Here is a 57671-nt window from a genome sequence, read left to right on the forward strand (position 1 = left end):
CAGCACCCCACCGGAGCCGTCGTTGTCGAGGTCGACGAACTGCCGGGCCACCGCCCGGTAGTCGCCCTGGTCGCCGAGGTCCACCGTGCGCGGCCGGCCATCGACGGCCAGCCCGGCCAGCGGGGCCGCCGTGCCGGTGGCGAGCGGCTCGACCGAACCGGCCGAGTTGCGGATCATCGCCTCCACGACCCGGCCGTCGACCACCCGGACGACGATCGAGCCGGTCGGGAAGCCGGGGGGCAGTGTCACCTCGCGGGGCAGCGGGGGCAGGGTGGGGTACCGGTCCCGCCGGTCCCCGCCGCCCCGGTGCTGGTCGAAGGTGAGCTGGTCGTCGACCTGGGCGATGAGGAATTGCCGCAGCGCCACCGTGGTCAGCCCGCCGATCCCGGTGCTGACCAGGGCGAGCAGCGCCACCACGGCGGCCACCAGCCGGGTGCGCAGCGACCAGCCGGCCAGCCAACGGCGCAGCCGGTCAGTCCGCGGGCTTGAGGACATACCCCGCGCCGCGCAGCGTGTGGATCATCGGCACCCGTCCGGCGTCGATCTTCTTCCGCAGGTACGAGATGTACAGCTCGACGACGTTGGCCTGCCCGCCGAAGTCGTAGTTCCAGACGTGGTCGAGGATCTGCGCCTTGCTGAGCACCCGGCGCGGGTTGCGCATCAGGTACCGCAGCAGCTCGAACTCGGTCGCGGTGAGGGTGACCAGCTGGCCACCCCGGCGCACCTCGTGGCTGTCCTCGTCCAGGCTGAGGTCGCCGACGGTCAGCACCGCGTCCTCCCGGGTGGCGACGGCGAACCCGGAGCGACGCAGCAGCGCCCGCAGCCGGGCGATCACCTCCTCCAGGCTGAACGGCTTGGTGACGTAGTCGTCGCCGCCGACGGTGAGCCCGGCGATGCGCTCCTCCACCGCGTCCCGGGCGGTGAGGAAGAGCACCGGCACGGTCGGGGTGTGCTCGCGCAGCCGGCGCAGCACCTGGAAGCCGTCCAGGTCGGGCAACATCACGTCGAGCACCACCGCGTCCGGCTGGAACTGCCGGGCGGTGCTCAGCGCCGTCATCCCGTTGCCCGCGGTGCGGACCTGCCAGCCCTCGTAGCGCAGCGCCATCGAGAGCAGGTCGGTGAGTGTGGGCTCGTCGTCGACCACCAGCACCCGGACGGGTTCCCCGTCGGGTCGGCGCAGCTCGATGCGGCCCTGCGCGGCCTGCCCCTCCATGACCATGCCTCCCATCGTGGAACGGTCGGCTGTGCCCCACATCGGCAGACCCTGTGTACCAGCTGTGCGAGCCGACGGATCACCGCATCAGGGCCCGGCGGGTCACTGCGACATGCCCAGCGGGTCGGTGCGGACGAAGCGCATGGTCCAGGTGCCGGTGTCGTCCGGGCGGTCCCGCCGGTAGAGGTGGTCGGCGGTCGGCGCCGGGGAGCCACCCGGGTGGCGCAGCACCCAGCACTGCGGGGGCGTCCCGTCGGGCCCGGCCGGCACCTGTCGCACCAGGTCGTGCGCGGGCCCGCCGACGAACCGTACGGCCACCTCGGCCATCACCCCTCCGTTTCGCCACCGTCACCCCGGGTCGACCTTCCCGTGTGGAAGCTACCGCACCCATCGGAGAGACGCGGGCGGCGCGGTGTCTACACCCCCGGCGGTTTGCCCAGCTCCGAGGTCGGGTACCGGGCGGAAGTGACGGGATTGCCGCCCACCGATGGTGGCGAGCTAGACGAGGAGCGGTCGATGAGAACGCTGGACGGGCGCTACCAGCTCGAACAGCGCATCGGCATCGGCGGGATGTCAGAGGTGTGGCAGGCCCACGACACGGTGCTCGACCGGCCGGTCGCGGTGAAGCTGATCTCCCCCGGCCGGGGCGAGGCCAACTCGGTGGAACGCATCCGCACCGAGGCCCGCTCCGCGGCCCGGCTGGTGCACCCGAACGTGGCCAGCGTGCACGACTTCGGCGCCTCGTCGATGCCGCCCGGCCGGTCGGCGCCGTACATCGTGATGGAGTTGGCGGAGGGCGACACCCTCGCCGCGCACCTGCGCGCCGGGCCGCTGGACTGGCGCATCGCCGTGCGGGTCTGCGCCGAGATCGCGGCGGCGCTGGCCGCCGCGCACGCGCACGGCATCGTGCACCGGGACGTGAAGCCGGCCAACGTGATGCTCACCCCGAGCGGGGTCAAGGTGCTGGACTTCGGCATCGCCACCTCGGCCGACATGCCCGACGATCTGCCGGACGGCATGGTGGTGGGCACTCCCGCGTACCTCGCTCCGGAGCAGCTCGACCGGCGGCCCGCCACCCCGGCCGCCGACATGTACGCCCTCGGGGTGCTGCTCTACTACTGCCTCACCGGCCGGCTGCCGTACCGGGCCGACAGCACCAGCGAGCTGCTCGGGGCACGCCGACGGCAGCCGCCGGAGCCGCTGCCGCCGGTGGACGGCCTGCCGCCGGAGGTGGCCGGGCTCTGCGAGCAACTGATGGCCGACGACCCGACGGGCCGGCCGACCAGTTTGATGGCCGCGCTGCTGCTGGCCGAGGCGGTCGACGCCCGGGTGTACGTGCCGATGATCGACATGTCCCCGCCCCGGCAGCGCGAAGGGCTGGTGTCCCCGTGGACCGAGCAGGCCGCCACCGACGCGACCCAGGTGGCGGCCGTCGGCGACCGGCCGGCCGGACCTGGGCGCGACCGAGCGTCCTGAGGCCCGGCAGCCTGTCCGGAGCCGGTGGCGGTTTCGCCGGGCGCGGGCCGGGTAGTCGGGCGGGTGACTGAGGGGGGAACGGAATGCCGGATCCGAGTTCCTGGCTGCACGAGGCCACCGCGACGGCAGCGGGGGGCCACGTCCGAACCGACGACGGAGGACTGTCCAGCGCCCTGGCCTCCCCGCTGGCGCCGCACTGTACGGGCCTGACGCCGGAGCAACTGCTGGCCGCCGCCTTCGCGTCCTGCCTGCACCACGCGGCGGTCGAGGCCGCCGGGGAGATCACCGACGAGGCGCACACCGTGCAGGTGCGCGCCGAGGCCCGGCTGGGCCGCGACGACGACGGACGCTACCGGGCCGACGTGCACGCCTCCATCTCGTCGGCCGGGCTGAGCCCGCAGCAGCTCGCCCAGCTCGTCGAGCACGCCGATCGGCTCTGGCCGTTCTCCAGCGGCGACAGCACCCGCCACCGTCTCACGGTCACCCCGGCGGACAACGGCGGGCGCTGAACAGGTATTCGATCATCACCCGAACGAACGAGCTGATTAAGCTACCGCGACGGGTCGCGCAAGCTCGGCAAAAGATCTTCCTTGCCCCTTTTGCGACGGGAATGACGGACATCGCAGATACGCCGGGATGGCCGGCTTGCTGCCGAATCAGAAGGATATGGCCGGTCGGAATTCCGCAAATTGTGGCGCAGGCCACCAATCGCCTCCTGGGGAAAGCGCGCCGGGCTCTCTAGCCTCGGCGGGTGCGTCCCGACCAGAACGCTGAGCAGAAGCAGACCGCCACCCGACCGGATGACCGTTCGACCGATGCCACCTCGACCGGGTGGACGGCCGGCCGGCACCGCCGGCCCGAACCGCAGCGCCGCGCCGGCCGGGCGCTGCTCGGGTCGACCCCGGTGCGCGCGGCCCTGGCCACCGGCCTGACCTGCTGCCTCGGCGTGGCCGCCTTCGCCGGCACCCGGCACGCCGACACCGACCCGGTGCCGGTCCGCGACGCCCTCGCCGACCGGGCCGCGGTCGCCGCCGAGGCCGAGCGGCGCGCCTCGCGCTCCCTCGACCGCGCCCCCGCCGCCCCGCCGACGCTCTCCCCCAGCCCGACGGCGAAGCCCGGCCCGGGTGCCAGCCGCAAGCCGAAGCCGGTCAGGCCGGTCCGCCCCCGCCCCGTCGCCGGACTCGACCAACTCCAGATGGACAACGCCAGGACCATCGTGGACGTGGGGCAGGGCCTGAAACTGCCCCGCCGGGGCCTGGTGGTGGCGGTGTCCACCGCCATGCAGGAGAGCGACCTGCGGAACCTGGCCAGCAACGTGCTGCCCGAGTCCTCCGAGTACCCGCACCAGGGCAGCGGCTCCGACCACGACTCGGTCGGGCTGTTCCAACAGCGACCCAGCAGCGGCTGGGGCAGCGTCCGCGACCTGATGCGACCCGCGTACGCGGCGCGGGTGTTCTACGGGGCGCTGCTGAAGGTCCCCGGCTGGCAGGAGATGAGCGTCACCGCCGCCGCCCAGTCCGTGCAGGTCTCGGCGTTCCCCGACGCGTACGCCCGGCACGAGGAGCGGGCCGCCGCAGTGGTGGCGGCGCTGGTCTGAGCCGTCCTGGGCCACCCGGGCACCGCGCTCGCCCGCAGGCTCGGCACCGGTCGCCGCTCAGCTCGTGGGCACCCCGGTGGGCGGCACGGACGCGGCGGCCGTCGGCGTGTCCGCGGCCACCGGCTCACCGGCCGGACCGGTGAGGATCTCGTCGAGCCGGGTCGCCCGGAGACGGCGTGCCGCCAGGGCGGCCTCGACATCCCGGCGGGCCCGCACCGCCTCGGCGTACGCCTGCTCGCGGAGCTGCCGGGCCTCCTCGCGGGCCGCGTCCAGCTCGAACCGGGCCCGGGCCAGGACCTCAGCCGCCTCCCGCTCGGCCTCCGGCGGCGACGACCGGCCCGGGTCCGCCCCGGCCGCATCGGCCCGGCGCCGCTCGACCAGGTCGCACAGGCGAGCCGCCTCCCGCCGGAGCCGGTCCCACTCCCGGCCCGTCACGGCGACGCCCTCCGCCCGCGCGGCGAGCCGGCTCAGCCGGACCGCCAGCTCGTCGAGGCAGGCGTCGACCTGCCGACGGTCGTAGCCGAACTCCACGACGGAGAACCTCATCCTGTCGCCCCCAGGCAGCCGGTGCTTCTTCCCACCTGCCGATCCTCGGCGGTGCCGGCGGGACGCCGAGGGGGTTCGGGAGAATTGTTCGGCATCCGGGCGACGAGGCCCGCCGCCGGGGCTCGGGTCAGACCCGCTTGGGCAGCACCACGACGCGGCCGAAGAACTCGTCGATTCGGCGCACCACGTCGTTGAAGTCGTCCAGGTCGATCGGCTTCGTCACGTACGCGTTGGCCTGGAGGGTGTAGCTGCCGACGATGTCGGTGTCGGCGTTGGAGGTGGTGAGCACCACGATCGGGATGGTCCGCAGGTCGTCGTCCTGCTTGACCTCGCCGAGCACCTGCCGCCCGTCCATCCGGGGCATGTTCAGGTCGAGCAGGATCACGTCGGGCCGACGGGCCTCGGTGTGCCGCCCCTCCTGGCGCAGGAACTCCATGGCCTCCTGGCCGTCGCCGACCACGTCGATGACCTTGTCGACGTCGGAGTCGGCGAGGGCCTCCTCGATCATCAGAACGTCGCCGGGATCGTCGTCCACCACGAGGATACGAACGGGGCCGGGGATGTTTCCAGCCATGAGTGACCTGCCTCGGATTTGACGCGGACGGCGACCTCACGATCGCCTGCTGGCGGGGAAATCTAGCCCATCACGAGGCGGACTGCGACCTCGGGTGCGCCGTGTCGAACGGGTATCGCAGGACCTCGGCCAGCCCGGTCACCTTCAGCACCCGCTCCACCCGCCCGGTGGCCCCGGTGACCCGCAGCCAGCCGCCCCGGGCCGCGGCCCGGTTGTCGGCCCGGACGAACGCGGCGAGGCCGGTGGAGTCGCAGAAGGTCAGCTCGGTGAGGTCGACCAGGAGATGGTGCTCCCCCTGGCCGGCCAGCCGGTCGAGGACGGCGTTCAGCTCGGGCGCGGTGCTCACGTCCAGCTCGCCGGCGAGTCGCAGGCACGCCCCGGCACCGTCCCGCTGGGCGTACGTGACGGTGAACGTCAACGTGGTTCCCCTCGCTTCACCGCAGGCTGATGCTTGCAGTGGAGCAAGTATAAGCAGGGAGCCGAAGGCCCCCCGCACCTACGCACGCTCAACGCGACCGCGCGCCCGCGTCGAGCGACGCCCCCGCCGCGCCCAGGAAACGCGCCGCCCGTGGGGAGTCCCGCAGCTCCCCCGCGTAGTGCCAGAGCGTGAACTCGACCGCCGAGGCCGGCACCCCCCGACTGGCCAGGATGGCGACCAGCCACTCCACGAACTCGGCGAACAGCGAGGCGTCGTCGACGTAGACCGCGGCGGCGAGGAAGTCGACGATGTGGCCGAGGTCGCTGACGGTGGAGTCGAGCTGGGCCGGCGTGTACTCCCGCACCCCGGGAACCCGGTCACGCAGGTCGGCCAGGGCGCCGTCGATCAGGTCACCGCGCCGCTTCACCAGGCTGGCGTACTCGTCGTCGGCGAGCTGCGGGGACAGGTCTGCCGGCTGGACACGACGCAGGGCCCGCTCGTCGGCCACCAGTTCGGCCGCGCTGGGCGCGTCGGGGGCCCAGGCAACCCCGAGCCTGCGGGCCCAGCGCCCGTCGTGGCCGAAGCCTCGCCCGCCGACCACCACCGGCACGTCGGAGCGGCGGCACGCCTCGATCACGCGGTGCGCGTACGGCAGCCGCGTCGGCAGCGCGCAGGCCAGCGCGACCGCGTGCGCGTCGTGCCGGTGCAGGTACGACACCAGGTCCACGGCCGGCACGCTGGCCCCGAGGAAGGTGACCTGCCAGCCGCGCAACCGCAGCACCTCGGCGACCAGCCGGGGCGGCAGGGCGTGCCACTCGCCGTCCATGCAGGCCACGACCACCCGCCCCCGGGTGGGTCGGGGGTTGACCCGGGCGACGACGGCGGCCACGACCCGCTCGCTGATGTGGGTGGCTGCGTGTTCCTGGGCGACACTCCACTCGTTGCGCGCCCACCGCTCACCGATCTCGACCTGGGCGGGGGCGACCAGTTCCAGCAGCACCTGCTCGGCGGGCACCCCGGCGTCGACCAGCCCGAGCGCGGCGTCGACCGCGGCGTACTCGTCGGCCTCCTCCAGCGATCCGAGGAAGCCGTGGTACGAGTCGGCCGGGGAGGCCTCGGCGGTGGCTGCGATCACGCGGCGATCTCCTTCGAGAGGGCGGTCAGGACGGGGAGGATACGGCGTGCAGGTGCCGGGCCGGTCGGCTGTGCGGCCCGATGGCCCGCAGCGCGAGCACGGCGATGTCGTCGTGGTCGCGCTGGGCCAGCCAGTCGCAGGTGACCTGTTCGACCCGCTCGGCCAGCGCCGGGGCGGGCATCCGCTGGCAGCCGGCGAGGGCACGGACCAGGCGGTCGGTGCCGAACTGCTCGTCGCCACGCCGGCCGCCCCGCGCCTCGGTCACCCCGTCGCTGTAGAGCAGGCAGGTCTCGCCCGGCGCCAGCTCGACGGTCACCTCGCCGATACGCGGGTCGGGAACCACGCCGATCAGCATCCCGCTGAGGCCGATCGACTCCACCTCACCGGACGTGCGCAGCACCAGCGGGGGCAGGTGGCCTCCGCCGGACATGGTCAGGGTCAGCCCGCCGTCGCGTCGGGGGCGGACCACGCCGAGCACCATGGTGGCGAACCGGCCCTGGCCGTGCGCCAGGGTGGTCTCCAGCAGCGCGTCGTTGAGCAGCCCCAGCAACCGGCCGGGGTGCGACTCCACCCGGTGCAGCGCCTGGAGGCACTGGCGGAGCTGGCCGGTGAACACGGCCGCCTCGACCCCCTTGCCCGAGACGTCACCGAGGAAGAACACCGAGCCGCCGTCGGGCAGCCGGTGCGAGCCGTAGAAGTCCCCGCCGATGCGCAGCCCGGCCTGCGCCGGTCGGTACGCGGTGCCCCACTGCACGCCGGCCGTCTCGGCCGGCTCGACCGGCACCAGGCTGGCCTGGAGGGTGTCGGCGACCTCCGCCTGGTCACGGTAGAGCACGGCGGTGGTCAGGGCGGCGCCCGCCCGGGCCGCGAAGGCGCGCACGAGGTCGAGGTCGGCCTCCTCGTGGTGGCGGGCGGTGCGGCGGGCGACCAGCAGCACGCCCGCCGGCAGGTCCCGCCCCGGCAGCGGCACCACCCGGACGCTGGCGTCAGCGGCGGCGAGGCCGGGCAGCCAACCCGCCTCGACGGCCTGCTCCACGAGCCAGTCCAGCGCGTGCGGCTCGGTGCCGGCGAGCGCCTCATCGATGGCGGCCGGCAGGTCGACGGCGTCGAGCACCCCGCTGTCCACGGTCGAGGTGTCGTCGTCGGCGCGGGTGGCCCGCCACCAGCGGGCCCGGCCGGAGCGGGGGGCCGACACCAGCACGGCCACCTCGGCCAGGGTGGGCACGGCGAGCCGGACCACCGCGGCGGCGGCCCGGTCGGGGTGCAGCGGGTTGCCGAGCTTCTCCCCCACCACGGCCAGGAAAGCCGACCGGGCCCGCTCGGCGAGCAACGCGTCGGCCCGGGCGACGCTCTCGGTGACGTCCTCGACGTACCAGCAGCACCGGGCGGCGGACAGCGGCACCTGGCGGACCCGCAGCCTGCGGTCGTGGTGGGTGAACTCGCCGACGCCGGACTCGGCGTGTAGGCCGGCGATCCCGGACGCGGCGAGCACCGCGCCGACGACCACCTCGGGCAGCAGACGCCCGGCGACCGGGCTCAGGTGCCGCACCACACCGCGGGCGTCGCAGACGATCAGGCCCTCGCGGAAGTGCTCGACGACCTCGGACCAGGCCGGGGTCGGTGAACCGCGGTCGGGGGTGAGCCTCGGCAGTCCGGCCACGGGCCGCACCGGCACGTCGGCGGACCAGGCCGGAGCCGGTGCGGTACTCGGCGTGGAGATCCGTCCGTCGCCCGGGTCCGCGCCCCTGACGTCGGCAGCAGTCACCAGCTGAGCCCCACTCCTTCTCGACACCCGCCCGTCACCGAAACGGCGTATGTGGTCCAATCCACCCCACCCCACCCTACGCTGGTGTGCCGGTACCGCCATCTGACGCCGGACTGACCAGCCTGCCGGCCCGTCCGCTGCCTCGGGAAAGAGGCGGCCGCCGGCCGGCGGCGCCCGCCTGAGCCCGGGGGTTTGCCGATCGCGGTCGGCTGGGAACATGGGCCCATGCCCTCTGCGCTGTTGACCATCGAGGTGACCCGGTCCGAGGCCGGACGCGCCCGACTTCGGCTGACCGGCGACCTGGACTTCGACACCGCGCCCGAGCTGACGGAAATCGCCGAGGCGCTGCGTCAGGACGGCTGCCACGAGCTGGAGCTCGCCCTGGACGGCGTCGGGCTCTGCGACTCCTCGGGGCTCAGCGCGCTGGTGGTGATCCACCGCAGGGGATCCGGCCCGATCCGGCTGACCGGGGTGCGCGGCCAGCTCCAGCGGTTGCTCGACCGCACCGGCCTGAGCGAGGTGCTCGACGCCGAGGCCGTCGGCGCGCGCGACGTCGGCTGACCCCGGGGCCCGAAGGGCAGGGGGTGGCCCCCGAACCCTGGGACCAGGAGTCGGGGGCCGGGAGGGTGGCCTCAGGTGGCGGTCACCGGTTGCAGGCGCGGCCCGTCGGCCCGCCGTTCGGCGTCGCCCGGCGCGGGCTCCGCGTCCTCCGGTGGTCCGGAGTCGGGCGTCTGGAACAGGTAACGGACGAACTCCCCACCCGCCTCGTTGTCGTCCGCCCCGGGCCACTGCCCGGTGCAGTCGACGCCGACCACCTCGCGGCCGACGCCGTCGGACTCCTCGAGCAGGGCCCACAGGCTCACCCGGTAGCACCTGGTCGCCTGTGGCGTGAGCCGCCAGCGGGCGTACCAACCGGGACGGGCGGGGACGATTTCGACGATCCTCTTCATGACGACCTTCCCTTCCGCGGGTGTCGGAAGTACTCCGGCCCACCCCGATCGTGGAGCCCGGTCGGGTGAGCCTGGTTCACCCGCCCCGGATGACGCCGCCCCGGCCGCCGTCGGCCGGCCCCGCGCCGCGAGGGCTCGGCCGTTTCGGCCCCGACGACGCCGGGAAGGCGACGGTCGAGACAACGGACCGGAGAGGGCGAGGTGTGCCATGCGTAAACAGATGGAGGGTGACAACCAGCGCCGCCGGGCGCTGGCCCGCCAGTCCCGCGAACGGGGCCGGCAGGCCAGCGAGACCGGCGCGAGCCTCAGCGCGTCCAAGCAGCTCACGCACCTGGACCGGGGTAAGCGGGCCGGGCCGCCGCCGGCCGGCCGGCACAAGCCCGACACCACCCGGGGCGGGCCGGCCCCACCTCCGGCCGCTCCCGCGCCGACCGCCCGGCCGCAGCCGCGCCCGCAGCGTGGCCCCGGAGGGGCGCCGGGGGCGATCGGCGTGGGCTACCGGGAACTGGTCGACGACGTCGGACGGCGGGCGGGCGTCGACTTCCGCACCGCGAAGGTGGCGGCCGAGGCCACCGTGTTGACCCTGGCCTGGGCGCTGGACCAGGCCGCACGGGAGCGGTTGCTGACGGCCGTGCCGGTGTCGCTGCACGACGTGGTCCCGGTGGACGGCATCGAGCGCCACCACGACCTGCCCGGCTTCCTCGCCGAGGTGGCCCGGCTCAGCGGCCGTACCCCGGAGCAGGCCCGCTACCAGGCGGAGGCGACGCTCGCCGCGCTGGCCGACCGGGACGGCGACCTGGTCGCCTCGCTGCACGTACCGGACGGGCTGCGCGACCTGCTCGGCTCGGCTGCCGGCGGTTGAGACCCGGGCCGGCGGGCAGTCGTGCCCGCCGGCCCGCCGCCGGGGAATGGAGGTCGGCTGTGGCGGCTACGGTGCCGGGATGCACACCGCCGCCGACGGACCGCACCTGGTGGTCGACCCGGCCCGCCGCACCGGGCGCACCCTGCTCGCGGGCGGGGTCGCCCAGTCGTACGTCGACGTGGCCGACCCCCGACACCTGCACTTCGAGTACGTCCGCCGGATGGCCGCCGTGGTCGACCTGGCGGCGCCGCCCGGCACCCCGGTCGACGCGCTGCACCTCGGCGGGGGCGCCCTGACCCTGCCCCGTTACGTGGGGGCGACCCGGCCGGGCTCCGCCCAGCTCGTGGTGGAGCGGGACCCGGCCGTGGTGGAGCTGGTCCGCCGCGAGCTGCCCGCGCCGGGCGCCGGGGTACGCGTCGTCGTCGCCGACGCCCGCGACGCGGTGACCGCGGCCCCGCCCGGCGGGTACGACCTGGTGTTCGCCGACGTCTACCGGGCGGCCCTGATGCCGGGGCACGTGGCCAGTGTGGAGTTCGCCGCCGAGGTGGCCCGGGTGCTCCGCCCGGACGGCATCCTGCTGGTCAACGTCACCGACCTGCCCCCGTTGGTGTTCACCCGGTCCCGGGTGGCCACGCTGCGGGCCGTGTACGCCGACGTGTGCCTGGTCGCCGACCGGCGGATGCTACGCGGGCGGCGGTACGGCAACGTGGTGCTCGCCGCCGCCGGCCGGGCGGGCCGGCTGCCGACCGACCGGCTGGCCGCGCGGGCGGCCCGCGACCCGGTCCCCGGTCAGGTGCTGCACGGGCCGACGCTCGACGAGTTCGTCGGCGGGGCCCGCGCCGGCACCGACGACTCGCTCGGCGTCAGCTGAGCCGCCCCGGGCCGCCCACCGCGAACGGGTTTCCGCCCCGTCGGCGGGGGTAGCCGCGCCGGATGAGGAACGCCGACGACAGGGTCACCGCCCGGCGGGCCGCGATCGTCATCGGCCTGGTGCTGGCCACCCTGCTCGGGCTGTTCCTGATCTGGGCCACCCGGCGGCTGCTGGTCTGGGCCGTGGTCGCGGCGTTCTTCTCCGTCGCGTTGAAGCCCTTGGTCGACGGCGTGCAACGCCGTTTCGTGCGCCGCCGCGCGCTGGCCACCCTGGTGGTCTTCCTGGCCGCGTTCGGGGTGCTCACCGCGCTGATCGCGGTGATCTTCCTGCCGCTGGTGGACGAGCTGGGCCGGTTCGCCGACCGGGCACCGGACCTGCTGCGGGAGACCCGGGCGGGGCGGGGCCCGGTCGGCGAGGCGCTGGAGCGGCTGCGGCTGCGGCGGTACCTGGCCGGCCACTCCAACCAGATCGAGCAGTACGGCAGCCAACTGCGCGAGCCCGCCGTCGGGCTGGTCCGGCGCGTGCTGGAAACCCTCGCGGGGCTGATCACCGTGATCGTGCTGGCGTACCTCATGGTGTTGGAGGCCCCGAGGGTCACCGCAGGCGTGACCGCCCTGCTCAGTGACCGGGCGGCGGGCCGGGCCCGGCGGATCGGCCGGGGCGTGTCCCGGGTGGTCACCGGCTACCTGACCGGGAACCTGCTGATCAGCGTGATCTGCGGCGTCCTGACCTTCCTCGTGCTCGTCCTGACCGGGGTGCCGTTCGCCGGGGTGATCGCGCTGCTGGTGGCGATCGCCGACCTGTTGCCCCTGGTCGGCGCGACCCTGGGGGCCATCCTCGCGGGCGGCGCCGGGTTCCTGCACTCCCCCACCGCCGGGATCGTGGTGCTGGTGTTCTTCGTGATCTACCAACAGGTGGAGAACCACCTGCTGCAACCGGTGATCATGGCGCGGGCGGTCCAGCTGAACCCGCTGACCGTGCTGGCCAGTGTGCTGTTCGCGGCGGAGCTGGCCGGTCTGATCGGGGCGCTGCTGGCCATCCCGGCCGCCGGGATCGGGCAGCTGCTGCTACGCGAGTTCGGGCCGATGAGGAACCGCCGCCCGCACCCGGCCGACGAACGCTGATCGCGCCGGCGAACGCTGATCGCGCCGGCGAAGGGTGATCACCAAAGACGCCGGGCGGTCACTCAGCCGTGCCGGACCGGGACCTCCGGCGACGAGCTCTCCAGCGGGACGGCGTTGGCGGGCACCAGGCCGAGCCGCGCGGCCGGACGGGGCAGGGTGGCGTCGAGCAGCCAGTCCGCGCCGATCCGGGCCCGGTTTCCCGGCATGGCCAGCAGGTGGTAGCCGCGGGTGACGGCCTTGGCCGGCAGCCCGGACAACGACACCTTCAGCGGGTTCGCCGCGGCGTCCTTGCCGCCGAGGTCGACCACCCAGCCCAGGTCGTGGTGCTTGTACGGCCGACGCCGGCCCTGCCCGTAGGAGGCGGCGATGTTGTGCGCCGCCAGCTTGCCCTGGCGCTGGGCGTGCTGGGCGGTCATGGTGCAGACCTGCCCGGGGCGGGTCAGATCGGGCACCGCGGCGGCGTCGCCGCAGGCGTACACCTCGGGGAAGCCGGGGACGGTGAGGTACTCGTCGACCACCAGGCGCCCCTTCTCGGTGCGCAGGCCGAGCTCGGCGACGAACGGGTCAGGGCGCACCCCGACGCACCAGACCAGGCTGCACGTGGGCACGCACTCGCCGTCGGTCAGCCTCACCCCGTCGAACGTGGCCTCCGCCACCGACGTGCCCATCCGCACGTCGACGCCGCGCCGGCGCAGCACCCGGTCGGCGGTCACCGACATCCGCTGATCCAGTTCGGGCAGCACCCGGGGAGCCACGTCGAGCAGCATCCAGCGGGGCCGGACTCTCAGGTGCGGGTGCTGGGCGACCAGCCGGTCGGTGAAGAGCTGGCCGTGCGCGGCCACCTCGGTCCCGGTGTAGCCGGCGCCGACCACCACGAAGGTGGTGCGGGCCCGCTGCTCGGCCGGGTCGTCGGTCAGCTCGGCCAGTTCGATCTGGCGTACCACGTGGTCGTGCAGGTAGAGCGCCTCGGGCAGGCCGCGAAAGCCGTGGGCGTACTCGGTGACGCCAGGGATGGGCAGCAGCTTGTTGACGCTGCCGACGGCGAGCACCAGGCGGTCGTAGGCGAGCCGGCCCTGGTCGCCCTCCGGCATCGTGTAGCCGACCCAGCGGTTCTGCAGGTCGATCCGGTCGGCCTCGCCGACGACCACCCGCACGCCGTCGAGGGTGCCGCTGAGCGGCACCGCGATCCGGCCGGGCTCGACCACCCCGGCGGCCACCTCGGGCAGCAGCGGCAGGTAGAGGAAGTAGTCGGTCGAGTTCAGCAGGACGATCTCGGCCCGGTTCCGGGCGATCCCGCTCAACGTCTTCGCCGCGTGGTAACCGGCGAACCCGGCCCCCACGATCACCACCCGAGGCTTCGTCATGGGGGGTGCCGTTCCCGCCGCCGGCCAGGGCAAACGTCGGAATCAGTCCGGCACTGGAGCCGGACGTGGGCGGTCCCGGGTCGCTGACCAGCCGGGTGTCGAGGTGGATCAGGCCGCCGATGCTGCCCGGGGCTCAGGGCCGGTCGGGTGCGGTGATCGCCCACCGCTCATGGTCCCGCCACGCCCCGTCGATGAACAGGTAGTCCGGCGAGTAGCCCTCCAGCCGGAAGCCGAGCTTACGGGCGATCCGCCGGGACGGCTCGTTGCCCGGCTGGATGTTCGCCTCCAGCCGGTGCAGTCCCAACACGTCGAACGCGTGCCGCATCACCAGGCCGATCCCGGCCGACGCGTGCCCGGTGCCGCTGAACGGCAGGAACGCCGCGTAGCCGAGGTAGCCGCCGCGCAGCGCGCCGAGCAGGATGCCGCTGATGTTGACGTACCCGGCGATCGCCCCGCCGGCCCGGTCGCAGATCAGGTATCCGGCGTGGTTCCGGCGCCGGATACGGCCCAGGTACGTGGCGTACGCCTCCGGGGTGTCCGGGGCCGACAGCCACGGGTGGTGCAGTTGCCCGCTACGCCGCGCGGCGGCGACGAACTCGGCCTCGTCGGAGGGTCGGGGTCGGCGGATCGCGGCGGGCCCACCGGTGCTCAGGTATCTCACGACCAACCACTCTGACGGGCGGGGCGGAACGCTGTCCAACGGGCTGCCTCCGCCGGGCGACCGGACGGCACGGTGCGGCGACGGCACCGGCCCGGGGCGGACCGGCGGATCAGGTCGCCTCCCCCGGCGGAGCGGGCTCCCGCTGACCGGCGCCGAGGACGGCGCGCAGGCCGTCGGCCAGGGTGCCCCGTGGCACGCCGGGGCGGGCCGGCTTCAGTTGCCGCTGGGGTTGCTCGCACTGGTCGTCTCCACCTTGTCCAGCTTCCGGATGACGATCTGCTCCACGGTTCTCACCTCCCTCCGAGGGGGCCGGGATCCTCCGCGCCCGCCCGGTGACCGGTCGGCCGACCAGCCGCCGGACGCGCTCCGGGCGCAGCTCGTGCGGCAGGACCCGGCCGGAGCCGGCGGCCTCGACGCTCATCCGCGCGCTGCCTGGCCGGCGACGACCGCCGCGTCGACGGGTGTCCCGCCGCAGCCGGCGGGGCAGCGCGGGTGCGGCGGGTGGGCGATGAGGAAGTGCTGGTCGGGGGCGACCAGGTTGATCCCCTGGAGCTGACCGGGCCGGACGGCCGGCACGCCGGTCAGCAGGGCCGTCGCCAGGTGGGCGGCGAGGTGCCCGGACAGGCCGGCCGAGGACGCGCTGACCGCGCTGCTGCTCTCCCGCTGCACGGTGTACTCGGCGGCCGGGTCGTCGCGGCGGCGCTTGTCGTGCTCGGCGAGCCAGAAGCACTCGTAGCACGGACCCACCCGGGGCAGGTACGCCGCCGCCGTCACCACCGGGCCGTGGTACCCGGCGTCCACCCAGGGGGTCGCGGTGCCCAGGCAGACCCGGTTGGCCCAGGCCCGGATGGCGCCCGGCCGGTCGGCGCAGAGCAGCAGCACGTCGCAGCCGGCGACCAGCCGGCGCAGGTCGGCCGGCCCGCGCACCTCGGACCGCTCGCCGGTGACCTCGATGTCGGAGTTGAGCCGGCGCAGCCGGGCCACCGCGGCGTCCACCTTCGGCCGGCCGATGTCGTCCTCCACGTACGTGGTCTGGCGGTTGAGGTTGGACAGCTCGACCACGTCGGGGTCGACGCAGTGCAGCCGCCCGACCCCGCCGGCGGCCAGGGCGAGCGCGGCGGCCCCGCCGGTGCCGCCCAGCCCGACCACGACCGCCCGGGAGCGCTTCAAGGCGAGCTGCGGCTCCCAGGAGGTGGCGCGCGGCACCAGGTCGATCCAGCGGTGGAACCGGCGGCCCCGGTCGTGGCGCTCCCGGTCCCGGTCGGTCAGTTCCGGCGGGTCGGGGGCGACCGCGTCGGTGAGGTACCCGGCGGCGGCGAACAGGTCGAGCGCGGCGCGGACGGCGCCGGCCTGCTCGCCCGGGTGCGCGGCGAGCACCTGCCGGACGATCTCCTCGACGCCGCGGGTGCCGTCGGCGGCGCACAGCGTCGCCCAGATCGCGCCGGTGGGATCGAGCACCTCGGCCGCGATGCCGTAGACCGATCCGCCAACGCGGATCCGGCCGCCCGGCAGCCGGTGCAGGCCGTGCTCGGGTTTGACCTGGGGATGCCACCCGGACGTCGCCAGTGATGCCATCGATCCTCGCCCCCGAACGGCAGATCGCTGTCCCGGGAATCAGCCTCGCGCAGTCGGGCCGGGGAGCGCAACACCCGGTGGCAGATCGGTGGCCGGTCGGGTACCCGCGCCGCCCCTACGGGCACCGCGGCGGTGGCCCGGCACCGGGCCACCGCCACCGCCACCGCCGATCAGGCGGTCGGGAGGCACCGGCCTCGCGCGGATCGGCGACGCGACGGCGCGTCAGATGGGTTGGGGCTGCTCGGGGGGCATGGGCACCTGGAGGTAGGTGGTGCCGCGCAGATCCAGCCAGGCCCGGTCGGGCGCCCGGACCAGGCGCAGCATCACCGCCGCGCAGGCCGGGCAGCGGGCGACCAGGCCGGGGGCGTGCGGGTAGACGTGCAGGCCGGCGAGCGGGCCGGTCATGCCGCACGACTGGCAGCGCCCGGTGGCGGCGCTCAGGTCGACGGCGAACAGCTCGCGCAGCGGGCCGTCGAGCATGTTGCCGTCCAGGTAGGTCATCTCGGTCATCGGGTCTCCTCGGGCGGGTCGGGGCCGGATCGGCTGGTGCCGGCCGCGTCCGGCCGGGCCTCGGTCAACCGGTTGGGCCGAAACGTTCGGTGCGGACCCGCCGGGGCTGGTGGCCCAGGCCCACCAGCAGGTCCGCCACCGTCTCGACGAAGCCGGTCGGCCCGCAGACGTAACAGAGCGGCTCCAGGTCGGGCGGCCAGCCGTGGACGTTCACGTCGGCCAGCCCGATCCGGTGCGGCTCGCCGCGCCACCCGTCGGGCACGGCCCGGGTGTACACGTACGCCACGTCGAGGCCCTGGTCGTCGCGGGCGCGGCGGCGCAGCTCCTCGGCGTAGAACACGTCGGCCGGGGTGCGCACCGAGTAGACCAGCCGGAACGGCGCCCGGCTGCCGGCGGCCCGGCGGGCCCGGACCATCGCCATCAGCGGCACCACGCCCGAGCCGCCGGCGACCAGCAGCACCGGCGCGGTCTCCGTGCGCCGCCACACGAACCAGCCGCCGACGGGGCCGCGCACCTCCACCGGGTCGCCCGGGGCCCAGACGTCGATCAGGTACGGCGACACCTCGCCGTCGGGCACCCGCTGCACGGTCAGTGCGATCCGGTCGCCGTCGGCCGGCCCGGCGAGGGAGTACGACCGGGCTGCCTGGTACCCGTCGGACGCGGTGAGCCGGACGTCGACGTGCTGGCCGGGCAGGTGCCCGGGCCAGCCGGGCGCGTCGATGACGAGCGTCCGCGCGGTCGGCGTCTCGCCCCGCCGCTCGACCAGCCGGGCCACCCGCCAGGTCAGCGGGGCGTTCGACGGCGCGTTCAATCGCCGGTGTAGCGCTGCTCGCGCCACGGGTCGCCGTAGGCGTGGTACCCGGCGGTCTCCCAGAAGCCGGGCTCGTCCATGGTCTTGAGCCGGATGCCGCGCACCCACTTCGCGGACTTCCAGAAGTAGAGGTGGGGCACCAGCAGCCGGGCCGGGCCGCCGTGCTCGGCGGGCAGGTCGCGGCCGTCGAAGCGGTGCGCCACCCAGGCCCGGCCGCCGCGCAGGTCGGCCAGCGGCAGGTTGGTGGTGTACCCGCCGTACGAGTGGACCAGGGCGTACGCCGCGTCGGTGTCGACGCCGTCGAGCAGGACGTCCAGCGAGACGCCCTGCCAGGTCGTCGCGAGCTTGGACCAGCGGGTGACGCAGTGGATGTCGACGGTCGGGGTGTCCTGGGGCAGGGCGGTGAACTCGGCCCAGGACCAGCGGCGCTCCGCGCCGGTCTCGGTGGTGACGACGAACTCCCAGGTGTCCGGCCGCACCTTCGGGGTGGGGCCGGCGGAGAGCACCGGGAAGTCCTCGGTCAGGTACTGCCCCGGTGGCAGGGCCGGCTCCGCCGAGCGGGGCCGGCCCTGGAAGCCCGGTGACACGATTCCCACCAGTCAGTCGTACCACCTGCCGGATCGCGACGGCACCGTTCGCCCGGACCCGCCGGGGCGGACGACCACGGCGGACGCGGGTCGGGCCGGAGTCCCGCCCACGCCCGTCGCGGCGTGGCGATGTCGACGGCGGGCGGTGACGCCCGGCCGTCGGCGCGGTCAGTGCCGGTCGGCGACGGTCTCCTTGTCGCCCGGTGTGGCGTTGCGGGTGGCCCGGAGGCTGGTGAACGTGACGACGACCAGCACGCCGATGATCACCCCGAGCGAGGCCAGCGTGGGGATCTGCGGCACGCTCGGCCAGATCCCGTGCGCCCAGTGCAGGCCGAGCTTGACGCCGATGAAGGCGAGGATGAAGGCCAGGCCGTAGCTGAGGTGCACCAGCCGGCTCAGCGCGGCGTGCAGCACGAAGTACAGCGCCCGCAGGCCGAGCAGGGCGAAGGCGTTGGTGGCGAAGACGAGGTAGGGGTCCTCGGTGATGCCGTACACGGCGGGCACCGAGTCGACGGCGAAGACGATGTCGGTGGCGAACACCGCGACCACCACGAGGGCGAGCGGGGTGAGCGCCCGGCGGCCGTTCTGCCGGACGACCATCCTCGTGCCCTGGTACTCCTCGACGACCGGCATGAACCGGCGTAGCAGTTTCACCGACCGCATCTTGTTGATGTCCACCGTCTGCTCGTGGCCGGAGACGGCGTCACGGAGCAGCTTGACGGCGGTGACGATGAGGATCGCCGCGAAGATCAGGAAGGCGAAGTCGAGGGTCTGCAGGGCCGCCGCGCCGAGGGCGATGAAGATCGCCCGCAGCACCAGCGCGCCGGCGATGCCGTAGAGCAGCACCCGCTGGGCGAGGGCGGCGGGCACCGCGAACGCCGCCAGCAGCAGCATGAAGACGAACAGGTTGTCGACCGAGAGGGACTTCTCGACCAGGTAGCCGGTCAGGTACTCCACGCCCTGCTGGGAGCCGAAGCGGGACCAGACCCAGGCGCCGAAGGCCAGCGGCAGGGCGATGTAGAAGGCGGACCAGCCGAGCGCCTCCTTGAGCGACACCTCGTGCGGCTTGCGGGTGACGAGGAAGTCCAGCACCAGCAGCGCGAGCACGCCGGCGATGGTGACCGCCCAGAGCGTGGGCGTGCCCACCGATGACAACTCACCGGCGGACAGATAAGACAATTCGGTCATGGAATCCCCTCGAACACCGTCTCATGTTCGAGGTCTCCTTCACCCACGTACCCGTGGGCAACCACCCGAGGCGTGCTCCGGGCACGCCGTACTGACCGGAATGATTCGTGGGAAGTACTCCCCTCGTGCGACAAGGTTAGGTCAGCCCGGTCGACTCGCCAAGCCGCGACCCCCGCCGTCACCAGCGGTGATCGGGCCGGAACGCGCGGGGGCGGATTCCCGGCACCTTACGGGGACAAACGCGAAACGCCTATGGTGGCCCGATGGACGAGCGCGTGAGCCACCCCGACGCGGGCCGGGCGGCGGCCGGCGGCGGGGCCGGCCCGCTGGCCGGGGTGCGGGTGGTCGAGCTGGCCGGCATCGGCCCCGGCCCGTTCGCCGCGATGATGCTGGCCGACCTGGGCGCCGACGTCATCCGGGTGGACCGGGCCACCGACGTCGACCCGTCGGCGTTCGGCACCCCGCACCCGGACCTGCTCAACCGGGGCCGCCGCTCGGTCGCGGTGGACCTGAAGTCGGCCGGCGGCCGGGACGCGGTGCTGGCCCTGGTCGGCCGCGCGGACGCGCTGCTCGAGGGCTTCCGCCCCGGGGTGACCGAGCGGCTCGGCCTGGGCCCCGCCGACTGCCGTGCGGTCAACCCCCGCCTGGTGTACGGGCGGATGACCGGCTGGGGGCAGGACGGCCCGCTCGCCCCGTACGCCGGGCACGACATCGACTACCTGGCCCTGACCGGGGCGCTGCACGGCATCGGCCGGGCCGGTGAACGTCCGGTGCCGCCGCTGAACCTGCTCGGCGACTTCGGCGGCGGCGGGATGATGCTGGCCCTGGGCATCGTCTCGGCCCTGTACGCCGTCCGGGGCGGAGCGCCCGGACAGGTGGTCGACGCGGCGATCGTGGACGGGGTGGCGGTGCTGTCCACCCAGGTCCACGCGCTGCGCCGGCTCGGCCTGTGGCAGGACCCGCGCGGGGTCAACCTGCTCGACGGCGGCGCGCCGTTCTACGACACGTACGAGTGCGCGGACGGCCGCCACCTCGCCGTCGGCGCCCTGGAGTCCCGCTTCTACGCGGAGCTGGTCCGGCGTACCGGGTTCCCGCTGCCCGGCGACGAGGCGCCGGACCGCGACGACCCGGCGAACTGGCCGGCGCTGCGCGCGGCGTGGGCGCGGCTGTTCCGCACCCGCACCCGCGACGAGTGGACGGCGCTGCTCGGCTCCTCGGACGCATGCGTCGCGCCGGTGCTGGACTGGAGGGAGGCCCCGGAGCACCCGCACCTGGCGGCCCGGCGGGTGTTCGTGGAGCACGCCGGGGCAACCCAGCCGGCGCCCGCGCCCCGGTTCACCGGCACGCCGACGGCGCTGCGCCGGCCGCCGCCGCACCCGGGCGAGCACACCGACGAGGTGCTGGCGGAGGCCGGCCTGGCCGCCGACCGGATCGCCGCCCTGCGCGCCGCCGGCGCGGTCGCCTGAGGGCCGCCGCCTCGGGGCCGGCCCCGGGGTGGCACGACACCGACACGTTCGCTGAACCCGGCCGGGGTGGGCCGGCCGGTCAGGGTCGGCGCGGGACGGCCGCCCCCGGGGCGAGCGCCGGCTCGACCATGTCCCGGTAGTCGCGCGGCATCTGGACCACGATGTCGTCGAACTCCCCGCCGGTGACCGCCTCGCGCAGGGTGACGAACACCGCCCGGACGGCGTCCCGGGCGGCCCGCTCGTCCAGGCCGGCCCGCTGGCCGACCCGGGCCACGAACTCGGCCGCGCCGAACCGGTCGGCGGCCTCGGTGTCCGGGCTCGGCCGCAGGACCAGCTGCAACGGCTTCGGCAGCTGCGCCGCGAGGTCGAGCACCTCGCCGCCGGTCAGCCGCTCCGCCAGGGTCTCCAGCGTGGCGCGGGTCAGCTCCACGGCCCGCTCCCCGGGGACCTGTGCCCGCAGGGCCACCTGTTCGACGAAGGTGTCGTAGTTCATGGCGGTGCTCCTTCCGCTGCATCGGGCCGGTCGCGTACCCGTCCCGAGGGGCCGGAAACGGCGGCCGGCCGGATCGACCCGGACGGGCCGCGTCCGCGATTTCCCCGCGACGGACGGGCGTGGGCGGCCGGCGGGTGGGTAACCGCGGCCGGTCGTGAAGTCGTGAACCGGATCGAACCGGCGAGGAGAGCCCACACCATGGCGAGTTACGACGACGTCCTGCGGTACCTGTCCAGCCTCGACTACCCGGCCGATAAGGCCGACGTGGTACGCGAGGCGCAGCGGGAGGGGGCGCCGCCGGACGTGCTGCGCGCGTTGCGGGCCCTGCCCCCGGTCGACTACGCCAACGGCAACGAGGTGGCCCGCTCCGCCAAGATCGACGCCGCCCCGGAGATCGGCAGGTCGCAGCGCGCGGCGCAGGCCCGGAACCCGCACACCCGGGTCTCGCAGCACCTGCGCGGCATCTGAGCGCCACGCCGTCGGGAGCGGGTGGGTGCGCGGCAGGGACGGGCACACCCCGGCGGTGGTCCAGCTCGCCGTGCTCGGGCTGGCCGGCGGGCTGGGCGGCGGCCTGTTCGCGCTCGTCGGCCCGCCGTCACTCGGCCCTCTCGTGGGCTGGGACGTGGCGGCGCTGAGCTGGCTGGTGCTGGTCTGGCGCACACTGTGGCCGTCGGACGCCGAGCGGACCGCCCGGCTCGCCGTACGCGAGGACCCGAACCGGCCCACCCGCGACCTGCTGCTGCTGGTCGCCTGCCTGTCCAGCCTGGTCGCCGTCGCGGTCGTGCTGGTCATCGCGCGCAGCGCCCGGCCGGGGCTGCCCCAGGACGCCTACGGCATGCTGGGTGTGGCCAGCGTGCTGCTGTCCTGGCTGGTGGTGCACACCGTCTTCACCGCCCGGTACGCCCGGATCTACTACGGTGGACCCGACGGTGGGGTTATGTTCCACCAGGCGCAGCGCCCGCGCTACTCGGACTTCGCCTATCTGGCGTTCACGGTGGGGATGACCTTCCAGGTCTCCGACACGAACCTGACCAGCAACGAGATGCGTACGACCGTGCTGCGGCACGCGCTGGTGTCGTACCTGTTCGGGGCGGTGATCATCGCCGCGACGGTGAACCTGCTGGCCGGGCTCGTCAGATGAGCGGGCCGGCCGGAGACAGGCGGGCGCCCCGGGCCACGAACCGCGACCTGGGGCGCCACGCAGAACCTGTCTCCCAGCGGTGACCGCGACCCGAACCGGGTCGCACCGCCGGGCGGCCACGTCCGCCCGAACCGGGCGAACTCGACTGCCGAGATCATCATAGCTTCCGCCATCGTACTTACGGTCAAATTTCGAGGAACTGTGGGCCGGCACACGTTCAGTCGGCCAGCTCGGCGTACCGCTTCTCCAGGTCCACCCGGGCGAGCGCGCCGACCAGCCAGGCCAGCCGCTCCGACTCGCCGCCGCCGGCCAGGTGGGCGAGATCGGTCGCGGACCGCCCCAGGCCGAGCCGGCGGGCCGCCGCGAGCGCCCGTCGGTCCGCCACCGGGGCCACCTCCCGCCACAGCGCCTGCGCCTCGCGCAGGAACAGGTCGACCACCCCGGCGTCGACCCCGGGCAGCTCAGCCAGCTGCGCCCGCTCGCCGGCCGGGTCGTGGTGCGCCGCGGCGCGCAGCCGGCGCAGGTCACCCCGATACCGATCCACCACGGCACGGGCGAGGTCGCCCAGGGTGTCGGCGAGGGCGTCCACGTCGCCGCGCTGCCCGGCCGCCCGCAGCACCCGCGCCCGGTCGGCGTGCAGCGAACGGGCCATCCGGGCCGCGCTGTCCCAGCCGGCGTCGCGCAGCGCGGCGGCGGTGTCCAGGGCCCGCCGGAAGTCGCCCCGCCGGGCCAGCAGGACCGACAGGACGAGGAGCTGGAACAGGCTGGACGGATTGTTGGTGACCCGGAACCCGTACTGCTCGGCGAACCCTCGCCCGCTGCCGGCGAGCCGGCGAGCCAGTCGTTTCTTGTCCTCGATGCTCGAGATCGCAGTGGTCGGCATGCCCGCGACTACCCGCGTCGCCACCCGCCACGCCTCCACCCGCCGGCGCCCGTTCCGCCCGGCCCCGCCCGGGGTTCAGGCCCGGATGTCGCCGTGCCGGGTGCGGGCCTTGAGCCGGGTGGTCGGCAGCGCGGGCGCCGGCAGCGGCGGCGCCGCGTCGTCTGCCACCGTCCCGAACCGGCGGCCGGCCGCCCAGTCCTCGCGGGCCGCGACGACCTCCTCGTGCGACCGGCCGACGAAGTTCCACCACATCACCAGCGGCTCCTCGAACGGCGCCCCGCCGAGCAGCAGCAGCCGGCTCCCCGGCGCCGCGCTCAGGGCAAGGCTCTCCCGGCCGGCACCGAGGTAGAGCAGCGCACCCGGCTCCAGCGGCACGTCACCCACCTGGGCGGAACCGGACATCGCCAGCAGGCCGTACTCGAAGTCCCGGCGCAGCGGCAGCCGGGCCGGCACCGCGCCCCGGGCCGTGAGCTGCGCGCCGACCAGCGGGGTGTGCAGCACCGCCGGGGACCGCTCCCCGCCCAGCTCCCCGGCCAGCAGCGTGACGTCGAGGTCGCCGTCGCGCCACACCGGCAGGTCCTCGTGGTGGGCGAAGTCGGGCACCGCCGCCCGCGCCGGGTCCGGCAGGGCCACCCAGAGCTGTACGCCGTGCATCACCGGCGGATGCGCCGCCGGTGACCGCTCCGAGTGGGCGATGCCGTGGCCGGAGGTCATCACGTTGAGCTGCCCCGGCCGGATCGGCTGGACGTTGCCGAGGCTGTCCCGGTGCACGATCTCCCCGTCGAGCAGCCAGGTGACCGTCTGCAACCCGGTGTGCGGGTGCGGCGGCACCTCCATCCCGGGCCGCTCGGCGACGTCGTCCGGCCCGAAGTGGTCGACGAAGCACCAGGCCCCGACCATCCGCCGCTGACGCTGCGGCAGCAGCCGACGCACCGTCGTGTAGCGGCCGAGCGGCACGTCGTGCCCGGGCAGCAGCACGCTGCCCGGATCGGCGGGCGCCACGCCGGGCGGTCGCGTCTGTGCCGGCAGGGATTCGGTACGGTCCACCGTCCGACTGTACGCTCAGGCCCCGCGACGGTCACCGCGTCGGCCCCGGCCACCAGGTCGACGTACACCCGCTTCACGCTGCGGTCCCACTGCAGTGAGTCCCCCGGGCCGGCCCATGTTCCGCCGATCGGATGCCGCCGGACCCCCTCCGGCCCCGCCGCTGTTCCCTTGTCCGCCATGCTCGATCGTGCCGCCACCGCCCAACCGTCCAGCCCTCCGCTGGTTCCTATGGAGCTGCCCCGTTTGTGCTACCGCCGAGCCGGTAGCACAAACGGGGCAGCTCCATAGGGGCACCGGACATCCCCGTCCACGAGACCCTCCACGATGATCGCGCCCGCCGGCCACAGGCCGCAGGCCGTCCGCCCGCCCAGCCGGACGCGCGAACGCCGAACTGCGGCCCCCCCCTGCCCCACCTCCCCACCACCCATCTGCGCGGTGGCCGGCCAAGGGCCAGCCTGGCGCTGGGCGGCGGCCACCGGGTCAGCGCTCGGGTTCTCCCCGCCAGGACCCGCTGCGGTAGACGGTCCCCCGGTACTCGCGTTCCCCACCGAACTCCGGCCCGACCGACGGCGACGCCTCCGCGTCCGAGGCGTGGACAGCGTCGGCCGGGGCGGCCGGGGCGGGCTTGTCGACGGGCAGCCGTCGGGCGGCGCGGGCACGCCGCACCCGGGTGACGACGAACCAGCCGAGCGCCACCGCGCACACCGCGATGACCACGTTCTGGAACGTGCCGACGTAGCCCTCGACGAGGTGCCACTTCTCCCCCAGCAGATAGCCCGCCATCACGAAGATCGTGTTCCAGATCAGGCTGCCGAGGGTCGTGAACAGCAGGAAGGTCGGCACCGGCATCCGTTCCACGCCGGCCGGGATCGAGATGAGGCTGCGGAACACCGGGATCATCCGGCCGAAGAACACCGCCTTGACCCCGTGCCGGAGGAACCACGCCTCCGTCCGGTCGACGTCCTCGAGCTTGACCAGCGGCAGTCGCGCGACGATGGCGCGCATCCGGTCCCGGCCCAACATGGCGCCGATCACGTACAACGCGAGGGCACCGACCACGGAGCCGAGGGTGGTCCAGCCGATCGCCCCGACCAGGCTCATTCTTCCCTGGCTGGCGACGAACCCGGCCAGCGGCAGGATCACCTCGCTGGGGATGGGCGGGAAGAGGTTCTCAAGCGCGACCGCCAGTCCCGCGCCGGGACCGCCCAGCCGTTCGACCAAACCCGTGACGAATCCCACGGGCCCGTCGGAGCCGGGCTCGGGACCGGCAGCGATCGTACGGGGGAAGGGCAGGAGCGGTTGCGTGCTGATCATCCGACAAAGCTAATGACCGTCTCCGCCGACCGCCACGCCGTCACCCGCTGCAGTCGCGCCGGGGCTGACGGCGGTCAGTCCGCATCCACACCGCGCAGGTGGCCGTACCCGGTGAGCAGATCGCGCAGTCGGTTCGCCACCGCCGCGCCGAGCCGGTCCCGCTCGACCGCCTCGGCGACCCGTTCGAGCAGGTCCCGGACCCGCTTGACCCGGTCCTTGAGCTTGGCCCGGTTCAGCGCCTCGGCCTTGTCGCGCAGCTCGTCGGCGGTTTTCCGGTCGACCTCGCCGCGGGCCTGCGCCTCGTCGACCACTGCGATGAACTCGGCGGCCAGCTCGCGCAGGGTGACCGGGCGAGTTCGAGTGGTGGTCGGGGAGGCCGGGCGCGGCGCTGCGCTGGTCGGCGCGGGGGCCGCGGCCCGCGTCGCCGTCGGCCGGGGAGCTGGAGTGGTCACGCCGGGTGCGGCGGCCGGCGGGGCCGGGGACCCGCCGCCGAGGGCGAACAGCCCGACCAACAGCGCCACCCCGGCCACGACAAGGACGCCGAGCAATCGGTTTCCGTGCCGCGACCGCCCGGGCGGGGCGACCGGAGGCGACACCCCCGGCCACGACCCGCCCGGAGGCGAGGCGACCGAGGACGAGGCGACCGAGGCGGAGAACGGCGACGCGACCGAGGCCGAGGCGGAGAACGGCGACGCGGACCGGGTCGTCGGGCCGGGGGCGGCACGGGTGGTGGGTGGGCCGGCCCGGTCGATCAGGGTCAGCGGGTGCGGTGCGGCCGGAGGCACGACGGGCAGGAGCGCGGTCGGTGGTTCCGCCGGGGGTGCCGCGCCGAACCGGGCGGCCAACTCGGCGGTGGTGGGTCTGCGGGCGGGATCGACGTCCAGGCAGGCGAGGGTGAGCGCGGCGACGTCCGGGGGCAGCCCGGTGACCCGCAGCGGAGGCACCGGCACCCGCCGGGCGTGCACCTCGACGGCGTCCTCCCAGGTCTGCACGGGCAGCGGGGCGCTGCCGGTGAGGGCCCGGTAGAGCAGCGCGCCGAGGGCGTAGACGTCGCTGGCCGGGTCCGGCGGCCCGGGGGTCATCCGCTCGGGCGCGAAGTACCCCGGGGTGCCCATCATCAGCTCGCCGCTGTGACCGGAGGACGGGCCGGCGAGCGGGTGGCGCGGGCCGGCGAGCGCGGCGATGCCGAAGTCGAGCACCTTGGCGCCGGTCCCGGTGAGCATGACGTTGCCCGGCTTGACGTCCTGGTGCACCACGCCGATGCGGTGCGCGGCGGCGAGGGCGCCGGCGACCTGCCCGGCCACCCGGACGGCCTCCGGCCAGGGCAGCGGGCCGGCGGTGAGCCGGTCGGCCAGGCTGTGCCCGTCGACCAGCTCCATCACCAGGTAGGGGAGCACGGTGCCGCCGGCCAGGGTCGCCTCGCCGTAGTCGTACACCTGGGTGACGTGCGGATGGGTGAGCCGGGCGGCGGCCCGGGCCTCGCGCTGGATGGTGGCGCGTAGCTGCGAGTCGGCGGCGGGCTGTCCCGCGAGCGCCTTGACCGCGACGGGACGGTGCAGCACCTCGTCGTCGGCACGCCACACCTCGGACATCCCGCCGAGGCCGATGCGCGCGCGCAGGACGTACCGGTCGTGCAGCCGCAGGCCGGGGGTGAACGGCGACATGAGGGTCAGTCTGCCTGCCGGCCGTGGTGGGCACCAGCCGCGGTGCCCGCCCGGGACCGCGAAGTCCGGACATGGGAGCAGCCATGTGCGGGCGCGCCGTTGCCGGTCAGGGCTTGCGCGCCACGGCCGCGTACAGGCTGACGTCGACCGCCGAGGGCCGGGGCTGCGGCTCCGCGGCGGCACGCCACTCGGCTGCGGAGACGATGCCCGGCTCGACCAGTTCCAGGCCGTTGAAGAACCGGGTGAAATCGGCCAGGCTGCGCAGGTAGAGCGCGCCGTACCCGCCCCCGTTCCTCGTCGCCGCCCTGGCGTCCTCGCCGACCTGCCCCGGGAGGTGGTCGTAGGTGGCGTGCGTGGCGGCCAGGTGGCTGCCCGGGGGCAGGGCGTCCAGCAGCCGCCGGACCAGCGCGTACGGCTCGTCCGGGTCGGACAGGAAGTGCAGGATCGCCACCAGCATCAGCGCCACCGGCTGCCCGAGGTCGATGGTGCGCCGCAGGTCGGGGTGGGAAAGGATCTTCTCCGGGTCGCGAAGGTCGGCGTCGATGTAGGCGGTGGCGCCCTCGGGTGCGCTGGTCAGCAGGGCGCGGGCGTGGGCGAGCACGATGGGGTCGTTGTCGACGTACACCACCCGGGTCTGCGGGGCGACGGCCTGGGCGACCTCGTGGGTGTTGTCGGCGGTGGGGATGCCGGTGCCGATGTCGAGGAACTGCCGCATGCCGGCCTCACGGGCCAGGTAGCGCACCGCCCGCTGGAGGAAGCGGCGGTTCTCCAGGGCGGTGACGCGGATGGTCGGGAAGGCCGCGGCCATCGCGTCACCCGAGTCGCGGTCGGCCTGGAAGTTGTCCTTGCCGCCCAGCCAGTAGTTGTAGCGGCGGGCGGGATGCGCCACCGAGGTGTCGATCCGGTCGCTGCGGTGGACGGGGTCGGTCGGGGCACCGGGGGCGTCGGGGGTCAAGGCTCCTCCATGGCTCTGCGCCGGCATCGGCGCGCCGACGTCCGTCCACTGTCGTCGGTCCCGACCATGGTAGAGGCTCCCGGGCCGACTCCGCGCCCGGGAACCCGTCAGCCCGGAAGGATCTCGTCACGCAGCCGGGCCAGCAGCTCCGGCGTTCGCTCCGGGGGCTCGGCCTCCACACAGAGGCGCTCCATGGCCGCCGCGTAGTAGTCGAGGTCCTCGCGCTTGTCGAGGTAGATGGCGCTGGTGAGCTGCTCGATGTAGACGATGTCCGGCAGGTCCTGGTCGCCGAAGCGCAGGATGGTGAAGGCACCGCCCGCCGCGGCGTGCCCGCCCGCGTCGAACGGGATGATCTGCAACCGCACGTGCGGCGACCGGGTCGCCTCGATCAGGGCGGCGAACTGGCCGCGCATCACCTCGGGGCCGCCGATCGGTCGGCGCAGCGCGGCCTCGTCGACCACCGCCCACAGCTGGGGCGGCTGCGGGCGGCGCAACAACTCCTGGCGCTGCATGCGCAGGCCCACCCGCCGGTCGATCTCGTCCGCGCCGGCACCGCGGTGGCCGAGCAGGACGACCGCCCGGGCGTATTCCGGGGTCTGGAGCAGGCCGGGCACGAACTGGACCTCGTAGCTGCGGATCAGCGCGGCGGCCGCCTCCAGGCCCAGGTAGGACTGGAACCAGGACGGCAACACGTCGCCGTAACGGTGCCACCAGCCCGGACTGTTGGCGTCCCGGGCAAGCTTGAGCAGGGCCTCGCGCTCCTCGGAATCGGTGACCCCGTAGAGGCTGAGCAGGTCGGCGACGTCGCGCTCCTTGAAGCCGACCCGGCCCAGCTCCATCCGGCTGATCTTCGATTCGGAGGCCCGGATCTCCCAGCCGGCGCCCTCCCTGGTCACCCCGACGGCCTCACGCAGGCGGCGCAGTTGGGCGCCGAGCAGCATGCGCAGCACGGTCGGGCCGGTGGCTGGGCCACCTTCCGTGGGAACCATCGTCACGTGCCGACCTCCGCTTGCCAGCCTCCGTCAACCGGGCCCCGACCCCGGCCGACGTGTAAGCATGCCATGGACCGACAGTGAGGTGTACCCGCCCGAAGGGTGTTTTGGTCCCATCGACGGGACGGAGCCGGCCGGTGACGCTGGGTCAGCCGATCAGATCGTCGAAGTCCCCGTCCCGGGCGCCGAGCACGAAGGCGGCGATCTCGTCCACCGTGTAGATCAGCGCCGGACCCTCGGGGTGGCGCGAGTTGCGCAGGGCGATCCCGCCGCCGCCGGGGAGTTCGGCCAACTCGACGCAGTTGCCGCTGGGGTTGCTCCGTCGGCTCTTCTGCCACTTCAGCGGGGGGAGCTGCGCGGCGGGAACGCCGTTGTGGGGCTGCTGCATGGGGGCGTCTTTCTCTTCAAGAGCCTGCCTATGCCGCGGGGAGGAGCGGTGCTGGCGAGGGGGTGGGTCGAAAACGATGCTGCTGCACGTGCATCTGCTATTGCATCTGCACCGGACAACGAGCATGATAACGCACGTGCGGTGTACCCATTCGTTCACTTTGGGTTACTCGAATCGGGGCCGCACCAGGGAAAATGCGGGTGTGTAGGGACGCGCCGGCCGGCATCGGGCAGGGCCAGCGGGCGGACGCGGCGAGGGGGAGGGTTCGTGCCGGATCCGTTGACCATCGCATCCGGCATCTCAGCCGCCGGGGCCCTCGTGTCCGCGTGGCAGCTACGCCGCCGCGCCCTGCTGGCCGAGGCGGAGATCGAGCACCTCCAGGCGGAACTCGCCGCCGAACGGCACGCCGCGAGCCACGACCCGCTCACCGGGCTGCCCAACCGACGGGCCTTCTTCCGGCTGGCCACCACTCTGCTCACCGATGCCGTCGGCCAGCCGCTGATCGCGGTGGTGCTCGACCTGGACGACTTCAAGCAGGTCAACGACCGCTACGGGCACGCCGCCGGGGACCGGGTGCTGATCAGCGTGGCCGAGCGGCTGGCCGCGTTCGCCGGCGACAACCTGGTGGCCCGCCTCGGCGGCGACGAGTTCGCCGGCCTGCTGACCAGCCCGACGGTCGACCGACGGTGGATCGAGCACGCGTCCCGCCGGCTCTGCGAGGCGCTCGCCGCGCCCATCCCGCTCGACGGTCTCAGCCTCCGGGTCACCGCCTCGGTCGGCCTGGCCCCGGTGACCGGCCCCGCCCAGCTCACCGAGGCGCTCGACCGCGCCGACGCGGCCATGTACCGGGCCAAGAGCGTCGGCGCGTCCGGCCCCACCCGGCAACTCTTGGACAGCCCGCACCTCGCCGAGTGTTGACCGCCCGGGCCGGACAGCGGCGCGGGGTCAGCGCCAGCCATAGCCGGCACGCAGGGCCTGGCCGACCCGGTCGAAGCGGGGCCGGTCCAGCACCGCGCCCTCGCGCCGGATGCTGTCCTCCCGCATGGTGAGCACCCGATCGAGGCGTACCCAGCTCGGCCGGTTGTCGCGGTCCCAGGTGCCGGGGCCGAGGGAGAGCCAGTGTCGCTGGCCGTCCCGCTCGCCCTGGCTGGACAGTATCAGGCCGAACAGGGTGTGGCTGGCCCGGCCGACGACCAGGACCGGCCGGTCCTTGCCCTGCCGGGGGTCGTCCTCGTAGGGGACCCAGGTCCAGACGACCTCGCCCGGGTCTGCCTGCCCGTCGGGTTCCGGGGCGTAGCTGAGCTCCCGCCGCTGCAACGCCGCGACCTGCCGGCGCCGCGCGACCTGGGCCGGAATCGGACCGGGGGTACGCGTCGGGGCGGCCCCGCGGGTCACCCGCCCCAGCCGGGACGCCACACTCCTCAACAGACCTGCCACGGCGGGCAGCCTAACCCCTCCCCCCGGCCCGCCGCCGACCCCTGTCGGGCACAGAGCAGCGGGGCAGGCGCGGTGGAGACGAAAAGCGGTGGAGGCGGGGTGGCCCGACCCGCGACGATGCCGACGTGACCACCCCCCTGCGCCAGATCCGCGCCAAGTACACCGCCGACACGCTGACCGTGTACCAGGCGTACCCGCCGGAGATCGCCGGGCCGGCGGTGGCGGCCGGCCGGTTCGTGCCCCCGTTCAAGCGGGACCGGATGACCTGGATCAAGCCGTCGTTCCGCTGGATGATGTACCGCTGCGGTTGGGCTCGGAAGCCGGGCCAGGAGCGGGTGCTCGCCGTCGAGATCACCCGCGCCGGATTCGAGTGGGCCCTGGCGCACGCCTGCCTGAGCGGCTACGAGCCCGGCCTGCACGGCGACCGGGACGGCTGGGCCCGGCGGCTGCGCACCAGCCCGGTGCGGGTGCAGTGGGACCCGGAGCGGACCGTGCGGGCGCAGCCGCTGCCCCACCGGTCCCTGCAGATGGGCCTGGCCGGCGAGGCCGCCCGGCGGTACGTCGACGAGTGGATCGTCGGGATCACCGACGTCACCGCGACGGCCCGGACGGTCCGGGCCCGGCTCGACGCGGGTGATGACGCATCGGCCGAGGCGCTGCTGCCCGCGGAGCGCCCCTACCCGCTGCCGACCGGGGTGGGCGACGCCGTCGCCGTCCACCCCGGCTGACATCCGGCCCGCCGGCCCGCCGCGCGCTCCGGCCGACGCGCGGGCCACCGCCGCCGTCAGGCACCATGGGAGCGACCGGGCCACCTGAGGCAGCGAACGCGAGGAGCGACGGTGACGGGCATCCCAGACGACCTTCCGGTCGTCGAGCGGCGCGCGGTACGGCTGGTGGTGCTCGACGCCGACCGGCGGCTCCTGTTGTTCCACACCCGCGACCCGGACCACCCCCGGCTCGGCACCTGGTGGGAGCTGCCCGGCGGCGGCGTCGACCCCGGCGAGACGTACCTCGACACGGCCGTTCGGGAGTTACGCGAGGAGACCGGCATCCGGGTGGCGCCGGAACGGGTCGGTCCGCCGCGCTGGCGGCGGCGGGCCAGCTTCATCCACCGCCGGCTGCGCCACGTGCAGGACGAGGTCGTCGTGGTGGTACCGCTGGACGGCCCCGGCCCGGAGGTCGACGAGACCGACCGGCTGGACTACGAGCGGGAGGACTACTTCGGGTTCCGCTGGTGGCCGGTCGCCGAGGTCGTCGGTAGCCCGGATCGGTTCTATCCGGGCCGGCTGCCCGGGCTGCTCACCGCCTTCCTGGCCGGAGAGGAGATCGACGAACCGTTCGAGCTGTTTTCGTGAGGGACCGGCCCGGGCGGGCACAGTAGAGGCATGACGACGAACCTCCACGGCCCGCTGGCCCGCTACGCCGCCCGGCTGCACGGCTCGGTCGGCGACCGACACCACGTCGCGTCCCCGCTGGGTGCCTGGCTGTTGCTCGCGCTGTGCGGGTCGGCCGTCCCCGACACCGACGGCCTCGCCGACGCGTTGGGCACCGACCCGGCGACGGCGGCGCGAACCGCCACCGCGCTGCTCGACGCCCCGCACCCGCTGGCGCCGGCCGCCACCGCCGTCTGGCACCGGCCGGACGCGGACACTGACGCGCTGGCCGCCTGGCGGGCCACCCTCCCCCGCGCCACAGAGACCGGCCCGCTGCCGGACCAGGCCGGCCTGGACGCCTGGGCGCGCAGGCACAGCGCCGGTCTGCTCGACAGGTTCCCGCTGGCCCTCTCGCCCCGCGTCGTGCTCGCGCTGGCCTCGGCCGTGGCCACCCGGATCTCCTGGGCCGACCCGTTCGACCTCGCCCCGGCCGCGGCGCTGGGACCCGACAGCCCCTGGGCCGGACGGCTGACCCGGGTGCTGCGCACCCCGGCGTACGGGCACCGGGCGTGGATCGCCGCGACGCCGGAGGCCGGCGACGTCGCCGTGCACACGGCGGCGGCCGGACCGGGGGGCGGGAACGACGCCGCCGAACCCGGGGACGGGGCCGGGCTACTGGTCGTGTCGGTGGCCGCCGCTCCCGGGGTCGCCCCCGCAGACGTGCTCGCCGCCGCGTACCGGATCGCGGCCGACGCCGACGCCGACGCCGACGAGCCCGCCGGCCGGCGGTCGCTGTTCGAACTGCCGCTGGGCGCGACGCCGCTGTGGACGCTGCGTGAGGAGACCGTCCGCACCCACGCCCGCGACCGCCGGGAGGAGCGGCACGCTGCGGCGCTGCCCTGCTGGTCGGCCCGCGCCGAGCACGACCTGACCGGTCCGGGGCTCGGGTTCTCCGCCCTCGCCCGGGTCCTCACCCCGCTGGTCGGGGGCATTGACATCGAGGCGCGGCAGGCCGTCGTCGCCCGGTACAGCCGGTACGGGTTCGAGGCGGCGGCCGTGACCGGGGTGTTCGGGACGGTGAGCCTGCCCCCGGAGGGGGTGGCCCGCACCGCCGAGCTGCGCTTCGGCCACCCGTACGCGGTGGTGGCCGTCGCCACCGACCGGCGGGGCGGCGGGGTGGGCCCGTGGCACGGGGTGCCGGTCTTCTCCGGCTGGGTCGCCGAGCCCGACGACGTTCCCGAGGCCGAGCTCGCCGACCCGCCCCTGGCGTAGGGCCCGCACCCGGACAGGGTCAGGGGCCTCCGACAGCACACCGGAAGCCCCCGACCCGTCGCTCACGACGCCGTCACGCCGCGACCGGCACCTTCTCCTCCTGCCGCTCGGCGGCCCGGGCGGCCAGCCGCCGCTCGCGCTCCTGGGCGCCGATCAGGTCGTCCGGCAGCGAGTCCGGCACCTCCATGTCGAAGCGCCGCAGCAGCCGGATCGCGAAGCCGCCCAGGGTGACCAGCACCAGCGCCGCGCCGAAGCAGACGTACGCGAAGCCCATGCCGCGGCCCGGACCGGTGCCGATCACCGCGCCCACCGAGCCGGCCAGCGCGCCGCCCGGGGCGAGCATCGGCTCGAACAGGGCGGTGGCGGCCGGGGCGATCAGCGCGAAGCCGATCGGCAGCGTGGACCAGGAGATGGTCTGGTTCAGGCTGAACACCCGGCCGTGGTAGCGCTGGGGAACCTTGACCTGGACGATGGTGGCGTAGATCGACTGGGCGGTGGTCATCGACAGGCCCAGCCAGAACACCCCGACGCAGATCACCGTCACCGAGGCGTCGAGGCCGATCACGATGCACCCCACGGCGGTGCCGAGGTTGCCGATCAGCACGCCGATCATCCGCCGGCTGCGGGGGCCGCCCCACAGCGACATCAGCACGCCGCCCGCCACCGCGCCGAGCGCCTCGGCCAGGGCCACCTGCGCCACCTCCGTGGCGGTGGCGAAGGAGAGCACCATCGGGGTGGTCAGCACCAGGGCCGGGGCCAGGAAGATGTTGCCGATCGCGAAGTAGCCCAGCATCAGCCGGAATCCCCGGTGCTGCCACGAGTAGCGCATCCCGTTGGCGATCGCCGTCAGCAGCCGCTCCCGGGGCCGGAAGCCGAGCAGGTCCGGGAAGCGGACCACGGCCAGGGTCAGCACCGCCACCACGTAGCTGGCCACGTCGATGAGCAGGATGCCCTTGAGCCCGATGGCGGCCAGCAGGCCGGCCGCGAAGACCGGCATCAGCAGCATGGCGGAGCCGTTGGTGAGCTGGGTGACGCCCATCGCGTGGCCGAGGTACCGCTTCGGCACGAGCTGCGGCACCGCCGAGGAGAACGCGATGCGCTGGAACGACCCGGCGACCTGGCTGAGCGCCACCAGGATGTAGATCATCCACAGCCGCAGGTTGTCCGTCCAGAGCAGGGCGGCCAGCACGAGCTGGATCGTCCCGGCGCTGGAGCTGGCGATCATCATGATCTTCCGGCGGCTGACCCGGTCGACGACCGCGCCCGCGATCGGCAGCATCAGCACGCCGCAGACCAGCGCGAGGGCCCAGAGCATGCCCAGGTTGGCCACCGAGCCGGTCCGGGTGAACAGCCAGATCGGCACGGCGAACGCGGTCAGCGCCGAGCCGGTGGTGGAGACGAACTGGCCGGCGGTGACCGCCACGAACCGGCCCATGCTCGGCTTCACCACCGCCTTCTCCGAGCCCGGGGCCGCGCCGATGCGCTGGTGGTCGGCGACCACCCAGCCGGCGTCCTCGCCCCTGGCCGGAGCCTCCAGGGCGGTGGTGTCGCCGGCGAGCACCGCCGGGTGCGCCGCCGTGACGATCTCGGCCAGCTCGTCGGCCCGGTACTTGAGGAAGAAGTGCCCCGCCTGGTCGAGGACGACCAGCCCGAGGGTGTCGGAGAGGAACCCCCACTCGGCGTACCGCTCGGTGTAGTAGTCGGTCACCGGGTCCTCGGAGCCGACCACCGAGACGATCGGGGCGCGCAGCTTCGCCGTCCCGGCGTCCAGCAGGCCGGTGAAGTACTCCTCCGAGGCGCGGGAGTCGGCCCGCATGTTGCTGATGATCCGGTCGGCCTGCTCCGGGTCCAGCTCGTCGGTGTCCACCCCCATCGACTTGAGCCAGCTCGCGTAGTGCTTGTTGCTGCGGAGCTGTTCGAGGCGGTTGCGGGCGGCGGCGAAGAGGCCCTTCGGGCGGGCGAACGGGAACATCGCGCCGATGTAGACGGCCTCCAGCTCCCGGCCGGTCGCCTCGACCTTGCGGGCCACCTCGGCGACGATCGCGCTGCCGACGCCGCAGTGGCCGTACAGCACGATCGGCCCCTCGATCCGCTCGACGATCTCGTCGGCGACCCGCCGGGTCAGCTCCTCGAACGGCAGGCCGTCCTCGCTGAGCCCGACGTCGTGGCCGGGGATGGCCAGCGAGTACAGGGCGTTGCCGGCGGGCAGGGCGTCGGCGAGGGGCTGGTAGACGATGGCGCTGCCGCCGCCGTACGGGACGCAGACGTTTGTGCGAACCCGTTTGCCGGCCGGGATCGGCTTGGTCAGCTCGTAGAGCAGCCGGCGCGGGCCGTCGTCGGCGGCGTCGCCGGTCATGAACGCGGACAGCTCCCGGATGGTCCGCTGCTGGAACAGGTCCATCACGCCGACCGGACGGCCGCCGTGCTCGGCCTTGCGGATCTTCGCCACCACCTGGGTGGCGAGCATCGAGTGCCCGCCCAGGTCGAAGAAGTCGTCGTCGATGCCGAGCGTGTCGACGCCCAGCACCTCCGACCAGATGCCGGCCAGCAGCCGCTCGGTGTCGTCGCGCGGCTCGACCAGCGCCACCGACGCCTCGCGGGTCACCACGGGGGCGGGCAGCGCCCGGCGGTCGAGCTTGCCGTTGGGGCTCAGCGGCAGCGCGTCGAGGGTGACGAACGCGGTCGGCACCATGTACTCGGGCAGGGTCTCCTTCAACGCCGCCTTCAGCGCGGCGTGCTCGGCGTCGCCGACCACGTACCCGGTGAGCCGCTTGTCGCCCGGGGTGTCCTCGCGGACGATCACCGCCGCCTCGGTCACCTGGGGCTGCTCGCGCAGGGCGCTCTCGATCTCGCCCAGCTCGATGCGCAGGCCGCGCAGCTTCACCTGGTGGTCGATCCGGCCCAGGAACTCGACGACCCCCGAGCCGTCCGGCGAGGCCACCCAGCGGGCCAGGTCGCCGGTGCGGTACAGCCGGGCGCCCGGCTCGAAGGAGAACGGGTCGGGCACGAACCGCTCGGCGGTCAGCGCCGGCCGGCGGTGGTAGCCCCGGGCCAGCCCGACGCCGCCGATGTGCAGCTCGCCCGCGACGCCGACCGGGCACTCGTTGCCGGCCGGGTCCAGCACGTGCAGCCGAAGGTTGGCGATCGGGCCGCCGATCGGGACGCTGGTCAGCCCGGCCAGCCTGGCCGGGTCGCAGTGCCAGGCGCTGACGTCGATGGCCGCCTCGGTGGGGCCGTACAGGTTGTGCAGCTCGCACCAGGGCAGCCGGGCGGTGAACTCCACCGCCGAGACCAGCGGCAGTTCCTCGCCGGAGCAGATCACCCGGCGCAGGCCGGTGGCCGCCTCGGCCCCGTCCTCGCCGAGGAACACGGTCAGCATCGACGGGACGAAGTGGGCGGTGGTGATCCGCTCGGACACCAGCAGGTCGCGCAGGTACGCGGCGTCCTTGTGCCCGCCGGGCCTGGCCAGCACCAGCCGGGCGCCCTCGCGCAGCGGCCAGAAGAACTCCCACACCGACACGTCGAAGCTGGCCGGGGTCTTCTGCAGCACCGCGTCGTCGGCACCGAGCCGGTACGCCTTCTGCATCCAGTCCAGCCGGTTGACGATGCCCCGGTGGGTGTTCGGCACCCCCTTGGGCCGGCCGGTGGAGCCGGAGGTGTAGATGACGTACGCCAGGTTGCCCGGCCCGGCGGTCGGCGCGGGGTCGGCGGCGGGCTGGTCGGCCCACACCGACTCGTCGTCCAGGGCCAGCACGGTCGCGCCGGTGTCGGGCAGCACGTCGCGCAGGTGCTCCTGCACCAGCACGACACCGGCGGCGGCGTCGGTGACCATGAAGGACAGCCGGTCGGCCGGGTACTCCGGGTCCAGCGGCAGGTAGGCGCCGCCGGCCTTGAGCACGCCGAGCAGCCCGGCGACCAGCTCCACCGAGCGTTCCGCGCACACCCCGACGAGGGTCTCCGGGCCGACGCCGGCGGCGCGCAGCCGGTGCGCCACCCGGTTCGCGGCGGCGTTCAGCTCGGCGTACGTCACCGAGCGGTCCTCGAAGGTCAGCGCCACCGCGTCCGGGGTGGCCGCGGCCCGCTGCTCGAACGGGCCGTGCAGGGTCTGCGCCTGCGGGAAGTCGGCCGTGGTGGCGTTCCAGCCGGCCAGCAGCTCCCGCTCGGCGGGTGCGGTCAGCTCCAGCGCGGAGACCCGGGTGTCCGGGGCGGCGACGACCGCCCGCAGCAGGGTGGTCCAGCGCCGCGCGATCCGCTCGACGGTCTCCCGGGTGAACAGGTCGGTGTTGAAGACCAGCTTCCCCCACAGGCCCTCGGTGGTCTCCACGGCGTGCAGCTCGAAGTCGAAGCGGGTGGCCCGCAGCTCCATCGGGTTCCACTGGAAGCGCACGTCGGCGGCGTCGGAGACCCCGGTGAACCGGCCCATCTCGTAGTTCTGGAGCACGAACATGGCCTGGAACACCGGGGACCGGCTCACGTCGCGGGGCAGCCCCAGCTCGTGGACGACCTTCGCGAACGGCACCTCGGCGTGCTCGAAGCCGTCCAGCACACTGCGCCGGGTGCGTTCCAGCAGCTCGGTGAACGTCGGGTCGCCGGCCAGCTCGGCCCGCATCGGCAGCATGTTGATGAACATGCCGACGATGTTCTCCAGCTCGGGGGCGGACCGGCCGGCCACGGACGCGCCGACGGCGAAGTCGTCCTGGCCGGCGTGCCGGGCCAACAGCACCTGGTACGCGGCGAGCAGCGTCATGAACAGCGTGCCGCCGCCGGCCCGGGTGAGCGCGTTGAGCCGCTCGGTGTCCGCCGGGTCGAGCTGGAACTCGACGAAGTCGCCCCGGTAGGTCTGGGTCGCCGGGCGGGGCGCGTCCAGCGGCAGCTCCAGCGGGGTGATCCCGGCCAGTCGGGACTTCCACCAGTCCAGGTGGCCCTGGGCCGCCGGGCCTTCCAGCTCGCGGGCCTCCCAGACGGCGAAGTCGCCGTACTGCACGGGCAACGCCGGCGGTTCGCCGCCGTGGTAGAGGGTGATCAGGTCGCGCAGCAGCACGTCCACCGACCAGCCGTCGCCGACGATGTGGTGCTTGCCGAGGAACAGCACGTGGTCATCGTCGGCCAGTCGGATCAGCAGGGCGCGCAGCAGCGGCCCGGCGGCCAGGTCGAACGGCTCCGTCGAGGCGGCGTCGACCAGCGCCTGCGCCGCCGCCTCGTCGGCCGCCTCCGTCACCGTCAGCGGCACCTCGACGGTGTCCTCGACGACCACGGTGGGGCGGCCGTCGGCGTCGGCCGGGAACCGGGTGCGCAGCGACTCGTGCCGCGCGGTCAGCCCGGCCAGCGCGCGGCGCAGGGCCGCGACGTCGAGCGGGCCGCGCACCCGCAGCGGCACCGCGATGTGGTACGCGGCCTCGCCCGGGGCGAGCTGGTCCATGAACCAGACCCGCTCCTGGGCGTACGACAGCGGCACCTCGGCGTTCTCGGGCCGGGGGGTGATCCGGGCGACCGGGGTGGCCTGGCGGCGGCGTAACCGCTTGGCGATCAGCGCCTGCCGGGCCGCCTCCCGGGCCGGATCCTTCAGGTCGGTCATGTGGTACGTCCCTCTTCCGTCGCCAGCAACGCGGCGACCTCGGTGTCGGAGAGCTCATCGAGTTCCGCGGCGATCAGGCTCTCGAGCTGGGCGGCCAGGTCGGCCACCACCGGGCTGCCGAACAGCGCCCGCATCGGCAGGTCGACGTCCACCTCGGCCCGGATCCGGGCCATCGCCCGCATGCCGCGCAGCGAGTTGCCGCCGAGGGCGAAGAAGTCGTCGGTCGCGCCGACCTTCTCCACGCCGAGGATGTCGGCGTACACCTCGGCCACCAGGGCCTCGGCGTCGGTGCGCGGGGCGACGTACGCGTCGTCGACCGTCCCGGCGGCCGGGGCGGGCAGCGCGGCCCGGTCCAGCTTGCCGTTCGGGGTCAGCGGCAGCGCGTCGAGCTGGACGAACGCGGCCGGCACCAGGTGCGCCGGCAGCTCCCGGGCCAGGTCGGCGGCCAGCGCGGCCTCGTCGGCGTCGCCGACCAGGTAGCCGACCAGGGTCGGCTCGCCGGAGTCGGTGCGCACGGCCACCGCCGCCTCCCGGACGCCGGGCCGGGCCAGCAGGGCCGACTCGATCTCGCCCAGCTCGATGCGCATGCCGCGCACCTTCACCTGCTCGTCGCGGCGGCCCAGGTACTCCAGCGTCCCGTCGGCCCGCCACCGGGCCAGGTCGCCGGTGCGGTACATCCGCTGCCCGGCCTCCCCGTACGGGCAGGGCAGGAAGCGCTCGGCGGTGAGGCCGGGGCGGCGCAGGTAGCCGCGGGCGAGCTGGTCGCCGGCGACGTACAGCTCGCCGGCCACGCCCGGCGGCACCGGGTTCAGCGCCGCGTCCAGCAGCAGCGCCCGGGTGTTCCAGGTGGGGGTGCCGATCGGCACCGCCCCGGCGGGCAGCTCCGCCCCCGGCGCGATCCGGGCGGCGACGCAGCCGACGGTGGCCTCGGTCGGGCCGTACTCGTTGATCACCGCCGCCTCGGGGTGGGCGGCCCGCCAGTCGGCGAGCTGCTCGCCGGTGAGCGCCTCGCCGCCGATGACCAGGTCGGCCGTCGGCGACAGCGCCTCGTCGAGCAGCGGCAGGTGACTCGGGGTCACCTTGAGGAAGGTCGGCCGGCCGCCGGCGCGGGCGGCCGGCTCGTCGATCGCCGCGAGCCGGACCGTGCCGCCTGCGGTGAGCGGCCCGAGCAGCCCGGTGACGGTGAGGTCGAACGACACCGGCGAGTGCAGCAGGGCGGTGCCGGCCAGGCCCGGGTAGGTGTGCCGGGCCCAGGCCAGGTACGCGGTCACCGACCGGTGCTCCACCACGACGCCCTTGGGGCGGCCGGTGGAGCCGGACGTGTACAGCACGTAGGCCGGGTGGTCCGGGCGCAGCGGCGCGGCCCGGTCGGCGTCGGTCAGGTCCGCCGCGTCGAGGTCGGCGGCGGTGAGCGGGTCGAGCACCAACGCGTCGCCGGGCACGTTGGCGGCGGTGTCGGCGGTGGCCAGCACCAGCGCCGGCTCGGCGTCGGTCAGCAGGTACCCGATCCGGGCCGCCGGGTAGCCGGTGTCCACCGGCACGTACGCCGCGCCGGACTTGAGCACCGCGAGGATGGCCACCAGCAGGTCCATCGAGCGGGGCAGCGCGAGCGCGACCCGGGTCTCCGGGCCGGCCCCTCGGGCGACCAGCAGCCGGGCCAGCCGGTTCGCGGCGGCGTTCAGCTCGGCGTACGTCAGCTCGGCGCCGTCGCAGACCAGCGCGAGGGCCTGCGGGGTGGCCGCGGCCTGGCGCTGCACCTCGTCGACCACGGTGCTCACCGGCCGGTGGTGGTCGGTGGCGTTCCAGGTGGACAGGACGAGCCGCCGCTCGGCGTCGTCGAGCAGCGGCAGCTCGGAGACCCGCCGGCCGGGGTCGGCGACGGCGGCGGCGAGCAGCCGGACGTACCGGGTGACGATCGACTCGGCGGTGGCCCGGTCGAACAGGTCGGTGCGGTAGACCAGCCGGCTCTCCCCGGCGGTGACGTCGAAGGCCAGGTCGTCCTTGGTGGTGCCCAGCGGCACCGGATCCAGGCCGGAGTCGGGGATGAAGTTCAGCGCGGTCTGGAAGATCGGCTGCACCGACGGGTCCCGCTGCGGGGCGACGGCCTCGACGATCTTCTGGAACGGCGTCTGCCCGTGCTCCATCGCGTCGATGAGGCCACCCCGGACGCGGCCGAGCAGCTCGGCGACGGTGGGGTCGCCGGTCAGGTCGCAGCGCAGCGCCACCGGGTTGACGAACATGCCGACCAGCGGGGCCACCTCGTCGGTGTCCCGGCCGGCGGTGGACACGCCGACCACCACCGTGTCGTCGCCGGAGATCCGGGACAGCAGCGCGGCGAACCCGGTCAGCAGCACCATGTACGGGGTGGCGGCCGAGGCGGCGGCGAGCCGGCCGACGGAGTCGAGCAGCCCGTCGGGCAGGTCGAAGCGCACCTCGTCGCCGGCGAAGCCGAGCTGCGCCGGGCGGGGCCGGTCCAGCGGCAGACCGGTCACCGCCGGGGCCCCGGCCAGGTGGCCGGTCCAGAAGGCGAGCTGCCGGTCCAGTTCCGGGCCGGTGAGCTGGTCGCGCTGCCAGGCGGCGAAGTCGGCGTACTGGATGGGCAGCTCGGGCACCGCGGCGGGGGCGCCGGTGAGCGCGGCGGTGGTGAACGCGGCCAGCTCGCCGGTCAACACCACCGCCGAGTGGGCGTCGTAGACGGCGTGGTGCATCACACCCAGCAACGTCCACGCCGTGTCGCCCTTGATCAGCCGGGCCCGCCACAGCGGCGCGGCGTCCAGCGGGATCGGGGTGCGGGCCAGTTCCTCCTTGATCGCCGCGAACCGGGCGAGCCGCTCGGCCTCCGGCAGGCCCGACAGGTCCTCGGCGTCGATCCGGACCGGCTCGTGCGCGCGGACCACCTGCACCAGGACCCCGTCCGCCATCCGCAGGTGGGTGCGCAGCGCCTCGTGCCGGGCGACGACCTGGTTGAACACGTCGCCGACCGCGTCGGCGTCCAGCTCGGCCGGGAAGGACCACAGGTTGGACACGTTGTAGACCGGCGAGCCGGTGTCGAGCTGGTTGGCCATCCACACCCGCTCCTGCGCGAAGGAGACGGGAAAGGTCCACTCCCGGGTCACTGTGCCCACCCTTCGTTCGCGACTGCGGGGCTCCGCTCCGCTGCACTCCTCGCGCTCACTGGGTGCCCTCGCGGACGGAACGGGGGCGCATGTCGGTCCACACGGTGTCGATGTGCGCCAGGCACTCCTCGCGGGTGCCGGCGAAGCCGGTGTCGCTCCAGCCCGCGGGGAGCTCACGGTCGGCCGACCAGATCGAGTACTGCTCCTCGTCGTTGCGCACGACCAGGAAGCGTGATTCGGCCATCAGTTGTCTCCAGTGCTCTCGGGGGTGTGCGGCTCGGCCATCGCGACGGCGATCTTGCGGGGGCCGGTGAACGGCTCCCGGGCGTGCGCGGCGGTCATGTTGTCCACCACCAGCACGTCGTCGCGCTGGTAGTCGAAGCGGACACTGGCGGCCCGGTACGCGGCCCGCAGGTGGTCCAGCACGTCGCCGGGGATCTCGCCGCCGTCGCCGTAGTAGGTGTTCGACGGCAGCCCGTCGGGGCCGAACATCGCCAGCAGCCCCTCCTGGTACTCCACCGGCAGGGTGCTCACGTGGAAGAACGTGGCGTGGTTGAACCAGCGCGGCGTGTCCGAGCCGGGCCGGTGGTGCACCACGTCGCGTACGGCGCGGGTGCGCAGCCCGTCCCCGCCGACCCATTCCAGGGCGATCCGGTTGGCCGCCGCGTACGCCTCGACCTCGGCCCGGTCGTCGGTGTTGAACACGTCCTGCCAGCGGGTGCCGAAGTCGGCGTGGAAGTTGCGCACCAGCATCCACCGGCGGCGGACGAACTCCTCCCGTACGGCCGGGTCGATCAGCTCGTACACCCGGCGCACGTCGGCGAGCGGGGTCGCGCCCCGGGTCTGGGGCGGGGTGACGCACCAGAAGAACAGGGTCAGCGGCCAGCGCGCCTGGTACGAGTTCTCGTTGTGCAGGAAGATCTCCTCGTCCGGCGGGTAGTCGGTCGAGGTGTAGACCCGGCCCTTGATGGAGTGCCGGGGCGAGGACCGCTCGGTGTAGACCAGCGGCTCCCCGGCCAGCGCCCGCACCACCGCGTCGAAGCCGTCGACGCCGCCGACGTCGAAGCCACGGAACAGCAGCCCGCCGTGCTCGACGAGGGTGGCCCGCAGCTCCGCCCGGCGGGCGTCGATGAGGTCGGTCAGCGCCCGGCCGTCGCTTTCGACGACCACCGGCAGCGTGGCGATCGTGTCGCTCATAGCTCTGTACTCCCTTGTTCCTCGGTGCTCACGCGCGGGGCAGCCGCGGGATGCTCGTGGTCGCCGCCGGGGTGGCCGGCTCGGCTACGGCGGACGCCTCGGCGCGCAACTCCTCGATCCGGACGGCCAGCCCGGCGACGGTGGGCGTCTCGAAGAGGCTGCGCATCGGCAGCCGCACCCCGGTCGCCTTGCGCATCGACGCGATGAGCTGCACCGCGACGAGGGAGTTGCCGCCGAGGGCGAAGAAGTCGTCGTCCACACCCACCACCGGCACCCCGAGCCCGTCGCGCCACACCTGGGCGATGGTGGCCTCCAGTTCGGTGCGCGGCGCCGCCGAGCCGCCGGCCTCCACAGTGGCGGCGGACGCGGTCGGGTCGGTCTCCGACTCCAGGCTCTCGGTGGTGACCCGGGCGGCGCGACGCCGAATGTCGGCCACCGACCGGGTGGTGATCACCACCTGGGCGCCGAGGCCGGCGGTGAGGCTGCGCCGGAACGCCTCCGCGCCGTCGATTGGCCGGATGTCCTCGCCGGGAACGTCGGCGGCCGGGGCGGTGCCGGCCGGGACGGCGTCGGCGGCGAGCCCTCCGGTGACCGCCGACTGGTCCACCCGGCGCAGCACGAAGTCGCTGATCGCGACCAACTCCCGGCCGGACGTGTCGGTCAGGGTCAGGTCGGCGGTGATCACCTCGTCGGTTCCGCCGTCGCGGTGGCGCAGGTGGCTGTGGAACCGCTGCGGCAGCGTTCCGCGCACCACGATCCGCCCGTACGACAGCGGCAGGTAGGTGCCCGAGCCCTGACCCTGGCCGAACGCGGTGGCCACGTCCAGCAGGGCCGGGTGCAGCCCCCACGCGGCCAGGTCGGCGACGGCCTCGGCGGGCGCCTCGACGAGGGCCAACTCCTCGCCGTCGGCGAGGTGGTGCTCGGCCAGCGAGTGCCAGCGCGGCCCGAAGGTCAGCATGCTGGTGCGGCCCCGGCCGAACGACGAGTCGTCGTCGACCCGGCGGGACCGGGCGACCACGTCGGCGAGGTCCCGCGCCGGCGGGGCGGGGTCGGCGGTCCAGCCCGCCGCGCCGCGCACGTGGGTGCGCAGCACCCCGGCGGCGAGGCTCTGCACCACGAACTCCGTCGACTCGTCCTCGGCGGCGGTCAGCGTCACCCGGTACTGGGCGACCGAGCCGTCCGGCACCGAGAACGGCTCCAGGAACACCACGTCGCGCAGCTCCACCGCCGCGTCCGGGCCGGGGGCGGGGACGGCGGCGACCACGGCGGCGCGGACGGACTCCAGGTGGGCGGTGCCCGGCACCACCGGCACCCCGCCGATGCGGTGCTCGTCGAGCAGCCAGTGGGTGGCGGCGCAGACCAGACCGTGCAGCACCGTGCCCTCCGGGCCGGTCACCTTCGTGGTGAGCACCGGGTGGTCGACGGCGGCGGTGACGGTGTCCCGGGTCAGGGCCCGGAACCCGGCCGGGGCGGTGCTCTCCGCCGCCATGCCGACCTCGGCCCAGCCGCCCCAGTTCTGCGACACCACCGGGGCGGACCAGCCGGTGCCCGCGCGGGCGTGCGCGTCGAGGAAGTTGTTCGCCGCGCAGTAGTCGACCTGGCCGAAGCCGCCGATCACGGCGGTGATCGAGGAGCACAGCACCACGAAGTCCAGCGGCAGGTCCCCGAAGACCTGGGCGAGGGCGAGCGTGCCGGCGAGCTTCGGGGCGAGCACCCGCTCGGCCTCGGCCCGCTCCTTGATCTCGGCCATGCCGCCGCCGGGCAGGCCGGCGGCGTGCACGACGCCGTCGATCCCGCCGAACTCGGCCTCGGCGGCGGCCCGGACCCGGCGCAGGTCGGCCGGGTCGGTGACGTCGGCGGCGAGCACCAGCACCGACGCGCCGGCCTCCTCCATCCGGCGGATCGCGGCGATCGCCCGACCCACCCGGTCGGACTGGCCGGAGCCGTGCACGGCGAGGTGGTCGTCCCACTGCTCGCGCGGCGGCAGGCCGGAGCGGGCCAGCAGCACCAGCTTCGCCCGGGCCCGCCGGGCGAAGTCCTCGGCGAGGGTGATGCCGATGCCGCCGAGGCCGCCGGTGATCACGTACCGGCCGCCGTCGCGCAGCGCCCCGGGCTCACCCTCGGCGTCGACGGTGACCTGCTCGTAGCCGGTGACCCAGCGGCGGGTGCCGCGCAGCGCCACCTCGGCGTGTTCCGGGTCGACCGGGCGGCGCAGCTCGGCGACCAGGGCGTCCGCCCCGGTGGCGGCGGGGTCGGCGTCGAGCAGCCGGACGGTCAGCCCGGGCAGCTCGACGGGGAGCACCCGGACCAGGCCGGTGAGGGTGGCGTGCTCGGGTCGGGTCAGGTCCGCACCGGTCACGTCGCCGATGCCTGCGGTCACCAGGTCCAGGGCCAGCGAGCCGTCCTCGGCGGTGCGGCCCGCCCCGGCGAGGGCCTGCACCAGGTGCAGGGCGCTGAAGAAGCCCCGGTCCTGGGCGGCCCAACCGGCGGCGATGTCGGTGCCGGTGGGCTCGCCGTCGAGGGCGAAGGCGTGCACCAGCCGCCCGGGCAGGGCGTCGCCGAGGGCGGCGACCAGCGCGTCGTGGTCCTCACGCACGCCGGGGCGCAGCACCCAGCCGCCGTCGGTGGCGGCGAAGGCGTCGCCGGCGCGTACCTCGACGATCTCGGCGCCGGCGGAGCGCAGGCCGGCGACGAGCGCGTCGCCGCGCGGGCCGTCGGCCAGCACCAGGCAGCGGCCGGGCGCGGCGGTGGCCGGCGCGGGCGCGGCCTGACGCCACACCGGCACGGCGAACCACTCGGGCAGCGCCCGCGGGCCGGTCTCGGCCGGCGCGGCGGTGGCCTGCTCCTGCGGGTCCGGGTCGACCCAGTAGCGGCGCCGCTCGAACGGGTACGTCGGCAGCGGCACCCGCCGGGCGTCCGGGTCGGAGCCGGCGCGCACGGGCAGACCGGCGCACCAGAGCGCCCCGGCGGTGGTGAGCAGGGCGGCCAGGTCGCCGTCCGGCTCCCCCGGGCCGGGCAGGCTGCCCAGCGGGACGAGCGCCCGCTGCTCCGGCGAGCCCTTGGCGACCTGCATCCGGGCAAGGTTGGCGAGCTGCCGGCCGGGGCCGCACTCGACCAGCGCCCAGGTGCCCTCCGCGAGCAGGGTCGCCACGCAGTCGCCGAAGCGCACCGGCTGGCGCAGGTGCGCCGCCCAGTACGCCGGGTCGGTGGCCTGCGCGTCGGTGATCCAGGTGCCGGAGACGTTCGACAGGAACGGGACCTTCGGCGCGTGCAGCGGCACGGCGGCCATCAGCGCGGTGAACTCGGCGAGGATCGGGTCCATCATCGGCGAGTGGAAGGCGTGCGAGGTGCGCAGCGCCTTGCTCTTGACCTTGCGGGTGGTCTTCAGGGTCTCGGCGAACGCGGCGACCACGTCGGTCTCCCCGGCCACCACGCAGGTCCCGGGGCCATTGACCGTGGCGATCGAGACACCCTCGGGCAGCAGCCCGGCGACCACCGACTCGTCCAACGGGACGGCCAGCATCGACCCGGCCGGCAGCGACTGCATGAGCCGACCCCGGGCGGCGACGATCCGCAGCGCGTCGGGCAGGTCGAGCACCCCGGCGACGGTCGCGGCGACGTACTCGCCGATGGAGTGCCCGGCCATCGCCGCCGGCCGGACCCCGACGCGCTGCCAGTGCGTGGCCAGGGCGTACTCGACGACGAACAGGGCCGGCTGGGTGTAGCGGGTCTGGAGCAGCTTCTCGGCTGCCTCCGGGTCCCGGTCGAGGAGCAGGTCGCGGATGTCCAGGCCCAGCTCGCCCCGGAGCAGCTCGGCGCACTCGTCGACGACGGCGGCGTAGCCGGGCTCCTCGGCGTAGAGCTGCGCGCCCATCCCGGCGTACTGGCTGCCCTGGCCGGAGAGGAGGAAGGCGACCCGGGGCGCGGGGCCGTCGGCGACGCCGGCCTGCCGGCGGCGCTTGGTGCGCAGGGCGGCGACGGCGTCGGGCAGGTCGGTGGCGACCACCGCGACCCGGTGCGCGTACTGCTGGCGGCCCACCCGCAGGGTGTGCGCGACGTCGGCCAGGTGCGCGGCCCCGCCGTCGGGGTTGCCGGCGAGGTGCTCGGCGAGCCGGTCCACGGCGGCCTCCAGCGCCGTGCCGGTCTTCGCCGACACGTGCAGCAGCTGCGCGGGGCGCACCCGCCGGTCGGTGCGGTACGCCTCCGGCGCCTCCTCGAGCACCACGTGGGCGTTGGTGCCGCCGATGCCGAAGGAGCTGACCCCGGCCCGGCGGGGCCCGCCGTCGGTGTCCCACTTGGTGAGGGTGTTCGCCACGTAGAACGGGGTGTCGGCGAACTCGATCGCCGGGTTCGGGGTCTCGTAGTTGATGGTCGGCGGAATCAGCCCGTGCTCCATCGCCAGCACCGTCTTGATCACGCTGACGATGCCGGAGGGCTGGCTGAGGTGGCCGATGTTGGACTTCACCGAGCCGATGCCGCACCAGCCCCGCTCGTCGGTGTCCTTGGTGTACACCGCCGACAGGGCGGCAACCTCGATCGGGTCGCCCATCGCGGTGCCGGTGCCGTGCGCCTCGACGTAGCTGATGGTGCGCGGGTCGATCCCGGCCATCCCGACGGCCTGGGCGACGGCCTCCATCTGCCCGTCGACGCTGGGGGCGGTGAAGCCGACCTTGCCGGCCCCGTCGTTGTTGATGGCGTTGCCGAGCACCACGGCGCGGATGTGGTCGCCGTCGGCGATCGCGTCGGAGAGCCGCTTGAGCAGGGTCACCCCGACGCCGCTGCCCCACATGGTGCCGTTCGCCTCCGCGTCGAACGGCCGGCACCGCCCGTCGGGGGAGGTGAAGCCGTCCATGCCGAGGTACCCGGCGTGCGGCAGCTCGATGTTGACGCCGCCCGCGAGGGCCATGTCGCACTCGCCGTTGCGCAGCGCCTCGCAGGCCAGGTGGAACGCGACCAGGGAGGTGGAGCAGGCGGTGTGCACGGTGAGGCTGGGCCCGCGCAGGTCCAGCCGGTACGACACACCGGTCGCCACGTAGTTGGGCGAGTTGCTGGTGGCGATGGAGACGGCGTTGTGCGGGTTGCCGCCGACCCGCTTGTTGTTCAGCACGTTGCGGTGGAGGTACGCGGTGCCGCCGGTGCCGGCGTACACGCCGACCGCGCCGTCGTAGCGGGCCGGGTCGTAGCCGGCGTCCTGCAGGGCGGTGTAACAGGTCTCCAGGAACAGCCGGTGCTGCGGGTCGGTGACCTCGGCCTCCCGGGCGGTCATCCCGAACAGGGCGGCGTCGAACTGGTCGTAGCCGTCGACCAGCGGGGCCTTGTTGACCCAGCCCGGGTCGTCGAGCTCCTCGGGGGTGACGCCCCGGGCGAGCTGCTCCTCGCGGGTCAGCTCGGTGACCGACTCGACGCCGTCGACCAGGTTGCGCCAGAACTCGTGCACGTCGGCGGCGCCGGGCAGCCGGGCGGCCAGCCCGACGATCGCGATCGGCTCGATGCCGTCGTCGGCGGGATTGTCAGTTTCGATCGCGTTGTCCATCAGGTTGTCCTTCGTCACGCGGTGCCGCCGGGGCGGCGGGGAGGGATACGTCGGGTCCGGCTGCGGCGGGCGGCGGCCCGCAGCGCGGCGCGGGCCAGTTCCGGTCGGTCGGCCGCGCCGTCGAGGTGGGCGGCGAGGGCCCGGACGGTGGGGTGGCGGAACAGGTCGAGCATCGCGATCGACCGGCCGGTGGCGGCGGTCAGCCGGGCGTGCACGGCGGCCAGGGCGAGCGAGTGCCCGCCGATGTCGAAGAAGTTGTCGGTGACCCCGACCCGGTCACGTTCCAGGACCTCCCGCCAGATGCCGGCGACCAGTTCCTCGGTGTCGGTGAGCGCGTCCGGGCCGGCGGGCAGCGCCACCGTCCGGGCGGGCTCGGCGGTCGCGGCGACGGTCATCGCGCCGAGCTGGGCGGTGCGCACGGTCGGCCGGGGCAGCTCGGCGGCGACCTCGCCGGCCGGCGCGTCGGGGGCGGCGGCCAGCGCACCGACCAGGGTGGCCAGGTCGGCCAGCAGCGCGTCGATCCGGTCGGCGTCGAACAGGTCCGGGTTGTGCACCACCTCGACGCCGAGCCGGCCGGCCCGCTCCGCCACGTAGACGGTGAGGTCGAACGGGGAGCCGGGCTTGGGCACCGGCGCGGGCTCGCCGGTCAGTCCGGTCAGCGCCAGCCGGGGCTGGGTGAAGTTGAGCACGTTGAACAGCACCTGCAACAGCGGCGCCCGGGAGGTGTCCCGGCCGACGCCGAGCGCCTCGACGATCTTCTCCAGCGGCGCGCCGGGGTGGGCGGTGGCGTCGTGCAGCTCGGCCGCGCAGCGGTCGACCAGTTCGGCGAAGCTCGCCCCGCCGGTGCGCACCCTCACCGGCACGGTGTCGATGAAGAACCCGACGACGTCGTCGAACGCGGCCAGCCGCCGGTCGGCGACGATCGCGCCGACGACGTGGTCGTCGCCGCCGGTGAGCCGGCTCAGCAGTTCGCCGAAGCCGGCCAGCAGCACCGCCGCGACGCCCGTGCCGCGCCGCTCGGCCAGCGCCCGCACCGCCCGGTCCGCCTCGGCGGACAGGGTGACCGCGGCCTCCACACCGGCGTACGTCTGCACGGCGGGGCGGGGCCGGTCGCGGGGCAGCTCCAGCACGGTCGGCGCGCCCCGCAGGTGCCCGGCCCACCAGGCCAGGTCGTCGGCGCCGCGCCGACGGTCCCGCTCGGCCCGCCAGACGGCGTAGTCGGCGTACCGGGCGGCCACGGCGGGCAGGGTGGGGGGCGCGCCGGCCACGGCCCGCGCGTACGCGGCGGCGAGGTCGTCGTAGAACACCGCCTCGGACCAGCCGTCGAACACGGCGTGGTGCCAGGTGATCGCGAGCACGTGGGCGGCCGGTCCGAGCCGGTACACGGCAACCTGCCAGGGCGGCCCGGTGGCCAGGTCGAACGCGTGCGCCGCGCCGGCGGCGAGCATTCCGGCCAGCTCCGCCTCCGGGTCCGCCCCGCCGGTCAGGTCGAGCACCGGCACCGCCACGTCGGTGGGTTCCTCGCACACCGCGTACGGCACTCCGGCGGTCTGCGGGATGCGCCAGCGCAGCACGTCGTGTCGCTCGGCCACGGCGCGCAGGGCCGCGCCGAGGGCGGGGACGTCCAGCTCGCCGCGCAGCCGGTGGGCCACCGCGATGTTGTAGGGCGCACTGGACGGGGCGAGCTGGTCGACGAACCACAGCCGGCGCTGCGGCGGGGACAGGGTGGGCGGGTTGCCGGTGGTCAGCCCGTCGCCGGGGTCCGGGGCGGCGGCGGTGATCCGTTCGACGAGGCCGGTCAGGGTGCGGCCGGCGAACACGTCCCGGGTGTCGACGTGCCGGCCCAGCTCGGCCCGGAGCGCGGCGACGAGCCGCATCGCGACGATGGAGTTCCCGCCGGAGGCGAGGAAGTCGGTGTCCGGGCCGGGGGCGGCACCGAGCAGCCGGGTCCAGACCCGCGCCACGGCCCGGGTGACCGGGTCGGCGTCGGCCGGCCCATCGTCGGCCACCGGCGCGGGGCGGGCTGCGGCGGCCAGGGCGCGCAGCGCCGGGCGGTCCAGCTTGCCGGTGATCGCGCTGACCGGCAGCGTGGGCAGGCGCACCGTCCGGGCCGGGCGCATCGCGGCGGTCAGCCGGGGCTCGGCGTACGCGCGCAGCGCCGCGTCGTCGGGGGCGTCGGTGGGGGTGAGGAACGCGACCAGCTCGGCGCCGGCCGGGCCGTCGACGGCCTCGACGGCGACCCGCTCGACGCCGGGCAGCCCGGCAAGGACGCCCTCGACCTCGCCCGGCTCGATGCGCTGCCCGCGGATCTTGACCTGCCGGTCGGTGCGCCCGTGGTAGACGATCCGCCCGTCGGGGGCCTGGGTGACCAGGTCGCCGGTGCGGTACAGCCGCTCCCCGGGCTGCCCGGAGAACGGGTCGGGCACGAACCGCTCGGCGGTCAGGCCGGGCCGGTCGAGGTACCCGTCGGCCAGGCCGGGGCCGCCGATCAGCAGCTCACCGGCCTCCCCCGGCGGCACCGGGCGCAGCTCGGCGTCGACCACATACGCCCGGTGGTTGGGCAGCGGAGCGCCGATCGGCACCGGGTCGGTCTCGGCGGCGGTCAGCTCGCCGCTGACCGCCACCACCGTGGTCTCGGTGGGGCCGTAGCTGTTGATGAAGCGCCGGCCGGGCGCCCAGCGGGCGGCCAGCTCGGCGGGCACGGCCTCGCCGCCGCAGAGCACGGTGCGCCAACCGGTCAGCTCGGCCGGGTCCAGCATGGACAGCACGGTCGGGGTGATGAAGCCCCAGTTCACCTCGTGCTCGGCGACGAACCGGGTCAGCCGGGCCGGGTCGGACCGGTCGTCGGCGCCGAGGAACTGCACCGCGCCGCCGAGCAGCAGCGGGACGAACAGGTCGATGACGGCCGCGTCGAAGCCGAGCGAGGCGATGCCGAGGCTGCGCACCGAGGCGTCCGCACCGGACCGGGCCGCGTAGCCGGTGACGAACTCGACGACGTTGCGGTGGGTGATGAGCACCCCCTTGGGCCGGCCGGTGGAGCCGGAGGTGAACAGCACGTACGCCGGGTCGCCGGGGCGGGCCGGGCAGGGGGCGAGCGGGGCGGGGCCGGGCAGCGCGACGGTCTCCACGCCCGAGACGTCGCCGAACTCGGCCTCGGCGGCGTCGCCGACGACGACCCGCACCCCGGCGTCGGCGGCGATCTCGCGCAGCCGCCGGCGCGGGCCGCCCGGTTCCAGCGGCACGTAGCAGCCGCCGGCGAGCAGCACGCCGAGGACGGTGACCACGAGGTCGGGCCGCCGCTCGCCGCACACCCCGACCCGGCTCTGCCGGCCGACGCCGCGCTCACGCAGCGCGGCGGCCACGCCGGCGGCCCGGCCGACCAGTTCCCGGTAGGTGAGCCGCACGTCCCACTGGCGCACCGCCACCGCATCCGGGGTCCGCGCGGCCTGGGCGGCGATCAGCTCGGCCAGCGTGGCGTCGGGCCAGGGCAGCGGCTCCCCGTGCGCGGCGCTGGTGGACAGGATGTCGGTCACCCGTGTTCTCCCCGGTAGGTGGCTGGATCGGTGATCTGCAGGCGCAGCTCGCTGACGTAGCCGTGCCCGGCCGCGTCGGTGACCCAGGCGTCGGCGGGGGCGGGCAGCAGCTCGCTGACCGTGAGCGAGACGTCCGGGGCGGTCCGGGCGGCGGCGTCGACCATCGCGCACAGCGACTGGGCGTACAGCGGGCCGGTCAGGTCGACGTAGCAGGGCTTGACCTCGGTGCCGACCTTCACGAAGACCCGCTCGGGCAGGCCGAGGCGGTCCCGCCAGCGGCGCACCGCCAGGTACCGCGCGGACTCGCCGGTGACCCCGGCCAGCCCACTCTCGGCGACGGTGGTCCGCCAGGTGCGCCGGGCCACCACCAGCCGGTCGATGGTGATCCGCGGGGTGGCCGGTGCCGGGGCGAGCAGCTTGAAGCTGTCCAGCAGCAGGGCGCCGAGCAGGTTCGCGAAGACCTCCACCAGCGGCCACCGGGCCCCGTCGGGCAGCTCGGCGGTCAGCCGGCCCCCGGTCGCCGCCTCCACCCGCACGGCCGCGGCGGGCACGATCCGCTCGATGTCGGCGCCGCGGGCGGTGTCGATGCCGAGCTGCCGGTCGCCCGGCCCGTCCAGATGCCAGGTGGTGCGGGTGGTCTGCCGGGGGAAGCTCGCCGGGTAGAGCAGCCGCAGCCGCGCCGGCCCCAGATCGGCGTCGACGTCGGCGCGCAGCGCCGTCGGGTCGGGGTGGAACGGGGCGAAGACCGCGCTGTCGAACGGCGTGGTCGCCGGGTGCAGCTCGCCGAGGACGAGCAGGAACTCCCCCCGGTTGAGCGCGTCGACGCTGGGCGCGCTGACCTGCACGTCCGGGCTGTGGATGCGGGCGGTGGGCCAGCCGGGGGCGGCGGCCGGGAAGAGGGCGTCGGCCCGGGCGGCCAGGTCGGCGCTGCTCAGCCGCAGCTCGGGCTGGTCCTCGGCCACGTCGGCGAGCCCGAACAGCTCGGCCCACCGGGCGGTGAAGCCGGCGCTGGCCGCCGCGACCGGGCCGTCCGGGGCGAGGATCAACCCTTGGGCGAGCGACCAGATGTCGGCCAGCCGCACCGGCCCGTCGGCGGCCAGCTCGGCGTGCAGCTCGGCGAGGATCCGCTCGCATCCGGCGCCGATCTCGGCGGTGAGCCAGCGGGCGGCCCGCAGCACGATCGCCAGCGGCGCGGCCAGCTCGTCGAGGACGGCCGAGCCCACGGTGAACTCCAGGTCCCGCGACGTCTCCTCGTAGACCACGGTGCGGCCGGTGTACATCTGCCCGCCGTTGCGGGTGGCCGGCCGGCCGGTGACCGCGGTGAACTCGGCGTTGAGCGCGGCCAGGGCGGCGGCGAGCCGGCCCGGGTCGCCCGCGGCGGCGGCCACCTCGTCCCGGGCGGCCCGGAGCCGGTCGAAGCCGGCCGTCACCTCGGCCCGCACCGCCGGGTCGCCGACCGCCGCGATCCGCTCGGCCAGCACCCGTTCCGCCCGAGGGCTGTTGGGCAGCCCCGCGTCCCAGGTGAGCAGGCCCCGCTCGACCAGCCGGTCGAGCAGCAGGAACCCGTCGGCCGGGCGGCGCAGGCCGGCGTCGCCGCCCGCGCACAGCCGTTCCACCAGGTCCCCGGCCGGGGTGCGGCCGTCGCAGGTGGCCAGCAGCTGGGCCTCCACGGCGGACAGCTCGGTCGGCGGGTGCAGCGGCCGGCGCAGCCGGCGCCCGTCGAGGGCCAGGTGGGGCGGCAACGCCGGGGGCCACCAGCGGCGCACCGCCAGGTCGTCGGCGAGCCGGTCGGCGTACGCCATCAACGCCCACGCCTCGAAGTGGACCTCGCGCCGGGCGGCCAGGCCGGGGCCGGGGGCCAGCCGGGTGTGCGGGCTGTCCGGGTCGAACGTGCCCCAGCAGACCGGCCCGAAGAAGCCGATGGTCTCGGCCTTGCCGCAGTAGCGCTGCCAGTAGCGCAGCACCGCGATCTCCCGCTTGCGGCGGGGCTTGTTGCGGGCGGCGGGGTCGGTGCGCAGCAGCCCGTCGAGGGCGACCAGCATCTCCGGGTTCTGCCAGGTGACCGCCTCGCGCACCAGCGGGTCGGCGCAGATCTCTGCGAGCACGGCGGAGGACCAAGCCAGCGCGGCGGCCAGTTCCTTGTCGTACGCCTCAGCGGGGGCCGCGCCGGCCAGCAGCGCGTCGGCGGCGTCGGCGGCGTCGGGTGCGGCGAACCGGTCGAGGCCGGCGGCGGGGAAGCCGGCGGTGCGCAGCAGCACGTCCCGCCACACCGACCAGCCGGTGTCACCCAGTGGCAGCAGATGGTTCATCGACCGGACCGCCCCTCGTCGTCGACGATGTGCAGCCGCAGTTCGCTGAAGTAGCGCCGGCCAGCGGCATCGGGCACCCAGGCGGCGTCGGGGGTCGGCAGCATCTCGCTGACGGTCAGCGACACCGCGTCCCCGCCGTCCTTGCGGGCCGCGCGGACCATGGCGCTGAACATCGCGGCGTACGCGGGGCTGCCCAGGTCGACGAAGCAGGGCTTGACCTCGGTGCCGAGCTTGACGTACACCAGCTCAGGCAGGCCGAGGTCGCGCCGCCAGCGGCGGACGGCGAGGAACCGGTCCCGCTCGCTGGTGACGTCGGCCAGGCCACACTCCCCCACGGTGGTGCGCCACGTCTGCCGGGCCACCACCAGCCCGTCCAGGGTGATCCGCGGCGTGTACGGGGCGGCGGCGACCAGCTTGAACCCGTCGACCGCATGGGTGCTCAGCAGCCCGGCGAAGACCTCGGTGAGCGGCCAGGAGGCCCCGTCCCGGGCGGTGGCCACGAGCCGACCGTCGTGGTCGCCCACGGTGAGGTCGACGGTGGGCATCACCCGGTCCGGGTCGGCGCCCGGCGCGGCCACGAACCCGAGCTGCCGGTCGGTGGGGCCGGCCAGCGCTTCGGCGGTGCGGCTGCTGGTGCGGGGCCAGTCGATCGGCAGCAGCGGCCGGATCCGCCGCTGGCCCAGGTCAGCGGCGAGCGCCGCGCGCAGCCGCTCCACGTCCGGGTGGGACGGGGTGAACACCTGGCAGTCGAACGACGGCCAGGCGGCGTGCAGCTCGCCGAGCACCACGGTGTAGTCGCCACGGGCCAGCGCGTCGGCGTCGGTGGCGCAGATTTGGAGGTCGGGGCTGTGCAGCCGGCCGCTGGTCCAGTCGCCGGGACGGGCCGGGAACACCTCGGCGACCCGGTCGGCCAGATCGGTGGTGGACAGCCACACCTCCGTGCTGCCCGCAGGCAGGTCGGCCAGGCGGAACAGCCCGGCCCAGCGGGCGGCGAACTCGACGGCCACGGCGTCGACGGGCCGCTCCCCGGTGCCCCAGAACATCCCCTGCGTCAGGAACCACAGGTCGGCCAGCGACACCGGGCCGCCGCCGGCCTCGGCGCGCAGCTCGTCGTGCAGCTCGCGGAACATCGCCCCGTACGCCTGTTCCAGCTCGTCGGCCAGCCAGCGGGCAGCCCGCAGCAGCACGGCGAGCGGGGCGGCCAGGTCGGCCAGCAGCGACGCGCCGAAGACCACGTCGAGGTCGCGGGCGGTGTCCTCGTAGCAGAGGGTGCGCCCGGCGTACATGTGGCCGGCGCGGCGGCGGGCCGGCTGGCCGGTCAGCTCGGTGAACGTCTCGTCGAGCCGGTCGAGGGCGGCGCGCAGGCGGTCGGGGTCGCCCGCTGCGGCGGCCACCTCGTCGCGGGCGCCCCGCAGCCGGTCCAGCCCTTCCCGGGCGGCCCGCCGGACCAGCTCGTCGCCGATGCCGTCGATCCGCGCCAGCAGCCGGTCCTCGGCCTGCGGGCTGACGGGCAGGCCGGCGTCCCAGGTGATCAGCTCCCGCTCGACCAGCCGGTCGAGCAGGGCGTACCCGTCCTCGGCGCGGCGCAGCCCGACGGCCGGGTCGGCGACCAGGTCCCGGGCGGGGCGGTGCCCGTCGGCGGCGGCGAGCAGGGCCGCCTCCACAGGGCTGAGGGTGACCGGGGGGCGGCCGGGCCGCAGCACCGACCGGTCGCGCAGGCTCAGGTGCGGCTGGAGCATCGGCGGCCACCATCGGCGCACCGCGACGTCGGCGCCGATCCGGTCGGCGTACGCCGTCAGCGCCCACGACTCGAACCACACCCAGCGCCGCCGGGTCAGGGCCGGGCCGGGGCGCACCCGGGCGGTCTCGGCCAGCTCCGGGTCGAGGGTGACCCAGCAGCTCGGGCCGAAGAAGCCGACGGTTTCGTTCTTGCCGCAGTAGCGCTGCCAGTACTTCAGCAGGGCCCGCTCGCGGTCCCGGCGGCGCACGTTGCGGGCAGCGTCGGCACCGCCCCGGGCCAGCCCGTCGAGGGCGAGCAGCGCGGTGCGGTTCTGCCAGGTGACGGCCTCCCGCAGCAGCGGGTCGGCGGCCAGCTCGCTGATCCGGCCGGCGGCGGCGGTGAGCGCCTCGGCGAGCTCCTTGTCGAACCGCTCCTCGCCGGCCCCGGTGGCGAGCAGTTCGTCGGCCGCGGCGGCGGCCTGCGGTGCGCCGAGCGCGGTGAGCCCGTCGGCGGGGAAGCCGGTGGTGCGCAGGATCGCGTCGCGCCACACCGACCAGCCGGAGTCGCCCAGCGGCACCCGGTGCCCCGCCGCGTCCGTCGTGATCGCCGCGCCGGCCGCCTGCTGGTCGCCCCTCGAATCAGCCGGGCCGGCCGTCGCCGGGGTGCCGTCCGGGGCCGGTGCGGTCCCGTTCGCGCCGGCGACCCGGACGGCGGTCGTGAGGTCGGCGCGGATCGTCGCGGCCAACTCGGGGAGGCGGTCTTGCAGGAAGAAGTGCCCGCCGTCGATCTCGCGCAGGGTGAACCCGGCGGCGGTGTGCCGTTCCCAGGCGACGCTCTGCGCGTGGCTCACCGCCCGGTCGGACCGCCCGCTGAACGCCACGAGCGGCACCGGCAGCGGCTCGCCCGGGACGTACCGGTAGCTGTCCACCCGGCCGAAGTCCGCGCGCAACAGCGGCAGCAGCAGTTCCACCAGCTCGGGGTGTTCCAGCACGCCGGCCGGCAGCCCGCCGCCGTCGCCGAGCCGGCGCAGCAGCTC

The 57671-nt window shown here is 75.0% G+C and carries 46 protein-coding genes and 1 pseudogene (2 of these 47 cut by a window edge); 14 read left to right on the top strand and 33 right to left on the bottom strand.

Going from position 1 to position 57671, the window contains the following annotated elements; translation table 11 throughout:
* From ACQPZO_RS18175 to ACQPZO_RS18185, 3 genes are all read right to left on the bottom strand, one after another.
* Nucleotides 1–495, bottom strand: the start of a protein-coding gene (locus ACQPZO_RS18175; RefSeq protein ID WP_433342509.1) for a HAMP domain-containing sensor histidine kinase. Its footprint begins 1011 nt before the window's first position; 495 of the gene's 1506 nt are visible here — the first part of the coding sequence; the start codon lies at nucleotides 493–495; the stop codon falls past the left edge of the window.
* Nucleotides 473–1219, bottom strand: a complete 747-nt coding sequence (locus tag ACQPZO_RS18180; protein ID WP_433351063.1) for a response regulator transcription factor — start codon at nucleotides 1217–1219, stop codon at nucleotides 473–475. The genes ACQPZO_RS18175 and ACQPZO_RS18180 overlap by 23 nt, the downstream gene beginning before the upstream one ends.
* 96 nt (nucleotides 1220–1315) lie before the next feature.
* Complete coding sequence (locus tag ACQPZO_RS18185; protein WP_433342511.1) at nucleotides 1316–1540, bottom strand: hypothetical protein; 225 nt, start codon at nucleotides 1538–1540, stop codon at nucleotides 1316–1318.
* Nucleotides 1541–1729: 189 nt separating this feature from the next.
* Here ACQPZO_RS18185 and ACQPZO_RS18190 point away from each other — a divergent pair, with 189 nt between their 5' ends.
* The 3 genes from ACQPZO_RS18190 to ACQPZO_RS18200 all read left to right on the top strand — a co-directional run bounded on the left by ACQPZO_RS18190 (nucleotide 1730) and on the right by ACQPZO_RS18200 (nucleotide 4286).
* Complete coding sequence (locus ACQPZO_RS18190; protein ID WP_433342512.1) at nucleotides 1730–2689, top strand: serine/threonine-protein kinase; 960 nt, start codon at nucleotides 1730–1732, stop codon at nucleotides 2687–2689.
* An 83-nt stretch (nucleotides 2690–2772) separates the two neighbouring features.
* On the top strand, nucleotides 2773–3198 hold the full coding sequence (locus tag ACQPZO_RS18195; RefSeq protein WP_433342514.1) for an OsmC family protein: 426 nt from the start codon (nucleotides 2773–2775) through the stop codon (nucleotides 3196–3198).
* A gap of 242 nt (nucleotides 3199–3440) precedes the next feature.
* On the top strand, nucleotides 3441–4286 hold the full coding sequence (locus ACQPZO_RS18200) for a hypothetical protein (protein WP_433342516.1): 846 nt from the start codon (nucleotides 3441–3443) through the stop codon (nucleotides 4284–4286).
* 57 nt (nucleotides 4287–4343) lie between these two features.
* Here the strand turns inward: ACQPZO_RS18200 and ACQPZO_RS18205 are convergent, their stop codons facing one another.
* The 5 genes from ACQPZO_RS18205 to ACQPZO_RS18225 form a co-directional block, all read right to left on the bottom strand.
* Nucleotides 4344–4832 (bottom strand): ATPase, encoded by a 489-nt coding sequence (locus tag ACQPZO_RS18205; RefSeq protein WP_433342518.1) that lies wholly within the window; start codon nucleotides 4830–4832, stop codon nucleotides 4344–4346.
* Nucleotides 4833–4959: 127 nt separating this feature from the next.
* Nucleotides 4960–5406, bottom strand: a complete 447-nt coding sequence (locus ACQPZO_RS18210; RefSeq protein ID WP_433342521.1) for a response regulator — start codon at nucleotides 5404–5406, stop codon at nucleotides 4960–4962.
* Nucleotides 5407–5476: 70 nt separating this feature from the next.
* On the bottom strand, nucleotides 5477–5824 hold the full coding sequence (locus ACQPZO_RS18215; RefSeq protein ID WP_433342523.1) for an STAS domain-containing protein: 348 nt from the start codon (nucleotides 5822–5824) through the stop codon (nucleotides 5477–5479).
* Between the two features lie 88 nt (nucleotides 5825–5912).
* Nucleotides 5913–6959 carry a cobalamin B12-binding domain-containing protein gene (locus ACQPZO_RS18220; protein ID WP_433342525.1) on the bottom strand — a complete coding sequence of 349 codons (1047 nt, stop codon included), beginning with the start codon at nucleotides 6957–6959 and terminating at the stop codon, nucleotides 5913–5915.
* A gap of 25 nt (nucleotides 6960–6984) precedes the next feature.
* Entirely contained in the window at nucleotides 6985–8724 is a 1740-nt protein-coding gene (locus ACQPZO_RS18225) for a SpoIIE family protein phosphatase (RefSeq protein WP_433342527.1), read from the bottom strand.
* A gap of 225 nt (nucleotides 8725–8949) precedes the next feature.
* Here ACQPZO_RS18225 and ACQPZO_RS18230 point away from each other — a divergent pair, with 225 nt between their 5' ends.
* Nucleotides 8950–9285 carry an STAS domain-containing protein gene (locus ACQPZO_RS18230; protein WP_433342530.1) on the top strand — a complete coding sequence of 112 codons (336 nt, stop codon included), beginning with the start codon at nucleotides 8950–8952 and terminating at the stop codon, nucleotides 9283–9285.
* Nucleotides 9286–9356: 71 nt separating this feature from the next.
* Here ACQPZO_RS18230 and ACQPZO_RS18235 read toward each other — a convergent pair whose 3' ends face one another.
* A complete protein-coding gene (locus ACQPZO_RS18235) occupies nucleotides 9357–9674 on the bottom strand; it encodes a hypothetical protein (RefSeq protein WP_433342531.1) in 318 nt (105 codons plus the stop codon).
* Nucleotides 9675–9882: 208 nt separating this feature from the next.
* Here ACQPZO_RS18235 and ACQPZO_RS18240 point away from each other — a divergent pair.
* The 3 genes and pseudogenes from ACQPZO_RS18240 to ACQPZO_RS18250 all read left to right on the top strand — a co-directional run.
* Nucleotides 9883–10533, top strand: a pseudogene (locus ACQPZO_RS18240) (DUF2267 domain-containing protein); the annotation flags it as partial.
* Nucleotides 10534–10615: 82 nt separating this feature from the next.
* Entirely contained in the window at nucleotides 10616–11407 is a 792-nt protein-coding gene (locus tag ACQPZO_RS18245; protein WP_433342533.1) for a spermidine synthase, read from the top strand.
* Between the two features lie 62 nt (nucleotides 11408–11469).
* The gene (locus ACQPZO_RS18250) at nucleotides 11470–12531 is read left to right on the top strand and encodes an AI-2E family transporter (protein ID WP_433342534.1); all 1062 of its coding nucleotides are present in this window, start codon (nucleotides 11470–11472) and stop codon (nucleotides 12529–12531) included.
* A 62-nt stretch (nucleotides 12532–12593) separates the two neighbouring features.
* Here the strand turns inward: ACQPZO_RS18250 and ACQPZO_RS18255 are convergent, their stop codons facing one another.
* From ACQPZO_RS18255 to ACQPZO_RS18285, 7 genes are all read right to left on the bottom strand, one after another.
* Nucleotides 12594–13895: an NAD(P)/FAD-dependent oxidoreductase gene (locus ACQPZO_RS18255; RefSeq protein WP_433342535.1), complete on the bottom strand. Its 1302-nt coding sequence runs from the start codon at nucleotides 13893–13895 to the stop codon at nucleotides 12594–12596.
* Nucleotides 13896–14028: 133 nt separating this feature from the next.
* On the bottom strand, nucleotides 14029–14556 hold the full coding sequence (locus ACQPZO_RS18260) for a GNAT family N-acetyltransferase (protein WP_433342537.1): 528 nt from the start codon (nucleotides 14554–14556) through the stop codon (nucleotides 14029–14031).
* 417 nt (nucleotides 14557–14973) lie between these two features.
* Entirely contained in the window at nucleotides 14974–16131 is a 1158-nt protein-coding gene (locus ACQPZO_RS18265; protein WP_433342539.1) for a HesA/MoeB/ThiF family protein, read from the bottom strand.
* 222 nt (nucleotides 16132–16353) lie between these two features.
* Complete coding sequence (locus tag ACQPZO_RS18270) at nucleotides 16354–16641, bottom strand: DUF6510 family protein (RefSeq protein ID WP_433342541.1); 288 nt, start codon at nucleotides 16639–16641, stop codon at nucleotides 16354–16356.
* Nucleotides 16642–16705: 64 nt separating this feature from the next.
* The gene (locus ACQPZO_RS18275) at nucleotides 16706–17452 is read right to left on the bottom strand and encodes a ferredoxin reductase (protein ID WP_433342543.1); all 747 of its coding nucleotides are present in this window, start codon (nucleotides 17450–17452) and stop codon (nucleotides 16706–16708) included.
* Nucleotides 17449–18039, bottom strand: a complete 591-nt coding sequence (locus ACQPZO_RS18280; RefSeq protein WP_433351065.1) for a sulfite oxidase-like oxidoreductase — start codon at nucleotides 18037–18039, stop codon at nucleotides 17449–17451. The genes ACQPZO_RS18275 and ACQPZO_RS18280 overlap by 4 nt, the downstream gene beginning before the upstream one ends.
* A 168-nt stretch (nucleotides 18040–18207) precedes the next feature.
* The gene (locus tag ACQPZO_RS18285; RefSeq protein ID WP_433342545.1) at nucleotides 18208–19227 is read right to left on the bottom strand and encodes a TerC/Alx family metal homeostasis membrane protein; all 1020 of its coding nucleotides are present in this window, start codon (nucleotides 19225–19227) and stop codon (nucleotides 18208–18210) included.
* A 263-nt stretch (nucleotides 19228–19490) separates the two neighbouring features.
* On the opposite strand from ACQPZO_RS18285, the gene ACQPZO_RS18290 reads away from it, so the two are divergent.
* Entirely contained in the window at nucleotides 19491–20693 is a 1203-nt protein-coding gene (locus ACQPZO_RS18290; RefSeq protein WP_433342546.1) for a CaiB/BaiF CoA transferase family protein, read from the top strand.
* 79 nt (nucleotides 20694–20772) lie between these two features.
* Here the strand turns inward: ACQPZO_RS18290 and ACQPZO_RS18295 are convergent, their stop codons facing one another.
* Nucleotides 20773–21186, bottom strand: a complete 414-nt coding sequence (locus ACQPZO_RS18295; protein WP_433342548.1) for a DUF2267 domain-containing protein — start codon at nucleotides 21184–21186, stop codon at nucleotides 20773–20775.
* 198 nt (nucleotides 21187–21384) lie between these two features.
* Here ACQPZO_RS18295 and ACQPZO_RS18300 point away from each other — a divergent pair, with 198 nt between their 5' ends.
* Nucleotides 21385–21654 carry a DUF2795 domain-containing protein gene (locus tag ACQPZO_RS18300; protein ID WP_433342550.1) on the top strand — a complete coding sequence of 90 codons (270 nt, stop codon included), beginning with the start codon at nucleotides 21385–21387 and terminating at the stop codon, nucleotides 21652–21654.
* A gap of 25 nt (nucleotides 21655–21679) precedes the next feature.
* The gene (locus ACQPZO_RS18305) at nucleotides 21680–22327 is read left to right on the top strand and encodes a DUF1345 domain-containing protein (protein WP_433342551.1); all 648 of its coding nucleotides are present in this window, start codon (nucleotides 21680–21682) and stop codon (nucleotides 22325–22327) included.
* A gap of 217 nt (nucleotides 22328–22544) precedes the next feature.
* Here the strand turns inward: ACQPZO_RS18305 and ACQPZO_RS18310 are convergent, their stop codons facing one another.
* From ACQPZO_RS18310 to ACQPZO_RS18340, 7 genes are all read right to left on the bottom strand, one after another.
* A complete protein-coding gene (locus ACQPZO_RS18310) occupies nucleotides 22545–23210 on the bottom strand; it encodes a hypothetical protein (protein WP_433351066.1) in 666 nt (221 codons plus the stop codon).
* Between the two features lie 75 nt (nucleotides 23211–23285).
* On the bottom strand, nucleotides 23286–24257 hold the full coding sequence (locus ACQPZO_RS18315; RefSeq protein ID WP_433342553.1) for a pirin family protein: 972 nt from the start codon (nucleotides 24255–24257) through the stop codon (nucleotides 23286–23288).
* A gap of 480 nt (nucleotides 24258–24737) precedes the next feature.
* Nucleotides 24738–25571 carry a DedA family protein gene (locus tag ACQPZO_RS18320; RefSeq protein ID WP_433342554.1) on the bottom strand — a complete coding sequence of 278 codons (834 nt, stop codon included), beginning with the start codon at nucleotides 25569–25571 and terminating at the stop codon, nucleotides 24738–24740.
* 74 nt (nucleotides 25572–25645) lie between these two features.
* On the bottom strand, nucleotides 25646–27235 hold the full coding sequence (locus tag ACQPZO_RS18325; protein WP_433342556.1) for a protein kinase domain-containing protein: 1590 nt from the start codon (nucleotides 27233–27235) through the stop codon (nucleotides 25646–25648).
* 106 nt (nucleotides 27236–27341) lie between these two features.
* Nucleotides 27342–28190 carry an SAM-dependent methyltransferase gene (locus ACQPZO_RS18330; RefSeq protein WP_433342558.1) on the bottom strand — a complete coding sequence of 283 codons (849 nt, stop codon included), beginning with the start codon at nucleotides 28188–28190 and terminating at the stop codon, nucleotides 27342–27344.
* A gap of 107 nt (nucleotides 28191–28297) precedes the next feature.
* Nucleotides 28298–29179 carry a helix-turn-helix domain-containing protein gene (locus tag ACQPZO_RS18335; RefSeq protein WP_433351068.1) on the bottom strand — a complete coding sequence of 294 codons (882 nt, stop codon included), beginning with the start codon at nucleotides 29177–29179 and terminating at the stop codon, nucleotides 28298–28300.
* Nucleotides 29180–29330: 151 nt separating this feature from the next.
* Nucleotides 29331–29570 carry a DUF397 domain-containing protein gene (locus ACQPZO_RS18340; protein ID WP_433342560.1) on the bottom strand — a complete coding sequence of 80 codons (240 nt, stop codon included), beginning with the start codon at nucleotides 29568–29570 and terminating at the stop codon, nucleotides 29331–29333.
* Between the two features lie 267 nt (nucleotides 29571–29837).
* Between ACQPZO_RS18340 and ACQPZO_RS18345 the strand changes: the two genes are divergently transcribed.
* Nucleotides 29838–30488: a GGDEF domain-containing protein gene (locus tag ACQPZO_RS18345; RefSeq protein ID WP_433342562.1), complete on the top strand. Its 651-nt coding sequence runs from the start codon at nucleotides 29838–29840 to the stop codon at nucleotides 30486–30488.
* Between the two features lie 27 nt (nucleotides 30489–30515).
* Here ACQPZO_RS18345 and ACQPZO_RS18350 read toward each other — a convergent pair whose 3' ends face one another.
* Nucleotides 30516–31007: a type II toxin-antitoxin system PemK/MazF family toxin gene (locus ACQPZO_RS18350; protein WP_433342564.1), complete on the bottom strand. Its 492-nt coding sequence runs from the start codon at nucleotides 31005–31007 to the stop codon at nucleotides 30516–30518.
* A 125-nt stretch (nucleotides 31008–31132) separates the two neighbouring features.
* On the opposite strand from ACQPZO_RS18350, the gene ACQPZO_RS18355 reads away from it, so the two are divergent.
* The 3 genes from ACQPZO_RS18355 to ACQPZO_RS18365 all read left to right on the top strand — a co-directional run bounded on the left by ACQPZO_RS18355 (nucleotide 31133) and on the right by ACQPZO_RS18365 (nucleotide 33652).
* A complete protein-coding gene (locus ACQPZO_RS18355) occupies nucleotides 31133–31735 on the top strand; it encodes a DUF4291 domain-containing protein (protein WP_433342565.1) in 603 nt (200 codons plus the stop codon).
* Between the two features lie 111 nt (nucleotides 31736–31846).
* Entirely contained in the window at nucleotides 31847–32362 is a 516-nt protein-coding gene (locus ACQPZO_RS18360; RefSeq protein WP_433342567.1) for an NUDIX hydrolase, read from the top strand.
* Between the two features lie 30 nt (nucleotides 32363–32392).
* A complete protein-coding gene (locus ACQPZO_RS18365; protein WP_433342568.1) occupies nucleotides 32393–33652 on the top strand; it encodes a hypothetical protein in 1260 nt (419 codons plus the stop codon).
* A gap of 73 nt (nucleotides 33653–33725) precedes the next feature.
* Here ACQPZO_RS18365 and ACQPZO_RS18370 read toward each other — a convergent pair whose 3' ends face one another.
* The 8 genes in view from ACQPZO_RS18370 to ACQPZO_RS18405 are tightly spaced (at most 55 nt apart) and all read right to left on the bottom strand, a layout consistent with a single transcriptional unit that may run on beyond the window.
* On the bottom strand, nucleotides 33726–39227 hold the full coding sequence (locus ACQPZO_RS18370) for an amino acid adenylation domain-containing protein (protein WP_433342569.1): 5502 nt from the start codon (nucleotides 39225–39227) through the stop codon (nucleotides 33726–33728).
* Nucleotides 39224–42343 (bottom strand): non-ribosomal peptide synthetase, encoded by a 3120-nt coding sequence (locus ACQPZO_RS18375; RefSeq protein WP_433342571.1) that lies wholly within the window; start codon nucleotides 42341–42343, stop codon nucleotides 39224–39226. The genes ACQPZO_RS18370 and ACQPZO_RS18375 overlap by 4 nt, the downstream gene beginning before the upstream one ends.
* Nucleotides 42344–42398: 55 nt before the next feature.
* Nucleotides 42399–42587, bottom strand: a complete 189-nt coding sequence (locus ACQPZO_RS18380; protein ID WP_433342573.1) for an MbtH family protein — start codon at nucleotides 42585–42587, stop codon at nucleotides 42399–42401.
* Nucleotides 42587–43540, bottom strand: coding sequence for a TauD/TfdA family dioxygenase (locus ACQPZO_RS18385; RefSeq protein WP_433342575.1), 954 nt, complete (start codon nucleotides 43538–43540; stop codon nucleotides 42587–42589). Before ACQPZO_RS18385 ends, ACQPZO_RS18380 begins: the two co-directional genes overlap by 1 nt.
* 28 nt (nucleotides 43541–43568) lie before the next feature.
* Complete coding sequence (locus ACQPZO_RS18390) at nucleotides 43569–49073, bottom strand: SDR family NAD(P)-dependent oxidoreductase (protein ID WP_433342576.1); 5505 nt, start codon at nucleotides 49071–49073, stop codon at nucleotides 43569–43571.
* Nucleotides 49074–49087: 14 nt separating this feature from the next.
* Entirely contained in the window at nucleotides 49088–52606 is a 3519-nt protein-coding gene (locus tag ACQPZO_RS18395) for an amino acid adenylation domain-containing protein (RefSeq protein WP_433342577.1), read from the bottom strand.
* Nucleotides 52603–54915, bottom strand: coding sequence for a lantibiotic dehydratase (locus tag ACQPZO_RS18400; RefSeq protein WP_433342580.1), 2313 nt, complete (start codon nucleotides 54913–54915; stop codon nucleotides 52603–52605). The genes ACQPZO_RS18395 and ACQPZO_RS18400 overlap by 4 nt, the downstream gene beginning before the upstream one ends.
* Nucleotides 54912–57671: the 3' portion of a thioesterase domain-containing protein gene (locus ACQPZO_RS18405; protein ID WP_433342583.1), read on the bottom strand. 399 nt of this gene lie beyond the right edge of the window; 2760 of the gene's 3159 nt are visible here — the last part of the coding sequence; the start codon falls outside the window, past its right edge; its stop codon occupies nucleotides 54912–54914. Before ACQPZO_RS18405 ends, ACQPZO_RS18400 begins: the two co-directional genes overlap by 4 nt.

The sequence above is a fragment of the Micromonospora sp. CA-111912 genome (assembly GCF_050948415.1).
GTDB lineage: Bacteria > Actinomycetota > Actinomycetes > Mycobacteriales > Micromonosporaceae > Micromonospora.

Coding starts and splice junctions, on each gene's coding strand:
- ACQPZO_RS18180 (WP_433351063.1), bottom strand. CDS start 1,219: ATGGTCATGGAGGGGCAGGCCGCGCAGGGCCGCATCGAGCTGCGCCGA.
- ACQPZO_RS18245 (WP_433342533.1), top strand. CDS start 10,616: ATGCACACCGCCGCCGACGGACCGCACCTGGTGGTCGACCCGGCCCGC.
- ACQPZO_RS18265 (WP_433342539.1), bottom strand. CDS start 16,131: ATGGCATCACTGGCGACGTCCGGGTGGCATCCCCAGGTCAAACCCGAG.
- ACQPZO_RS18400 (WP_433342580.1), bottom strand. CDS start 54,915: ATGAACCATCTGCTGCCACTGGGTGACACCGGCTGGTCGGTGTGGCGG.
- ACQPZO_RS18370 (WP_433342569.1), bottom strand. CDS start 39,227: ATGACCGACCTGAAGGATCCGGCCCGGGAGGCGGCCCGGCAGGCGCTG.
- ACQPZO_RS18300 (WP_433342550.1), top strand. CDS start 21,385: ATGGCGAGTTACGACGACGTCCTGCGGTACCTGTCCAGCCTCGACTAC.
- ACQPZO_RS18270 (WP_433342541.1), bottom strand. CDS start 16,641: ATGACCGAGATGACCTACCTGGACGGCAACATGCTCGACGGCCCGCTG.
- ACQPZO_RS18210 (WP_433342521.1), bottom strand. CDS start 5,406: ATGGCTGGAAACATCCCCGGCCCCGTTCGTATCCTCGTGGTGGACGAC.
- ACQPZO_RS18385 (WP_433342575.1), bottom strand. CDS start 43,540: ATGAGCGACACGATCGCCACGCTGCCGGTGGTCGTCGAAAGCGACGGC.
- ACQPZO_RS18365 (WP_433342568.1), top strand. CDS start 32,393: ATGACGACGAACCTCCACGGCCCGCTGGCCCGCTACGCCGCCCGGCTG.
- ACQPZO_RS18235 (WP_433342531.1), bottom strand. CDS start 9,674: ATGAAGAGGATCGTCGAAATCGTCCCCGCCCGTCCCGGTTGGTACGCC.
- ACQPZO_RS18255 (WP_433342535.1), bottom strand. CDS start 13,895: ATGACGAAGCCTCGGGTGGTGATCGTGGGGGCCGGGTTCGCCGGTTAC.
- ACQPZO_RS18205 (WP_433342518.1), bottom strand. CDS start 4,832: ATGAGGTTCTCCGTCGTGGAGTTCGGCTACGACCGTCGGCAGGTCGAC.
- ACQPZO_RS18295 (WP_433342548.1), bottom strand. CDS start 21,186: ATGAACTACGACACCTTCGTCGAACAGGTGGCCCTGCGGGCACAGGTC.
- ACQPZO_RS18335 (WP_433351068.1), bottom strand. CDS start 29,179: ATGGTTCCCACGGAAGGTGGCCCAGCCACCGGCCCGACCGTGCTGCGC.
- ACQPZO_RS18325 (WP_433342556.1), bottom strand. CDS start 27,235: ATGTCGCCGTTCACCCCCGGCCTGCGGCTGCACGACCGGTACGTCCTG.
- ACQPZO_RS18310 (WP_433351066.1), bottom strand. CDS start 23,210: ATGCCGACCACTGCGATCTCGAGCATCGAGGACAAGAAACGACTGGCT.
- ACQPZO_RS18190 (WP_433342512.1), top strand. CDS start 1,730: ATGAGAACGCTGGACGGGCGCTACCAGCTCGAACAGCGCATCGGCATC.
- ACQPZO_RS18380 (WP_433342573.1), bottom strand. CDS start 42,587: ATGGCCGAATCACGCTTCCTGGTCGTGCGCAACGACGAGGAGCAGTAC.
- ACQPZO_RS18250 (WP_433342534.1), top strand. CDS start 11,470: ATGAGGAACGCCGACGACAGGGTCACCGCCCGGCGGGCCGCGATCGTC.
- ACQPZO_RS18320 (WP_433342554.1), bottom strand. CDS start 25,571: ATGATCAGCACGCAACCGCTCCTGCCCTTCCCCCGTACGATCGCTGCC.
- ACQPZO_RS18290 (WP_433342546.1), top strand. CDS start 19,491: ATGGACGAGCGCGTGAGCCACCCCGACGCGGGCCGGGCGGCGGCCGGC.
- ACQPZO_RS18390 (WP_433342576.1), bottom strand. CDS start 49,073: ATGGACAACGCGATCGAAACTGACAATCCCGCCGACGACGGCATCGAG.
- ACQPZO_RS18285 (WP_433342545.1), bottom strand. CDS start 19,227: ATGACCGAATTGTCTTATCTGTCCGCCGGTGAGTTGTCATCGGTGGGC.
- ACQPZO_RS18340 (WP_433342560.1), bottom strand. CDS start 29,570: ATGCAGCAGCCCCACAACGGCGTTCCCGCCGCGCAGCTCCCCCCGCTG.
- ACQPZO_RS18185 (WP_433342511.1), bottom strand. CDS start 1,540: ATGGCCGAGGTGGCCGTACGGTTCGTCGGCGGGCCCGCGCACGACCTG.
- ACQPZO_RS18230 (WP_433342530.1), top strand. CDS start 8,950: ATGCCCTCTGCGCTGTTGACCATCGAGGTGACCCGGTCCGAGGCCGGA.
- ACQPZO_RS18195 (WP_433342514.1), top strand. CDS start 2,773: ATGCCGGATCCGAGTTCCTGGCTGCACGAGGCCACCGCGACGGCAGCG.